This is a genomic window from Micromonospora chalcea (assembly GCF_002926165.1).
Lineage (GTDB): Bacteria > Actinomycetota > Actinomycetes > Mycobacteriales > Micromonosporaceae > Micromonospora > Micromonospora chalcea.
Map to the genome: position 1 here is coordinate 1 of NZ_MAGP01000109.1, position 55,979 is coordinate 55,979.

General features: G+C 73.7%; 53 protein-coding genes (1 of these 53 running past the window's edge). 30 read left to right on the forward strand and 23 right to left on the reverse strand.

Annotated elements, in window-relative coordinates:
• From thiO to thiC, 6 genes are all read left to right on the forward strand, one after another.
• A partial coding sequence (gene thiO / locus BAW75_RS13860; protein ID WP_104113866.1) for a glycine oxidase ThiO occupies positions 1–1,052 on the forward strand: 1,052 nt, incomplete at its 5' end.
• The gene (gene thiS, locus BAW75_RS13865; protein WP_104113828.1) at positions 1,043–1,243 is read left to right on the forward strand and encodes a sulfur carrier protein ThiS; all 201 of its coding nucleotides are present in this window, start codon (positions 1,043–1,045) and stop codon (positions 1,241–1,243) included. The genes thiO and thiS, both read left to right, overlap by 10 nt.
• Before the next feature lie 5 nt (positions 1,244–1,248).
• The gene (locus BAW75_RS13870; RefSeq protein WP_104113829.1) at positions 1,249–2,022 is read left to right on the forward strand and encodes a thiazole synthase; all 774 of its coding nucleotides are present in this window, start codon (positions 1,249–1,251) and stop codon (positions 2,020–2,022) included.
• 62 nt (positions 2,023–2,084) lie between these two features.
• The gene (locus BAW75_RS13875) at positions 2,085–2,858 is read left to right on the forward strand and encodes a thiamine phosphate synthase (protein ID WP_083296967.1); all 774 of its coding nucleotides are present in this window, start codon (positions 2,085–2,087) and stop codon (positions 2,856–2,858) included.
• Positions 2,855–3,643, forward strand: a complete 789-nt coding sequence (thiD, locus tag BAW75_RS13880; protein WP_104113830.1) for a bifunctional hydroxymethylpyrimidine kinase/phosphomethylpyrimidine kinase — start codon at positions 2,855–2,857, stop codon at positions 3,641–3,643. The genes BAW75_RS13875 and thiD overlap by 4 nt, the downstream gene beginning before the upstream one ends.
• A gap of 17 nt (positions 3,644–3,660) precedes the next feature.
• A complete protein-coding gene (thiC, locus tag BAW75_RS13885; RefSeq protein ID WP_104113831.1) occupies positions 3,661–5,244 on the forward strand; it encodes a phosphomethylpyrimidine synthase ThiC in 1,584 nt (527 codons plus the stop codon).
• A 46-nt stretch (positions 5,245–5,290) separates the two neighbouring features.
• Here the strand turns inward: thiC and BAW75_RS13890 are convergent, their stop codons facing one another.
• The 4 genes from BAW75_RS13890 to BAW75_RS13905 all read right to left on the reverse strand — a co-directional run bounded on the left by BAW75_RS13890 (position 5,291) and on the right by BAW75_RS13905 (position 10,024).
• Positions 5,291–7,909: a hypothetical protein gene (locus BAW75_RS13890; RefSeq protein ID WP_104113867.1), complete on the reverse strand. Its 2,619-nt coding sequence runs from the start codon at positions 7,907–7,909 to the stop codon at positions 5,291–5,293.
• A gap of 74 nt (positions 7,910–7,983) precedes the next feature.
• The gene (locus BAW75_RS13895; RefSeq protein ID WP_069087953.1) at positions 7,984–8,292 is read right to left on the reverse strand and encodes a cupin domain-containing protein; all 309 of its coding nucleotides are present in this window, start codon (positions 8,290–8,292) and stop codon (positions 7,984–7,986) included.
• Positions 8,289–9,239 carry an LLM class F420-dependent oxidoreductase gene (locus BAW75_RS13900; protein ID WP_104113832.1) on the reverse strand — a complete coding sequence of 317 codons (951 nt, stop codon included), beginning with the start codon at positions 9,237–9,239 and terminating at the stop codon, positions 8,289–8,291. Before BAW75_RS13900 ends, BAW75_RS13895 begins: the two co-directional genes overlap by 4 nt.
• A gap of 2 nt (positions 9,240–9,241) precedes the next feature.
• Positions 9,242–10,024, reverse strand: a complete 783-nt coding sequence (locus BAW75_RS13905) for an ABC transporter ATP-binding protein (RefSeq protein ID WP_064446604.1) — start codon at positions 10,022–10,024, stop codon at positions 9,242–9,244.
• Positions 10,025–10,308: 284 nt separating this feature from the next.
• On the opposite strand from BAW75_RS13905, the gene BAW75_RS13910 reads away from it, so the two are divergent.
• Together BAW75_RS13910 and BAW75_RS13915 are read left to right on the forward strand one after the other, a co-directional pair.
• Positions 10,309–11,337 (forward strand): ABC transporter substrate-binding protein, encoded by a 1,029-nt coding sequence (locus BAW75_RS13910; protein WP_104113833.1) that lies wholly within the window; start codon positions 10,309–10,311, stop codon positions 11,335–11,337.
• Between the two features lie 102 nt (positions 11,338–11,439).
• Entirely contained in the window at positions 11,440–12,273 is an 834-nt protein-coding gene (locus tag BAW75_RS13915) for an ABC transporter permease (RefSeq protein ID WP_104113834.1), read from the forward strand.
• 158 nt (positions 12,274–12,431) lie between these two features.
• On the opposite strand, the gene BAW75_RS13920 is transcribed toward BAW75_RS13915, so the two are convergent.
• Positions 12,432–13,613, reverse strand: a complete 1,182-nt coding sequence (locus BAW75_RS13920; protein ID WP_043328278.1) for an ABC transporter substrate-binding protein — start codon at positions 13,611–13,613, stop codon at positions 12,432–12,434.
• 447 nt (positions 13,614–14,060) lie between these two features.
• On the opposite strand from BAW75_RS13920, the gene BAW75_RS13925 reads away from it, so the two are divergent.
• From BAW75_RS13925 to BAW75_RS13940, 4 genes are read left to right on the forward strand one after another with little or no spacing between them, the layout of a single operon-like run.
• Positions 14,061–17,129 carry a sensor histidine kinase gene (locus tag BAW75_RS13925; protein WP_104113835.1) on the forward strand — a complete coding sequence of 1,023 codons (3,069 nt, stop codon included), beginning with the start codon at positions 14,061–14,063 and terminating at the stop codon, positions 17,127–17,129.
• The gene (locus BAW75_RS13930) at positions 17,126–17,533 is read left to right on the forward strand and encodes a roadblock/LC7 domain-containing protein (protein ID WP_013288588.1); all 408 of its coding nucleotides are present in this window, start codon (positions 17,126–17,128) and stop codon (positions 17,531–17,533) included. Before BAW75_RS13925 ends, BAW75_RS13930 begins: the two co-directional genes overlap by 4 nt.
• A 59-nt stretch (positions 17,534–17,592) precedes the next feature.
• Positions 17,593–17,955, forward strand: coding sequence for a DUF742 domain-containing protein (locus tag BAW75_RS13935; protein WP_030501578.1), 363 nt, complete (start codon positions 17,593–17,595; stop codon positions 17,953–17,955).
• Positions 17,936–18,553: a GTP-binding protein gene (locus BAW75_RS13940; RefSeq protein ID WP_030501577.1), complete on the forward strand. Its 618-nt coding sequence runs from the start codon at positions 17,936–17,938 to the stop codon at positions 18,551–18,553. Before BAW75_RS13935 ends, BAW75_RS13940 begins: the two co-directional genes overlap by 20 nt.
• A gap of 11 nt (positions 18,554–18,564) precedes the next feature.
• Here the strand turns inward: BAW75_RS13940 and BAW75_RS13945 are convergent, their stop codons facing one another.
• Genes BAW75_RS13945 through BAW75_RS13965 form a run of 5 tightly spaced genes read right to left on the reverse strand, consistent with a single transcriptional unit; the run spans position 18,565 to position 26,078 of the window.
• Positions 18,565–19,653: a uroporphyrinogen-III synthase gene (locus tag BAW75_RS13945; RefSeq protein WP_064446600.1), complete on the reverse strand. Its 1,089-nt coding sequence runs from the start codon at positions 19,651–19,653 to the stop codon at positions 18,565–18,567.
• Positions 19,653–20,000: a nitrite reductase small subunit NirD gene (gene nirD, locus BAW75_RS13950; RefSeq protein ID WP_064446599.1), complete on the reverse strand. Its 348-nt coding sequence runs from the start codon at positions 19,998–20,000 to the stop codon at positions 19,653–19,655. The genes BAW75_RS13945 and nirD overlap by 1 nt, the downstream gene beginning before the upstream one ends.
• Positions 19,997–22,504 (reverse strand): nitrite reductase large subunit NirB, encoded by a 2,508-nt coding sequence (gene nirB, locus BAW75_RS13955; protein ID WP_104113836.1) that lies wholly within the window; start codon positions 22,502–22,504, stop codon positions 19,997–19,999. The genes nirD and nirB overlap by 4 nt, the downstream gene beginning before the upstream one ends.
• Entirely contained in the window at positions 22,501–23,973 is a 1,473-nt protein-coding gene (locus BAW75_RS13960; protein ID WP_104113837.1) for an FAD-dependent oxidoreductase, read from the reverse strand. Before BAW75_RS13960 ends, nirB begins: the two co-directional genes overlap by 4 nt.
• Positions 23,970–26,078 carry a molybdopterin oxidoreductase family protein gene (locus BAW75_RS13965; RefSeq protein ID WP_104113838.1) on the reverse strand — a complete coding sequence of 703 codons (2,109 nt, stop codon included), beginning with the start codon at positions 26,076–26,078 and terminating at the stop codon, positions 23,970–23,972. Before BAW75_RS13965 ends, BAW75_RS13960 begins: the two co-directional genes overlap by 4 nt.
• A gap of 147 nt (positions 26,079–26,225) precedes the next feature.
• On the opposite strand from BAW75_RS13965, the gene BAW75_RS13970 reads away from it, so the two are divergent.
• The 7 genes from BAW75_RS13970 (at position 26,226) to glmM (ending at position 31,632) form a co-directional block, all read left to right on the forward strand.
• Complete coding sequence (locus BAW75_RS13970) at positions 26,226–26,921, forward strand: class I SAM-dependent methyltransferase (RefSeq protein ID WP_104113839.1); 696 nt, start codon at positions 26,226–26,228, stop codon at positions 26,919–26,921.
• Positions 26,922–26,992: 71 nt separating this feature from the next.
• Positions 26,993–27,250 carry a DUF6364 family protein gene (locus BAW75_RS13975; RefSeq protein ID WP_030501570.1) on the forward strand — a complete coding sequence of 86 codons (258 nt, stop codon included), beginning with the start codon at positions 26,993–26,995 and terminating at the stop codon, positions 27,248–27,250.
• Entirely contained in the window at positions 27,240–27,533 is a 294-nt protein-coding gene (locus tag BAW75_RS13980) for a type II toxin-antitoxin system PemK/MazF family toxin (RefSeq protein ID WP_043328292.1), read from the forward strand. Before BAW75_RS13975 ends, BAW75_RS13980 begins: the two co-directional genes overlap by 11 nt.
• Before the next feature lie 121 nt (positions 27,534–27,654).
• Positions 27,655–29,022, forward strand: coding sequence for an MFS transporter (locus tag BAW75_RS13985; protein ID WP_104113840.1), 1,368 nt, complete (start codon positions 27,655–27,657; stop codon positions 29,020–29,022).
• Between the two features lie 209 nt (positions 29,023–29,231).
• Positions 29,232–29,675: a 50S ribosomal protein L13 gene (gene rplM / locus BAW75_RS13990; protein ID WP_013288574.1), complete on the forward strand. Its 444-nt coding sequence runs from the start codon at positions 29,232–29,234 to the stop codon at positions 29,673–29,675.
• Between the two features lie 20 nt (positions 29,676–29,695).
• On the forward strand, positions 29,696–30,160 hold the full coding sequence (gene rpsI / locus BAW75_RS13995) for a 30S ribosomal protein S9 (RefSeq protein WP_030501567.1): 465 nt from the start codon (positions 29,696–29,698) through the stop codon (positions 30,158–30,160).
• Between the two features lie 116 nt (positions 30,161–30,276).
• Positions 30,277–31,632 carry a phosphoglucosamine mutase gene (gene glmM, locus BAW75_RS14000; protein WP_104113841.1) on the forward strand — a complete coding sequence of 452 codons (1,356 nt, stop codon included), beginning with the start codon at positions 30,277–30,279 and terminating at the stop codon, positions 31,630–31,632.
• Positions 31,633–31,675: 43 nt separating this feature from the next.
• Here glmM and BAW75_RS14005 read toward each other — a convergent pair whose 3' ends face one another.
• Together BAW75_RS14005 and BAW75_RS14010 are read right to left on the reverse strand one after the other, a co-directional pair.
• A complete protein-coding gene (locus tag BAW75_RS14005; protein ID WP_104113842.1) occupies positions 31,676–32,860 on the reverse strand; it encodes a pyridoxal phosphate-dependent aminotransferase in 1,185 nt (394 codons plus the stop codon).
• 31 nt (positions 32,861–32,891) lie between these two features.
• Positions 32,892–33,872 (reverse strand): MmpS family transport accessory protein, encoded by a 981-nt coding sequence (locus tag BAW75_RS14010; protein WP_104113843.1) that lies wholly within the window; start codon positions 33,870–33,872, stop codon positions 32,892–32,894.
• Between the two features lie 271 nt (positions 33,873–34,143).
• Between BAW75_RS14010 and glmS the strand changes: the two genes are divergently transcribed.
• Positions 34,144–36,057 carry a glutamine--fructose-6-phosphate transaminase (isomerizing) gene (glmS, locus tag BAW75_RS14015; protein ID WP_064446591.1) on the forward strand — a complete coding sequence of 638 codons (1,914 nt, stop codon included), beginning with the start codon at positions 34,144–34,146 and terminating at the stop codon, positions 36,055–36,057.
• A gap of 119 nt (positions 36,058–36,176) precedes the next feature.
• Here glmS and BAW75_RS14020 read toward each other — a convergent pair whose 3' ends face one another.
• Together BAW75_RS14020 and BAW75_RS14025 are read right to left on the reverse strand one after the other, a co-directional pair.
• Positions 36,177–37,829: an alpha/beta hydrolase gene (locus tag BAW75_RS14020; protein WP_104113844.1), complete on the reverse strand. Its 1,653-nt coding sequence runs from the start codon at positions 37,827–37,829 to the stop codon at positions 36,177–36,179.
• On the reverse strand, positions 37,826–38,128 hold the full coding sequence (locus BAW75_RS14025; RefSeq protein WP_104113845.1) for a type VII secretion target: 303 nt from the start codon (positions 38,126–38,128) through the stop codon (positions 37,826–37,828). The genes BAW75_RS14020 and BAW75_RS14025 overlap by 4 nt, the downstream gene beginning before the upstream one ends.
• Positions 38,129–38,348: 220 nt before the next feature.
• On the opposite strand from BAW75_RS14025, the gene BAW75_RS14030 reads away from it, so the two are divergent.
• The 4 genes from BAW75_RS14030 (at position 38,349) to tsaE (ending at position 42,583) form a co-directional block, all read left to right on the forward strand.
• Positions 38,349–39,818, forward strand: a complete 1,470-nt coding sequence (locus BAW75_RS14030) for an NAD(P)H-hydrate dehydratase (protein ID WP_104113846.1) — start codon at positions 38,349–38,351, stop codon at positions 39,816–39,818.
• A gap of 85 nt (positions 39,819–39,903) precedes the next feature.
• Positions 39,904–41,022, forward strand: coding sequence for an alanine racemase (alr, locus tag BAW75_RS14035; RefSeq protein WP_104113847.1), 1,119 nt, complete (start codon positions 39,904–39,906; stop codon positions 41,020–41,022).
• Positions 41,019–42,104: an alpha/beta fold hydrolase gene (locus tag BAW75_RS14040; protein WP_104113848.1), complete on the forward strand. Its 1,086-nt coding sequence runs from the start codon at positions 41,019–41,021 to the stop codon at positions 42,102–42,104. Before alr ends, BAW75_RS14040 begins: the two co-directional genes overlap by 4 nt.
• Positions 42,101–42,583, forward strand: coding sequence for a tRNA (adenosine(37)-N6)-threonylcarbamoyltransferase complex ATPase subunit type 1 TsaE (gene tsaE / locus BAW75_RS14045; RefSeq protein ID WP_043328309.1), 483 nt, complete (start codon positions 42,101–42,103; stop codon positions 42,581–42,583). Before BAW75_RS14040 ends, tsaE begins: the two co-directional genes overlap by 4 nt.
• Before the next feature lies 1 nt (position 42,584).
• Here the strand turns inward: tsaE and BAW75_RS14050 are convergent, their stop codons facing one another.
• Positions 42,585–43,955 (reverse strand): lipase family protein, encoded by a 1,371-nt coding sequence (locus tag BAW75_RS14050; RefSeq protein ID WP_104113849.1) that lies wholly within the window; start codon positions 43,953–43,955, stop codon positions 42,585–42,587.
• A 181-nt stretch (positions 43,956–44,136) separates the two neighbouring features.
• Between BAW75_RS14050 and ung the strand changes: the two genes are divergently transcribed.
• Entirely contained in the window at positions 44,137–44,835 is a 699-nt protein-coding gene (gene ung, locus BAW75_RS14055; protein ID WP_104113850.1) for a uracil-DNA glycosylase, read from the forward strand.
• Here ung and BAW75_RS14060 read toward each other — a convergent pair.
• Positions 44,824–45,549, reverse strand: a complete 726-nt coding sequence (locus BAW75_RS14060; protein WP_104113851.1) for a helix-turn-helix transcriptional regulator — start codon at positions 45,547–45,549, stop codon at positions 44,824–44,826. The two genes, ung and BAW75_RS14060, sit on opposite strands and share 12 nt — an antisense overlap.
• 171 nt (positions 45,550–45,720) lie before the next feature.
• On the opposite strand from BAW75_RS14060, the gene tsaB reads away from it, so the two are divergent.
• From tsaB to BAW75_RS14080, 4 genes are read left to right on the forward strand one after another with little or no spacing between them, the layout of a single operon-like run.
• Positions 45,721–46,398 (forward strand): tRNA (adenosine(37)-N6)-threonylcarbamoyltransferase complex dimerization subunit type 1 TsaB, encoded by a 678-nt coding sequence (gene tsaB, locus BAW75_RS14065; protein WP_104113852.1) that lies wholly within the window; start codon positions 45,721–45,723, stop codon positions 46,396–46,398.
• Complete coding sequence (gene rimI, locus BAW75_RS14070) at positions 46,395–46,838, forward strand: ribosomal protein S18-alanine N-acetyltransferase (RefSeq protein ID WP_069087939.1); 444 nt, start codon at positions 46,395–46,397, stop codon at positions 46,836–46,838. The genes tsaB and rimI overlap by 4 nt, the downstream gene beginning before the upstream one ends.
• Positions 46,839–46,843: 5 nt before the next feature.
• Positions 46,844–47,890, forward strand: a complete 1,047-nt coding sequence (gene tsaD / locus BAW75_RS14075; protein WP_104113853.1) for a tRNA (adenosine(37)-N6)-threonylcarbamoyltransferase complex transferase subunit TsaD — start codon at positions 46,844–46,846, stop codon at positions 47,888–47,890.
• Between the two features lie 16 nt (positions 47,891–47,906).
• Positions 47,907–48,161, forward strand: a complete 255-nt coding sequence (locus tag BAW75_RS14080; protein ID WP_030501549.1) for a hypothetical protein — start codon at positions 47,907–47,909, stop codon at positions 48,159–48,161.
• 13 nt (positions 48,162–48,174) lie between these two features.
• Here the strand turns inward: BAW75_RS14080 and BAW75_RS14085 are convergent, their stop codons facing one another.
• From BAW75_RS14085 to BAW75_RS14115, 7 genes are all read right to left on the reverse strand, one after another.
• Positions 48,175–48,912, reverse strand: a complete 738-nt coding sequence (locus tag BAW75_RS14085) for a DUF4142 domain-containing protein (RefSeq protein WP_043328319.1) — start codon at positions 48,910–48,912, stop codon at positions 48,175–48,177.
• Between the two features lie 98 nt (positions 48,913–49,010).
• Positions 49,011–50,186: an ROK family protein gene (locus BAW75_RS14090; RefSeq protein WP_104113854.1), complete on the reverse strand. Its 1,176-nt coding sequence runs from the start codon at positions 50,184–50,186 to the stop codon at positions 49,011–49,013.
• Positions 50,187–50,217: 31 nt separating this feature from the next.
• A complete protein-coding gene (locus BAW75_RS14095; RefSeq protein WP_043328321.1) occupies positions 50,218–51,477 on the reverse strand; it encodes a sugar ABC transporter permease in 1,260 nt (419 codons plus the stop codon).
• Positions 51,474–52,286, reverse strand: a complete 813-nt coding sequence (locus tag BAW75_RS14100; RefSeq protein WP_043328323.1) for an ATP-binding cassette domain-containing protein — start codon at positions 52,284–52,286, stop codon at positions 51,474–51,476. The genes BAW75_RS14095 and BAW75_RS14100 overlap by 4 nt, the downstream gene beginning before the upstream one ends.
• A gap of 103 nt (positions 52,287–52,389) precedes the next feature.
• Positions 52,390–53,493, reverse strand: coding sequence for a sugar ABC transporter substrate-binding protein (locus BAW75_RS14105; RefSeq protein WP_043328325.1), 1,104 nt, complete (start codon positions 53,491–53,493; stop codon positions 52,390–52,392).
• A 204-nt stretch (positions 53,494–53,697) separates the two neighbouring features.
• Positions 53,698–54,177, reverse strand: a complete 480-nt coding sequence (ybaK, locus tag BAW75_RS14110) for a Cys-tRNA(Pro) deacylase (RefSeq protein ID WP_104113855.1) — start codon at positions 54,175–54,177, stop codon at positions 53,698–53,700.
• A gap of 54 nt (positions 54,178–54,231) precedes the next feature.
• A complete protein-coding gene (locus BAW75_RS14115) occupies positions 54,232–55,464 on the reverse strand; it encodes a THUMP-like domain-containing protein (protein ID WP_104113856.1) in 1,233 nt (410 codons plus the stop codon).
• A gap of 256 nt (positions 55,465–55,720) precedes the next feature.
• Here BAW75_RS14115 and groES point away from each other — a divergent pair, with 256 nt between their 5' ends.
• Positions 55,721–55,979: the 5' portion of a co-chaperone GroES gene (gene groES / locus BAW75_RS14120; protein WP_018222648.1), read on the forward strand. 56 nt of this gene lie beyond the right edge of the window; the window shows 259 of its 315 coding nt (coding positions 1–259); the start codon lies at positions 55,721–55,723; its stop codon lies beyond the right edge, outside the window.

Below are 55,979 nucleotides of genomic sequence, written 5' to 3' on the forward strand. Positions count from 1 at the left end.
GGCCTGTCGGGTGGGCGATCGCGTGGCGGTGCGCGCAACGTGGACTGCGCGTGGTGGTGCACGACGACCGGCCCGGGTCGGGCGCGTCGTCGGTGGCCGCCGGGATGCTGTCGCCGGTCGCCGAGGCGTACTTCGGTGAGCACGAACTCACCGCGCTGCTCGTCGAGTCCGCCGCCCGCTGGCCCGGTTTCGCGACCGAGCTGGCCGGGGCGAGCGGCGTCGACATCGGCTACCGCACCGAGGGCACGCTCGTCGTCGGGCTCACCGCCGACGACCTGGCCGAGGCGAGGCGGCTGTGGTCGTACCAGCAGGGCCTGGAACTGCCGATCACGCCGCTGCGTCCCTCGGAGCTGCGCGACCGCGAGCCGGCGTTGGCGCCGCGCGTGCGCGGCGGCGCTGTCGCGCCCGGCGACCACCAGGTCGACCCGCGGCGGCTGGTCGTCGCGCTGCGCACGGCCGCCGAGCGCGCCGGCGTGGAGCTGCGCCCGGCGCGCGTCGGCGCGCTGTCCGAGGTGGACGCGCGGGTCACTGTGGTCGCGGCCGGCTGCGGCGCGGCGGCGCTGACCGGCCTGCCGGTCCGCCCGGTGAAGGGCCAGGTGCTGCGGCTGCGCGCGCCGGGTGGCGGTCCGCCGGGCTTCCGGCACGTGATCCGGGGGTACGCGGACAGCGAGCCGGTCTACCTGGTGCCCCGGGACAGCGGCGAGGTCGTGGTCGGGGCGACGGTCGAGGAGCGCGCGGACACCGCTGTCACCGCCGGTGGCGTGCTGACACTGCTGCGCGCCGCCACGGAGCTGGTGCCGGAACTCGTCGAGTACGAGCTGGTGGAGGCAGTCGCCGGGCTGCGCCCCGGTACGCCGGACAACGCGCCGATCATCGGGCCGCTGCCCGGGCAGCCGGGTGTGCTCGCCGCGACCGGACATCACCGGCACGGCATCGTGCTCGCCCCGGTCACCGCCGACCTGGTCACCGAGCTGATCGTCACCGGCGAGCCGGATCCCGCGCTCGCCCCCTTCACCCCGGACCGCTTCGGGAAGGAGCGCACGTGGAACTGATCGTCAACGGCACCGGCCGGACGCTGCCCGAGGGCGTCACCGTCGCCGAGGTGGTCCGCACCGTCACCGACCGGGAGCGCGGGCTCGCCGTGGCGGTGAACGGCGAGGTGGTGCCGCGCGGCGGCTGGTCGGCGAGCGTCCTGCAGGTCGGCGACCGGGTCGAGGTGCTCAGCGCCACCCAGGGCGGGTGAGCAGGATGTCCACGCTTGAGATCGGTGGGGTCGGGTTCGGCTCCCGGCTCATCCTCGGCACCGGTGGCGCGGCGAACCTGCACGTGCTGGAGGCGGCGATCCGCGCGGCCGGCACCGAGCTGGTGACGCTGGCGCTGCGCCGGGTCGACACCACGCCCGGCGGGTCGGGTGGCCTGCTCGACCTGGTGGAGCGGTGCGGCGTACGGCTGCTGCCGAACACCGCCGGCTGCCGTACCGCGGTGGAGGCGGTGAAGACGGCGCACCTGGCCCGGGAGGCGTTCGACACCGACTGGGTGAAGCTTGAGGTGATCGGCGACGAGCGCACGCTCCTGCCCGACGGGGTGGAGCTGCTGCGCGCCGCCGAGGAGCTGGTCGCGGACGGGTTCACCGTGCTGCCGTACACGTCGGACGATCCGGTGCTCGCGCGGCGGCTGGCCGACGTGGGATGCGCGGCGGTGATGCCGGCCGGGTCGCCGATCGGCTCCGGGCTGGGCATCGGCAACCCGCACCACATCCGGCTGATCCGGGCGGCGGTCGACGTGCCGGTGGTGCTCGACGCGGGCATCGGCACCGCCTCCGACGCCGCCCTCGCCATGGAGCTGGGTTGTGACGCGGTGCTGCTCGCCAGCGCCGTGACCCGGGCCGCCGACCCGGTCGCGATGGCCACGGCGATGCGCTACGCGGTCGAGGCCGGCCGCCTGGCGTACGGCGCGGGCCGCATCACCCGCCGCTTCCACGCCCTGCCGTCCACCCCCGACGAGGGACGGCCCGACCTGTGACCACCTCACGCGTAGCGGATCTTGGTACGGAGGCGCCCCCCGAGGGGCGGCCGCGTACCAAGATCCAGGGCGGGCCGAGCGGGGTCGTGCTGCTGACCGATCGGCGGGTGGCCCGGGGGGCGCTCGTCGACGTGGTGGCGGCTGCCGTGGGTGGGGGAGTGCGGTGGGTGGTGCTGCGGGAAAAGGACCTGCCGCGCGCCGAACGCCTCGCGCTCGCCGTCGACCTGCGCGCGATCCTCGCCGACGCGGGCGGCACGCTCGTCGTCGCCGGACCCGACCCGCTCGACGGGGACGCGGTGCACCTACCGGCTGCCGGCCCGTACCCGCCGCCCGCCGTCGGCCTGGTCGGCCGCTCCTGCCACGACACCGCCGAGCTGGCCCGCCTCACCACCGAGCACTACGCCACCCTGTCCCCGCTCTACGAGACAAAGACAAAACCCGGCTACGGCCCTGTGTTGGGACCGGGCGGATTGAGCGAGCTGATCGCGGTCAGCCCCGTGCCCGTCCTCGCGCTGGGCGGCATCGAGAACCCGGACCAGGTCCACGCATGCGTCGAGGCGGGCGCCGCCGGAGTAGCCGTGCTGGGCGCGATCATGCGCGCGGACGACCCGAGAGAAACCGCCACCACGCTGGGCAGAGCCTTCCAGGAGGCGGCCACCCACTTGGCGCGCACCCACCCCGCGCGATCCGACGCAAGCCCGCACGCGACAGGGCTGCGGCCGACCGTGCCCACGGAGGGATCAAGCCTGACCGCCCGGAGTGGGCACGGTCGGCCGCAGCCCCGAACCGCAACCACTGTCGGCCGCAGCCGTCAAACCACCGGAGAAGACCAGTGACGCCGAAAACAGTTCTCAGCATCGCCGGATCCGACTCCGGAGCAGGCGCCGGCATCCAGGCCGACCTCAAGACGTTCGCCGCGCTCGGCGCGTACGGCACGAGCGTGCTCACCGCTGTCACCGCGCAGAGCACCAGGGGCGTGGACGCCGTCCTGCCGCTGCCCCCGCAGACGGTGCGCGACCAGATGGACAGCGTGCTCGGCGACTTCGACGTGCGGGCCGTGAAGAGCGGCATGCTCGGTACCCCGGCGGTCGCCGACGCGGTAGCCGAGGCGGCCCGGGCCGGGCGGCTGCCACACCTGGTCGTCGACCCGGTACTGGTTGCCACCAGTGGGCACCGGCTCGGCGTGGTGGAGGCGGTCGAGCGGCTCCTGCCGTACGCGGAAGTGGCGACGCCGAACTGCGCGGAGGCCGCGGCCCTCACCGGAGCCCCGGTGGGCACGGTCGAGGAAATGGTGGCGGCGGCCGAGGCGCTGGCGGCGCGCGGACCGGCGTTCGTGGTGGTGACCGGCGGTGACGTGGACGCCGACGGCGAGTCGGTGGACGTCCTGTCGGGCGGCGGAACCACTCGGCTGCTGCGCGCGCCCCGGGTGGACACCCGGCACAACCACGGCACCGGCTGTTCGTTCTCGGCCGCCGTCGCGGTCCGGCTCGCCGCGGGTGACGCGGTGCCGGTCGCGGTGGCGGCCGCCAAGGAGTACGTCACACGCGCGCTGACCGGCGCGCGGACCTGGGAGCTGGGCGCGGGACGCGGCCCGCTGGACCACTTCGGCTGGTCCGCATGAGCGACAGGGAGGCTGTCATGCAGGCACGTCGCAAGGTGTACGTGGAAGGGTCGCGCCCGGACATCCGGGTGCCGTTCGCCGAGGTGCCGCTGACCGGGGACAACCCACCGGTACGGCTCTACGACACCTCCGGTCCCGGCTCCGACCCGGAGGTGGGGCTGCCCGCGCTGCGCGGGCCGTGGATCGCCGAGCGCGGCGACGTCGCCCCGGTACGCGGCGCCGGTACGCCGCTGGCCGGAACCCGTCCGACTCAGCTCGCGTACGCGCGGGCCGGGATCGTCACGCCGGAGATGGAGTTCGTGGCGATCCGGGAGTCGGTGTCGCCGGAGTTCGTGCGGGACGAGATCGCGGCCGGTCGGGCCGTGCTGCCGCTGAACGTGAACCACCCGGAGTGCGAGCCGGCGATCATCGGCAAGGCGTTCCTGGTGAAGGTCAACGCGAACATCGGCACCTCGGCTGTCACCTCGTCGGTGGCCGAGGAGGTGGAGAAGCTGACCTGGGCCACGCGGTGGGGCGCGGACACCGTGATGGACCTGTCCACCGGCAAGCGTATTCACGAGACGCGCGAGGCGATCGTGCGGAACGCGCCGGTGCCGATCGGCACGGTGCCGATCTACCAGGCGCTGGAGAAGGTCGGCGGTGACCCGGTGAAGCTGAGCTGGGAGGTGTTCCGCGAGACCGTCATCGAGCAGGCGGAGCAGGGCGTCGACTACATGACCGTGCACGCCGGGGTGCTGCTGCCGTACGTGCCGCTGGCGGTGGACCGGGTGACGGGCATCGTGTCCCGGGGTGGCTCGATCATGGCGGCCTGGTGCCTGGCGCACCACGAGGAGAACTTCCTCTACACCAACTTCCGGGAGCTGTGTTCGCTGCTCGCGAAGTACGACGTGACGTTCTCCCTCGGTGACGGCCTGCGCCCCGGTTCCATCGCGGACGCCAACGACGAGGCGCAGTTCGCCGAGCTGCGCACGCTCGGCGAACTGACGAAGATCGCCTGGGAGTACGACGTCCAGGTGATGATCGAGGGCCCCGGGCACGTGCCGATGCACAAGATCAAGGAGAACGTGGACCTCCAGCAGGAGTGGTGCCACGAGGCGCCGTTCTACACGCTCGGGCCGCTGACCACCGACGTCGCGCCCGCGTACGACCACATCACCTCGGCGATCGGCGCGGCGATGATCGGCATGTTCGGCACCGCCATGCTCTGCTACGTCACCCCGAAGGAGCACCTCGGGCTGCCCGACCGCGACGACGTGAAGGCGGGCGTGATCGCGTACAAGATCGCCGCGCACGCGGCCGACCTGGCCAAGGGGCACCCCGGCGCGCAGGCGTGGGACGACGCGCTCTCCAAGGCCCGGTTCGAGTTCCGCTGGGAAGACCAGTTCAACCTGGCGCTCGACCCGGAGACCGCACGGGCGTACCACGACGCGACGCTGCCCGCCGAGCCCGCCAAGACCGCGCACTTCTGCTCGATGTGCGGCCCGAAGTTCTGCTCCATGAAGATCACGCAGGAGTTGAAGGAGTACGCCGCGCGGGGCATGCGCGACAAGTCGGAGGAGTTCGTCGCCGGCGGGTCACGGGTCTACCTGCCACTGGCGTGACCGGAGCCGGGGCGGGCCTGGTGTCCCGGCCCGCCCCGGTGCTCGTTCAGTCGCGGTGGTGCCGCCCGGTACGCAGCGAGCGGGCGTCGTCGGCGTTGTCGTCCGAGGCGAGACCGGCGACCCAGTCCACGTACTCGTCGTCGGCCGCGGTGGTCGGTTCGGCCGTACGCTCGGCCGGCTCCGGCTCATCCTTGGCCCGGTTGCGCCGGAACAGGCCGCGCCGGGCCTTCGACTTCCCGGCGGGCGCGTCGGCGTCGTCCGGTCCGGAGTGCCGCCCGCGCCGGGAGTCCGCCTCCGTCTCCGTGGCCTCCGGCAGCGCGGCACCCGCCTCGCCCGCCACGGCAGTCGCCGCCTCGGGCCGGGCGAGCGGCATCCCCGCCTCCGGCCGGGCGAGCGGCCCCGCCGGGCGGGCGTTCGTGGCGAGCGCGTCCCAACCGGTGCTCGCACCCGGCTCGGGCAGACCACGGTGCCGGGGACGCGGCGCCGGCTCGCCCGGGGCGACCGCGTCCGCGGCGTCCCGGTCCGGCGCGTCCGGTTCGGCGGTCGCGCGGTCCGGCCGGCCCGCCGGGGTGATCGGCCAGGCCGGGCGCACCTCGCCGGGCTGCCCGGTCACGTCCTCGAACATCGCGAACCGCGGCCGGGTCGACGGGGCGGGCGCCTGGTCGTCGAAGAAGAAGCTGCGTCCGGTACGCCCGGTCGGCGCCACCACGTTCGAGTCGGTGCTCGTGTCGTCCCGGTCCGGGTTCGTGGCCTGGGGGGTCGGCTCGGCGTCGGCTCCCCCGCTCGGCGCAGCTTCGGTTCGGCCGCCCGGTGTCGTCGGCGCGGTCTCGGCCGGGCCGGGGGAGGCCGGACCGGTGGCGCGCGGCGCCTTCGGAGTGCGGGTACGCCGGGGGCGTGCGGCGCGGCCGGCCGCGCCGGTGTCTCCGGGGGCTTCGGCCGGTGGCGCGGCGGGGGTGTCACTGCCCGCGTCGGCCGTGACCGGCCCGGCGAGGGCGCCGCTGTCCGTACGCGGGCCGGGAACGTGGCTGTCGGCGGTGGCCGGTGATGCGTCCTTCGCGGTGGTGCCCGCGCCGGCGCTGGGAGTGGTGACGTCTCCGGGGCGGGGTGCTGTGCCGTCGGCGGATGACACCGGCCCGTCGGTAGTCCCGCTGGACCGGCCCGCGCGGGTGCGGCGCGGCCGGGTCACCCGTGGCGTGGTCGCCGCCGCTTCCGGCGCCGGTGCGGCATCGTCCGTGCCGGTGCCGGTGCCGGTGCCGGTGCCGGTGCCGGTGGCGGTGGCGGTCTCGCTGTCGGCCGGAATGCCGGTGGCCTGCCCGGACGCTCCATCGGTGGCTTCGGAACCGGCGGCCGGGTCGGGAGCGGCCGGACGGTCCGTGGTGGCCGCCTCGCCGGTGCTGTCCGCGTGGGCCGTGCCCGGACCCGTGCCCGGACCCGCGACCGGGTCGGGGCGGCCCGCGGCGAGGACGTCGATGGCCGAGGTCCGGCGCCCCGGGGGCAGCAGACCCGGCATGGGCTGGCCGTGGCTCGTGTCGGCGACGGCCGGGCGCTCACCCGCCGGCCGTTCCGCAGCGGTCGGCAGATCGGCGGCGGGCAGATCCGCGAGGGCCGGCCGGCCGGCGGCGGGAAGATCGGTACCGGCCGGAGCCGTCGCCGTGGCCGAGCCGCCGGGCTCCGGCCAGTTCCAGTGCGCGGGCGCGGCGGCGCCGCTCGTCACCGGAGGCACGGGCGGCGCGGCCGGTACGCCCGGAGCGGCCGAGTGCGGCAGCGGCGCGAGGATGTCGGTGGCCTCGATTGCATCGGGATCGCCGTCGGCGGTGACCGGCCGGGGCAGCATCGTGGTGGCGGTCGAGCCGAGCGCACCGGCGACGACAGCGATCAGCGCGCCGTAGTAGGGCGCGATCTGGTACCTGTCGGTCGCCGCGCCCGGGCCGGCAGTCAGGTAGGCGAACGCGACGAGCACCGGACCGGCCGCGCCGGCCGCGCCACCGACCAGCGGCGGCCATCCGGCGCGGCGGGCCAGCACGCCGACCGCGCCACCGGCGAGCAGGGCCAGCGTGGGCAGCAGCAGCATGGACAGGCGCTGCGCGGCCGCCGGGTCCAGCCAGGACGGTTCGAGGACGCCGAGCCGGACGGATGCCAGCGGGCGGTCCGAGACGATGGTGGGCGCGACGGACAGCAGCGCCAGCAGCCAGACGATCCCGGCGGTGATCGCCACACCCCAGCCGAATGGCGGCTTCAGCAGTACGGCGATCGCCGCGCCCGCGCCGACCACCGCGCCGAGCGCGGCGCAGACACCGGCGGCCCAGACCGGGTCGACGGATCCGGCCAGCTCGGCCGCGCGGGCCGGTTGCATGCACAGCGGGGCGACCACCGTCGCGCCCAGCGCGCTGACGCCGGCGATGGAGAGCAGTTCGGTGGTGCCGCCGGGGAGGTCGTCGCGGCGGGCGAAGCGCTCGGTGAGGACGGCTCCGGCGACCGTGGCGACCACGGCGAACCAGCCCACCCAGACGAGCTGGGCGGGCCACCTGTTCACCGAGGCGTCGACGAACGCGCCGTCGAGGCGGACGACTCCGAAGCCGTACGCGATGCCCAACTGGCCGGCCCCGGCCAGTACGCTCACTCCGAGCGCCGTGAGCAGCAGCCTGCCCCACGTCCGAAAGGCCATGTCCGGCACGTTACGGCCCGGTGCCCCCGATCGCCACCTTGCCGCCGCGCGGCGCGGCGAACCTGCCGGCGTGGCTACTTCAGCTCGACCAGGCGGGCGAGGTAGGTGGTGTCGCCGACGTTGGTCAGCATGTGCACCGCGCCCGGATCCCGGTAGACGACGCCGCCGGTCGGCTCGTCGGCGTCGATGGTGGTGCCGTCGATCGTCTGCACCACGTTCTTCGCGCCCTGGACCGCCACCACCAGGTACGGGTGGTCGTGGCGGTGCAGCGGCTGCCGCTCACCCGGCTCCAGCCGGATGTGCCAGACCCGTACGCGGTCGTTCTCGTACACGATCTCCTGGCCCACCGGGCCGAGTTCGAGGTCGGCGGAGAGTTCGGTCATCGCGGTCCGTCCAGTTGGGGGAGCACCTCGGCGGCGATGAGCTCCACGTGGTCGAGGTCGTCGAAGTCGATCAGGCGCAGGTGCACCCGGGTGGCCCCGATCGCGGCGAACTCGCCGATCCGGTCCACGAGCTGGGCGGGGGAGCCGACCACCGGGTCCTCCGGCGGCAGCGCGCTCGTGACGTGCAGCGGGGCGGCCCGGCGCTGCGCCTCGGCGTCGGTGCGTCCGATCGCCACGACGATGCCGGCGGAGAGCGTCAGCGGGGCCCGGCCGGAGGCGTCCCGGCCGGTGCGGTCGCACGCCTCCCGGACCCGGTCGTACGCGGAGGCGGTCTCGGCCACGCTCTTGAACGGCATGTTGAACTCGTCGGCGTAGCGGGCGGCCAGCTCGGGCGTGCGCTTCGGTCCCCGGCCGCCGACGATCACCGGCGGGCCGGGCTGCTGCACCGGTTTGGGCAGCGTCGGCGCGTCGACCAGGCGGTAGTGCTCGCCGGTGAAGCTGTACGTCTCGTCGGCCGGGGTGCGCCACAGCCCGGTGACGATCTCCAGCTGCTCGGCGAGCCGGTCGAAGCGTTCGCTGACCGGCGGGAACGGGATGCCGAACGCGGTGTGCTCACGCTCATACCAGCCGGCGCCGATGCCCAGCTCGACCCGGCCGCCGCTCATCCGGTCGACCTGGGCGACCATGACGGCGAGCGGCCCGGGGAGCCGGAACGTGGCGGACGTGACGAGCGTGCCGAGCCGGATCCGGGAGGTCTCCCGGGCCAGTGCGGCGAGCGTCAGCCAGGCGTCGGTGGGGCCGGGCAGCGCCGGCTCGTCCCCCATCGCCCGGTAGTGGTCGGCCCGGAAGAAGCCCTCGAAGCCGGTCTCCTCGACCAGCCGGGCGAACCGGAGCTGGTCGTCGTAGTCCGCTCCGCGGTGGGGTTCGGTGAAGACCGAGACCCGCATGGTCACCGTCCTCCCACGGGTACGCCGGGGGCGTCCCGCTCCATCAGCAGTTCGTGCAGCTCGGCGCTGATCCGCGCGACGTCGGCCAGGTGTTCGTGCCGGCCGAGCGTGCGGGGCCGGGGGACGTTCACCTCGACCACCTCGCGGATCCGGCCGGGGCGCGGGCTGAGCACGACGACCCGGTCGGCGAGCAGCACCGCCTCGTCGATCGAGTGGGTGACGAAGACGATCGTGGCCTTCGTCTCCATGTGCACCCGCTGGAGTTCGCCGGAAAGTTCCTCGCGGGTGAGCGCGTCGAGCGCGGAGAACGGCTCGTCCATGAGCATCACCCGGGGTGAGCCGATGAGCGACCGGCAGAGCGAGACGCGCTGCTGCATGCCACCGGACAGCTCGTGCGGGAGCCGCTTCTCGAAGCCGCCCAGCCCGGCCATCTCCAGCAGCTGGCGGGCGCGGTCGCGGTGCTCGGCCCGGCGCCAGCCGAAGATCTCCACCGGCAGCAGCACGTTGTCCAGCACCGTGCGCCAGGGCAGCAGGGCCGGCCGCTGGAACAGCATGGCCACGTCGCGGCGGGGCTTCGTGATCGGCGTACCGGCCACGGTGATCTCGCCGCCGCTGACCGGGAGCAGGCCGGCGATCATGCGCAGGAGCGTGGACTTGCCACAGCCGGACCGGCCGAGTACGGCGACGAACTCGCCTTCGGCGACGTCGAGGTCGATGCCGCGCAGCGCCTCCACCTGCCCGGATCGGCCGTCGAAGGTGCGGGACACCCCGGACAGTCGGATCATCTTCCGCCGGCTCCCTTCCACGTCGTCCGAATGCGAGCCGGGCTAGCGTAGCGGACGGTGCTTATAGCACTGTCCGGGGTGGACGTCAGTCCGCTTTCCGTCACGCAACTTCGTTTCCGTTCCGCAACCGGGACGGAGGGAGCGCGCCATCCGCCTTCTCGTACGCTGTTGCGCGCGAAGAGTCCCCTCACGACGGTCCAGTCGGCCCAACCCTCCTGCCGGCCCCGTCGGACCCACGACCCGACCGGCGAGAAAGTCCTGGTCGGAAAGGACATGGTGCACTGATGAGAAGGCTGACCCGTACGGTCGCCGCCGCGGCTCTGGCTACCGCCCTCGCCCTCGTGGGCGGCTGCAGCAGCGACTCGGACAAGTCCGAGAGCGGCGGCGGAAACGGCGGCGCGCTGGAAAAGGTGACGTACCTCACCTCGTTCGGCAACTTCGGCCGTGACTCCTACGCCTGGGTGGCGAAGGACAAGGGCTTCTTCAAGGAGGCCGGTTTCGACGTCGACATCAAGCCCGGCCAGGGCACCGGCTCCGTCATCCAGACCATCACCGGCGGGCAGGCCCAGTTCGGCCCGATCGACCTGACCGGTGGCATCCTCCAGCTCGGCAACGGCCTGGCGAAGGACTTCGTGGCGGTGGCCGCGATCCAGCAGCGCACCATGGCCGCGATCGTCACGGTCGAGGGCAAGAACATCGCCACCCCGAAGGACCTCGAGGGCAAGAAGCTCGCGGACACCCCCTCCTCCGTCGTGCGCAACCTCTTCCCCACGTACGCGCGGCTCGCCGGCATCGACGGCAGCAAGGTGACCTGGGTCAACGGTGAGGCGCAGAGCCTGATGCCGATGCTCGGCTCCGGCTCGGTGGACGGCATCGGCCAGTTCGTCGTCGGCCAGCCGACGGTGGAGACGGTGACCAAGAAGAAGCCGGTCATCCTGCCGTACAGCAACGTGATGCAGGACCTCTACGGCAACGCGCTGATCACCTCCACGAAGCTCGCCAAGGAGAAGCCGGAGATGGTGAAGAAGTTCACCGCCGCGCTGCTCAAGGGCCTGGAGTACTCGCTGGCGCACCCGGACGAGGCCGCCGAGATCCTGAAGAAGAACGTGCCGGCCGCCGTCCCGGCCGCGGCCTCCGCCGAGCTTCAGCTGATGGCCGCGTACGTCCGGTCGAGCAACTCCGGCACCGCGATCGGCACGCTGGACAGCGGCCGGGTGGCCAAGAGCATCGCCCTGCTGAAGGGCGCGGGCGCGCTCAAGCAGGACCTCACCCCGGACCAGATCATCGACTTCGACCTCGCGCCGAAGGCCTGACCGGTCCGCTCGGGCCAACGGGGGTGCGACCCGCCGGACACCCGGCGGGGCGCACCCCCTTCCCGTGCCGGTCGCACCGACCGGCGCAGAGAGGAGGACACGTTGACACAGTTGACCGAGGCCCGGCCGGAGGCGCCGCAGCCGCGCCCGGCGGTCCGGCGCGGGTTCGCCGTACGTCCGGCTGCGGTCGGGCTGCCGGCGCTCGGCCTGGTGATCGCGGTGGCCGGCTGGTGGCTGGTCACCTCGGGGCTGAACCTGGTGCACCCGGCCGCGCTGCCGCCGCCGCAGGCGGTGGGGGAGTCCCTCGCGAACGCCACCGACGTGCTGCTGCCCGCGTTGGGCATCACCACCTGGATGACGGTGCTCGGCTTCCTGCTCTCGTCGGCCGCCGGGGTGCTGATCGGGATGGCGCTGGCCGCGTCCCGCCGGGTCGAGCGGATGTTCGCGCCGTTGCTGGTGGCCGTGAACGCGGTCCCGAAGATCGCGTTCGGGCCGCTGCTGGTGGTGGCCGTCGGCTGGGGTCAGAAACCCATTCTGACCATGGTGTTCCTGCTCTGCTTCTTCCCGATCGTGCTCTCCACCGCCACCGGCCTGACCACCACGCCGGCGGACCTGGCGGAGCTGAGCCGGTCGCTGAACGCCTCGTGGTGGCAGTCGTTCCGCAAGGTGCGCTTCCCGTCCGCGCTGCCGCAGATCTTCGTCGGGCTCAAGGTGGCCATGCCGCTGGCCGCGATCGGCGCGGTGATCGGCGAGTTCTACTCGGACCGTCCCGGTCTGGGCTACCAGATCCTGCAGTACAACGGCGTCGGCGACACCGCCACCGCCTGGGCGGCGATCGTGCTGGTGGCCCTGATGAGCATCGCGCTCTACGCCGCCCTCAGCCTCGTCGAGCGCCTGGCCCTGCCCTGGGTGAAGGCCACCACCTCAGCCCGCTGACCACAACCAGGTAACCCGACGTCGGCCGAGAACCCAGAAGGAAACCTCAACCCACGGATGGCGGCCGACCACGACAGGCGTGGCCCCACCGCAACCGGCGCAGGGATCAAGCCTGACCGCCCGGAGCCGGTTGCGGTGGGGCCACGCCCCAACAGTGACTAACCGGCGAGCCGCCAACGCCCACCACGAGCCACCAGCGTCGTCAACGCCTGCGGCATCAACCCGGAGTGGTTGTCCGGCGTCATCCGGATCGGCCCGGACAGCCCGTCCAGCTGCGAGGTCTCCAGCACGTCGCGCAGCGCGTCCCGGTCGACAGTGCCCGGTTCGCCACCGGCGCGCTGCTCGGCGTCGACGATCAGCTGGACCGCGTCGGCCGCGAACGAGGAGAAGCCGTTGTAGCCGCCGAAGCGGGCGGTGTACTCCTGGAACCACTGCCGGCGCGCCGCCTTGGCCGGTGTGGTGGCGATCACGTCGTCGATCACCATGGTCTGCGTGAAGATCAGCGTGGCCTCTTCGGTGGAGCGGGCCGACGGGCCCAGGAAGAGGTCGCCGGCGGCCGCGGCGTCGAAGAACAGCGACCCGCGGAACTTGCTCTGCCGGGCCGTGGTCGCGGCCAGCGTCGCCTGCTCCGGCGTGGTCCAGAGGATCAGGGCCTGCGGCTTGGCGGCGATCAATTCGTTGACCTGCGTGCCGACCTCGGTGTCGGTGAGCCGCACCGATTCGTTGCCGACCAGCCGCACCGTGGTCTTTTCCAGTTCCCGGCGCAGCGCGGTGAGCCCTTCCTGGCCGTAACCGTCGGCGCTGTGCAGCAGCGCGACCTTGCGGATGTCGCGCCGGTCCAGTTCGGTGGCGAGCGCGGCGGCGCTGTCGGCGGCGTTCGGGGCGAGCCTGAAGACATATCGCCGTTCGCCCACCGGTTCGGTGACCGCGCTCGAGGAGGCCAGTGCGATCGTCGGAATGCGCTTCTCGCCGATGGTGCGGGCCGCGCCCACCGCGCATTCGTTGCAGCCGCCCATGATGACGGCGCTCACCCGTGAGTCGCCGCTGAAATCATTGATGTTCCGCAAGGACTCCGCAGCGTCGGAGCGGTTGTCCTTGACCCGCAGATCGATCTTCCGGCCGCCCAGCGCACCGGACGAGTTCAACTGCTCGACCTTCAGTTCCAGCGCCCGCTGGTACACCTTGCCGACCGGCGCGGACGCGCCGGAGAGTTCCAGGTCGGCGGCGATGACGATGGGGCTGGTGTCCTGCGGTTCCCCGCCGATCCCGCAGCCGGTGAGCGTGGTGGCCAGCACGGCCGATGCGAGCGCCGCGATGCTCGCGGAGCGGATGGGGCTCAACTCAGTCCTCCAGGTGCGGCGCGGGCCGACGCCCGATCACCGCCGCTAGTCCGTCCTCAGTGGAGGAACGGGATTGGTGTGCCGTACGGTGTGCGCGAAGCCTGCAAAACCTTGCCAATGCCGGGGCCTGTGGTCAAGCCGGGATCTCGAGTGCTGTTTCGGGACAGCCATCCCACATGCTGGGGACACGGAACATTAACTGACAATTACTGCACAGAAGCGTGTGACCACTCTGGAGTGACATCCCCTGATCAGGGGGTTGGAGAAAAGAAGGTATTAGGTGATCGGATCACGGGTTGCGCCGACCCCGACCGTTTCCTGCCTCCCTGCGGCTTCCCAAACACGATCTCGTCTGATGAAATCGCGGCCGTGCCGCGCGTGGCGCTGGCCGCTGCACCAGGCACGGGTCAGTGGGTCGCGCGTGGAAGAAACGACGGAGGCGATGTCGTGAGCACCGGACCTACGACCCTGCCCGGGAGCCCCAACGCCGAACAGCGGAACCGGCGACGGCGCCTGCCGAGGCTGCGCGACGCGCGGATCCGCTCGAAACTCGCCCTCATCCTGGTCGTTCCGGTCGCGGCTGTCATCGCACTGGCAACTATCCGACTCGTCTCGGTGGGACAGGGCGCGTACGAGGCGGACCGGGTCCGGTCGCTGACGGCCGTGTCGGTGGACATCTCGGCACTCACCCAGGACCTCCACAAGGAGCGGATGGCCGCGGCGTTCTTCCTGGCCAAGCCGGACGAGAAGCCGGACGCGTACAACCTGCGGGTGCGCCAGACCGACGAGCGCATCGCGGCGTACCAGGAGGAGCGGCGCCGGCTCGGTGACGTGCCGGGCGCGGTCAGCAACCAGCTCAAGGTCATCGACGCCCACCTGTCCACGTTGAACGGCGTGCGCCAGGAGGTGCTGGACCGGTCGCAGATGCCGGTGGCCGAGGCCAGCCTGCGCTACGGCATCGTCCTGGACGACCTGGTCGCGTACAGCGACGCCCTGGCACAGCAGCCGGGCGCGGAGAGCCTGGCCGACGCCCGCCGCGCAGTGGCCGCGTTCGCCCACGCCAAGTCCGCGGTGGCCGAGGAACAGGCGGTCGCCTTCACCGCGCTCGGCGCCGGCCGGATCGACGAGGAGCAGTTCTCCTCCTTCGTGGCCACCCTGACCAGTCAGCAGGAGGCGCTGCTCACCTTCTCCCGGTCCGCGACGCCGGCCCAGCGGGCCCTGGTGGACCGCACCGTCTCCGGTGACGCCGTCCAGCTCGCCGACCGGGTCGCCGCCGACCTGTCCCGCTCGGTCGGGCGTCCCGCGCTCGTCACCCGGCAGGAGGCGTCCGACGCCATCGGCGCGGTCGACGAGCTGATGCGGTGGGCGGAGATCCAGCTCCTGGACGACCTGCTCGCCGACGCCGACGAGGTACGCGCCGACGTGATCCAGCAGGCGGTCGTGGAGGGCCTGCTGGTGCTGATCACGCTGGCCGTCGCGGTGACGCTCGCCGTGGTGCTCGCCCGGTCGCTGAACGACTCGCTGCGCCGGCTGCGTGAGGGCGCGCTCGCGGTGGCGAACCACGACCTGCCGGACGCGGTGAGCCGGCTGCAGAACGTCAACGCCATCGGTGACGGCGGCGTGGACGAGATCGTCCAGCAGGTCCGGGACCCGATCAAGCTGACCAACCGCGACGAGGTCGGCCAGGTGGCCGTCGCCTTCAACGTGGTCCACCGGGAGGCGGTGCGGGTGGCGGCCGAGCAGGCCGCGCTGCGCACGAGCGTCTCGGCGATGTTCCTCAACCTGGCCCGCCGCTCGCAGAGCCTGGTCGACCGCATGATCGGCGAGCTGGACGCGATCGAGCGGTCCGAGGAGGACCCGAAGCGTCTGGCGCAGCTGTTCGAGCTGGACCACCTGGCCACCCGGATGCGCCGCAACGACGAGAACCTGCTGGTGCTCGCCGGCGCCGACTCGGCGGTGCCGCGTCGCGACGACGCGCTCCTGGTCGACGTGCTGCGTGCTGCGCAGTCCGAGGTGGAGCTCTACAACCGGATCGAGTTCGGCACCGTCGACACCGACATCTCGGTGGCCGCCCACGCCGTCAACGACGTCGTCCGGCTGGTCGCGGAACTGCTCGACAACGCCACCCGCTTCTCGCCGCCGAACACCTCGGTGGTGGCCGACGGCCGCCGGATCCGCGACTACGTGCTGATCCAGATCGAGGACCGGGGGCTCGGCCTCAGCGACGAACAGCTCGACTCGCTCAACCGGCGTCTGGCCGCGCCGCCGACCGTCGACGTGGCAGCGTTCCGGCTGATGGGTCTGGCCGTGGTGAGCCGGCTCGCCTCCCGGTACGGCATCCGGGTCGAGCTGCGCCGCAACGTCGAGGGCGGCACCGTCGCCCAGGTCACGCTGCCGAACTCGACAGTGGTGCTGCCGGCCAACCGTGGTCAGGCCCCGCTGACCCGGCCGCGCCAGCCGCTGGCCGTCGAGCAGTCGCCGCTGAGCCAGGTCGGCGTCGCCGACGCGCTTGCCGGCGCCGGCCGGGGCGCCGCCACCGCGACGCTCGCCGACGGGTGGCGCGGGGCGACCACCGCCCCGCCCGCCAGGTGGCAGGCGCCCGCCGAGGCGCGGGACACCACTCCCGCCGTACAACTGGGCGGGGCGACCGGCACGTTGCCGGCGGTCCCGGCGCCTCCGGCAACGCCGGCCCCGGTCTCCGGGGCGGGCTGGTCGGCCGGCGGGCCGACGGTGGCGTACCCGGCGCTGGACCCGCTGCCCAAGCGGTCGCCGGGCGTCGAGGCCGCCCAGCCGGTCGCACCTCCGGCCTACCAGCCGCTCGCCGCGGCGCCGGCGGTGGAGACCACCCCGGCGACGCCCGTGGTGGCCCGTCCCGAGCAGCGGGCCGAGGCCCCGATATTCCGGGAGATGGAGGCGGTCTGGTTCCGCTCGCACGGAGAGGACGAGACCACGATCTTCACTCGGCCCACCTTCGACGAGCCGCCCGCGCCGGCCCAGCCGGCCGTGCCGCCGCCCGCGGCGTCGGCTCGCCCGCCCCTGCCCACCCGTACCCCGGGCGCCCAGGCGTCGGGGCTGAGCACGCCGGCCGCGTACCACGCACCGGCCGTGCCGTCCGCGTCACCCGCGGACGCCGCCCCGTCGTCGCCCGCCGTCGCGTCGCCGCCCACGGCTGCCGCGGCACCGCCACCGGCCGCCCCGGCGCCGCCACCCGCCGCCGAGCCCGCACCCGCCATCGACCCGAGCGCCTGGCGTACGGCGGCCGACGAGGGCTGGACGCGGGCCAGCCGGGCCGCGGAGCCCACCACCGGCGGCACCACCCGTTCCGGCCTGCCCAAGCGGGTGCCGCAGGCCCAGCTCGTGCCTGGTGGGATAGAGCCGAAGAGCGGCCGGGACCGCAGCCGGCGCACGCCGGACGAGGTCCGGGGGCTGCTCTCCGCCTACCACCGTGGCGTCCAGCGGGGCCGTACGGCCGGCGCCGACCTGAACAGCACCTCGACCAAGGAGACGAACCGATGAACAGGCCGGCGGCCATGCAGGACATGGGTTGGCTTCTCACCAACTTCGCCGACAGCGTGGCGGGCATCGCCCACGTGGTGGCGGTCTCCGCGGACGGGCTGCTGCTCGCCTCCTCCCGGGATCTGCCGGGGGACCGGGCCGACCAGCTTGCCGCGATCACCTCCGGCGTGGTGAGCCTGACCGAGGGCGCGGCGCGCATGTTCAGCGCCGGCGGGGTGCTGCAGACCGTGATCGAGATGGACAGCGGCTACCTGTTCCTGATGTCCATCAGCGACGGCTCGTCGATGGCCGTGCTCGCGGCGCGCAGCTGCGACGTGGGCCAGGTCGGCTACGAGATGGCGTTGCTCGTGGAACGGGTCGGTCAGGCGCTGGTCCCGCTGCCGAGGGACGCCGTCCGGTCCTGACCGGGCCGCCGAGATGAGCCGGAGCCGCTGCGCTCCGTACGAGGGGAGGTGATCGCGAGATGGAACCGCGACGTGATCCGCGTGGCGCGCTGGTGCGACCGTACGCGGTCACCCGGGGCCGCACCGAGCCGTTGCAGAACATCGCGCTCGAGGCGGTGCTGTCCAGCACGCCCACGCAGTCGGCCGAGGCGCGGTTCGCCGGGCACGACAAGTACCGCATCTCCTCGGTCTGTGAAGGCCGGGCACAGTCGCTGGCGGAAATCGCCGCTTACACCCGGATGCCGCTGGGCGTCACCCGGGTGCTGGTCGCCGACATGGTGGCCGAGGGCCTGCTGACGCTACACACTGCCGCTCCCGCGACGGGTTTCGCGGCGCGGATGAACCTGCTTGGAAGGGTGCTAAGTGGACTTCGCGAACTATGACCCCGACGGGGTGAACCGCGGCCGGGAGATCATCTCCGCGAAGATCGTGGTCGCGGGCGGCTTCGGCGTGGGCAAGACCACGCTGGTCGGTGCGATCTCCGAGATCCAGCCGCTGACCACCGAGGCGCTGATGACCGCCGCCGGCGTGGGCATCGACGACCCGTCGAAGGTGCCGGGCAAGGAGACCACCACGGTCGCCATGGACTTCGGCCGTATCACCATGGCCGAGGACCTGATCCTCTACCTGTTCGGCACCCCGGGCCAGACCCGTTTCTGGTTCATGTGGGACGAGATCATCCGGGGCGCGGTGGGCGCGGCGGTGCTCGTGGACACCCGGCGGATCACCGACGCGTTCGCGCCGCTGGACTACTTCGAGAACCGCAAGCTGCCGTACGTCGTGGCGTTGAACCGCTTCGACGACGCGCCGCACTACGAGATGGAGGAGATCCGGGAGGCGCTCGCCATCTCCCCGGACGTGCCGATGGTCCTGTGCGACGCCCGTCGGCGCGACTCGGTCAAGCAGGTGCTGGTGACAGTGGTCGAGCACGCGATGCTCCGCCTCCAGGCCGAGCACGGCTACCCGGCCTCGGTGGGCTGACCGCCTGCGGGTCAGTCGACCCGCAGGCGGTACCCCCGCTTGACGACCGTCTGCACCACGCGGGGCGCCTTCAGGCCGACCCGCAGCCGGGCGACGGCCATCTCCACGGCGTGCTCGTCGGCGCCGCGCGGCAGCGTACGCAGCAGCGCGGTGCGGGAGAGCACCTTGCCGGGTGACGCGGCGAGCGCCCGCAGCACGGCCATCGGGGCCGGCGCGAGCTGGCGCAGTTCCCCGTCCACCACCGCGGCGTGGCCGCGCAGCGTCAGCACGTGCCCGGCCGCCTTCACCGAGACCGTGCGCCGGGGCAGCTCCTCGACGATGGTGCGGACCAGCGCGCCCAACCGGGCCCGGCTCGGCGCGCTCACCGGCACCCCACGCCGGACCAGCGGCTCGGCGGTGACGGTGCCCACGCACCCGGCCAGCACGTCGCCGCGCAGCGCCTCCAGCACCGTCTCGGTACGGTCCCCGGCCGCCCGCAGCAGGGCCTCGGCCGCCGGAGCCGAGGTGAACGTGACCGCGTCGACGAGCCGCCCGGCGACCAGGTCGATGAGCCGGTGCAGCGGCGCCGGATCGGCCGGCGGCGCCCATCGGTAGACCGGCACCTCGATCACCGTGGCCCCGGCCGCCACCAGCGCGTCGGTGCACTCGGGTTGCCGCTCACCGTGCAGTTGCATCGCCACCACGTGGCCGGCCACGCCGCGCGCGACCAGGTGCTCCACCACCTCGTCGCAGCTCTCCGAGCCCGGCGACCAGTGCTCGCGCAGTCCGGCGGCGCGGATCGCCCCGGTCGCCTTCGGGCCCCGGGACACCACGTACGCGCGGGCGAGCGTGGCGCGCAGCGGCTCGGCCAGCCCCCAGCCCTCGGCCGCCTCCAGCCAGCCCCGCATGCCGATGCCGGTGTTGGCCATCAGCACGTCCGGCGGATGTTCCAGGCAGGCCCGGGTGGCCTCACGCAGGTCGGTGTCGTCGGCGAGCGGGACGATCCGCAGCGCCGGGGCGAGCACCACCCGCGCCCCGCGCCGCTGGAGCAGCGCGGCCAGTTCGTCGCGCCGCCGGTCCGCGGTGACCCCGATGGTGAAACCGGCCAGCTCGTCGCGCATCACTGCTCCTGCCGTAACCGCACCTCGACCTGGCCGTCCCGGCAGCGCACCCGGTGCCGCGTCAACGTCACGCCGGGCAGGTCCAGGCACCGCCCGGTGGTGAGGTCGTAGACCTGCTTGTGCAGCGGCGAGGCGAGCGTCGGCACGCCGCCCCGGCTGCCCACGAGACCGCGGGACATGACGTACGCGCCGCCGACCGGGTCGAGGTTGTCCACCGCGTACAGGCCGTGCGCGGTGCGGAACACCGCCACCTGCACGCCGTCGACGAGCGCGGCCACGCCCCGGTCGAGGTCGAGCCGGTCCAGCGGGCAGACCGGCGTCCAGTCCAGCGTGACGACGGGGCTCATCGGCGTACCTCCGGCAGTCCGAGCGCGACGGGTTGGCGGCGGTGCCCGGCGTCCCGCGCCGGCACCGGCTGGCCCCGCTCCCGGGTGAACGAGATGGACGGGTCGGGCACGCCGGGCGCGTTGACGAACGAGGTGAAGCGGCGCAGCCGGTCCGGGTCCTCCAGCACGTCGCGCCACTCGTCGGAGTAGCTCGTGACGTGCCGGGCCATCGCCGCGTCCAGGTCGGCGCAGAGGCCGAGCGAGTCGTCCACGAGCACCGACCGGAGGTGGTCCAGGCCGCCGTCCATCGCCTCGATCCAGGCGGCGGTGCGCTGCAACCGGTCGGCGGTGCGGATGTAGTACATGAGGAACCTGTCGATCAGCGTGACCAGCTCGGCGGTGCTCAGGTCGGTGGCGAACAGGTCGGCGTGCCGGGGCCGGAAGCCGCCGTTGCCGCCGACGTACAGGTTCCAGCCGCCCTCGGTGGCGATGACGCCGAAGTCCTTGCTGCGGGCCTCGGCGCACTCGCGGGCGCAGCCGGAGACGGCGGACTTGAGCTTGTGCGGCGCGCGCAGCCCCCGGTAGCGCAGCTCCAGCGCGACGGCGAGCCCGACCGAGTCCTGCACGCCGTAGCGGCACCAGGTGTCGCCGACGCAGGACTTCACGGTACGCAGCGCCTTGCCGTAGGCGTGGCCCGACTCGAAGCCCGCGTCGACGAGCCGGCGCCAGATCTGCGGCAACTGGTCGACCCGCGCGCCGAACAGGTCGATCCGCTGCCCGCCGGTGATCTTCGTGTAGAGCTGGAAGTCGCGGGCCACCTCGCCGATCGCGATGAGCTTCTCCGGGGTGATCTCCCCGCCGGGGATCCGGGGCACCACCGAGTAGCTGCCGTCGCGTTGCAGGTTGGCCAGGAAGTGGTCGTTCGTGTCCTGCAGCGACGCCGCCTCGCCGTCGAGCACGTGACCGGTGCCGAGCGAGGCCAGGATGGAGGCCACCACCGGCTTGCAGATGTCGCAGCCGCTCCCGCGCCCGTGCTCGGCGACGAGCCGGGAGAACGTGCGGATGCCCCGCACCCGGATCAGGTCGAACAGCTCCTGCCGGCTGTGGTCGAAGTGCTCGCACAACGCCGTCGACTGGCGTACCCCGGCGGCGTCCAGCAGCTGCTTGAGCATCGGCACGCAGGAGCCGCAGCTCGTACCGGCCCGGGTGCACGCCTTCAGCGCCGGCACGTCGGCCGCGCCGCCGGCGATGGCCGCGTCCAGGTCGGCCCGGGTCACCGCGTTGCAGGAGCAGACCTGCGCGCCGGCCGGCAACGCGCCCGCACCGGCGCCCGCGCCGCCGGCCGGCGCCAGCAGGGCCAGCGGGGGAGCGGGCAGCGGCCCGCCGACACTGGCCCGCAACGCCGGATACGCGCTCGCGTCGCCGACCAGCACGCCGCCGAGCAGTGTCCGCGCGTCGTCGGAGAGGACCAGCTTCGCGTACGAGCGGGTGGCCGGGTCGGTGTACGTCACGTCGAGGCAGCCCGGGGTGACGCCGTGCGCGTCACCGAACGAGGCCACGTCCACGCCGAGCAGCTTGAGTTTCGTCGCGGTGTCCGCGCCGGGGAACGTCGCCGCGCCGCCGAGCAGCCGGTCCGCCACCACCTCGGCGGTGGCGTACCCGGGCGCGACCAGTCCGTGGCAGACGCCGTCCACCGCCGCGCACTCGCCGACCGCCCAGATCCGCTCGTCGGCGGTCCGGCAGGCCGCGTCCACCAGCACGCCGCCGCGCGGGCCCAGCGGCAGCCCGGCCGCGCGGGCCAGCTCGTCGCGCGGCCGGATCCCGGCGGCGACCACCACCAGCTCCGCGTCGAGCGTGCGCCCGTCGGCCAGGTCGAGCGCGGCCACAGTGCCGTCCGGCCCGGGACGCAGCGCCGTGGTGGCCACCCCGAGGTACGGCGTGACGCCCAGCTCCTCGACGTACCGCCGGAGCATCGCGCCGCCCGCCTCGTCCACCTGCACCGGCATCAGCCGGGGCGCGAACTCGACCACGCTGGTGGCGAGCCCGAGCAGCCGCAGCGCGTTCGCCGCCTCCAGCCCGAGCAGCCCGCCACCGATCACCGCACCGGTGCGGCGGCCCCGGGCGTGCTCCCGGATCGCGGTCAGGTCGTCCAGCGTCCGGTAGACGAAGACGCCTGGCAGATCGGTGCCGTCGACCGGCGGCACGAACGCGTACGAGCCGGTGGCGAGCACCAGCGCGTCGTACGGGTACTCGCCGGCCGCCGTGGTCACCACCCGCCGTGCCCGGTCGACGCCGGTGGCCGGTTCGCCCAGGCGCAGGTCCACTCCGGCGTCGGGGGTGTGCACCGTCAGCTCGTCGGCGTCCACCCCGTCGAAGACGGCCGAGAGCCGCACCCGGTCGTACGCCGGACGCCGTTCCTCGGCGAGCACCGTGACCCGCCACCGCCCGTCGGTGTCCCGGGCCCGCAGCGCCTCGACGAAGCGCTGCCCGACCATGCCGTTCCCGACGACAATCAGCTCACTCATGACGCCACCTCCACCGTCTCGCGTACCGCGTCGGTCGCCTGCGGGTCGGCCTCGGCGAGCCAGGCGGCGACGCCGGCCACCGCGTCCCGGCAACTGCCGCAGCCGGTGCCGGCCCGGGTCGACGCGGACAGCGCCGCCGCCGTCCGGGCGCCCGCCCGCCAGCACGCCACCAGCGCGCCCTTGCTCACGTCGTTGCACCGGCACACGGTCGCGGCGTCCGGCATCAGCGCCGGGGACGCGGCCGGCCCGGCCGGCGCCTCGCCGAACGCGCGGCCGAGCAGCAGCGAACGCCGGTCCGCCGGCACCGGCGCGCCCCTGTCGAACAGCTGCACCACAGTGCCGACCGCCGGGTTGTCGCCGAGCAGGATCGCGCCGGTCAGCCGCTCGTCCCGGATGCGCAGCCGGGCGTACGTGCCCCGGGCCGGGTCGGCGAAGGTCAGCTCCTCGACCGGCCCGCCCGCGTCGCCGGTTCCGGCCACGTCGCCCATCGCGGCCAGATCGATGCCGGCTGCCTTGAGCCGGGTCACCGCCGGGCGGGGCCGGTAGCGGGCCAGCGGGTCCGCGCCGGTCAGCACGTCGGCCACCACCCGGGCCTGCGCCCAGGCCGGCGCGACAAGCCCGGTCAGCGTGCCGTCGTGCTGCGCGCAGTCGCCGATGGCGGAGATCCGCCGGTCACTGGTCCGCATCCGGTCGTCCACCACCACGCCCCGCTCGACGGCGAGTCCGGCCGCCGCGGCCAGCGCGGTGTCGGGGCGTACCCCGCAGCAGAGCACCAGCAGGTCGGCGTCGAGCGTCCCGGCGTCGCCCAGGTGCAGGCGGACGCCGTCGGCGTCGGCGTTGACGGCCGTGGCCGCCGCGCCGAGCCGGGACCGGACGCCCAGGCCGGCGAGCGTGCCCGCGAGGACCGCGCCGGCCGGTGGGTCGAGCTGACGTTCCATCAGGTGCCCGACCGGGTGGACCACTGTCACGTCGAGACCCCGCGCGGCCAGCCCGCGGGCCGCCTCCAGGCCCAGCAGCCCGCCGCCGAGCACGACGACGCGGCGCGCGCCCTCGGCGGCGGCGAGGATCCGCCGGCAGTCGCCGAGCGTGCGGAACGGGACGACCCGCTCGGGCATCGGCGCGAGGCCCGGCAGCGGCGGCACCACGGCCCGGCTGCCGGTGGCGAGCACCAGGTGGTCGTACCCGTGTCGCTCGCCGTCGTCGGTGACCACCTCGCCGGCGGCGCGGTCCACGACGGTGACCGCCGCGCCGGTGTGCACCTCGACGCCCGGCCCCACCGCTTCGACCAGCTCCACGTCCGGCTCGCCGATGCGTCCGGCGAGCAGCGTGGAGAGCATGATCCGGTTGTACGCGCGGTGCGGCTCCGCCCCGAGCACGGTGATCCGCCGGTCCCCGCCGCGTGCGTGCAGCTCGGCGGCGAGCCGGGCGCCGGCCATGCCGTGGCCGACGACGACGATGCGCTCGTTCATGCCGGCTCCACCCGGACCGCGCAGATCTTGAACTCGGGCATCCCGGAGACCGGGTCGAGCGCGTCGTTGGTGACCGAGTTGGCGCGTTGCGCGCCGGGCCAGTGGAACGGGGCGAAGACGGTGTCCGGCCGGATCGCGGTGCTGAGCCGGGCCGGAGCCCGTAGCTCGCCCCGGCGGGAGACCACACGTACCGGCGCTCCCTCGGTCACGCCGAGCCGTGCCGCCAGGTCCGGGTGCAGCTCGACGAAGCCGCCCGGCGCGGCCCGGCGCAACGCGGCGACCCGCCGGGTCTGCGCGCCGGACTGGTACTGCGCGAGCACCCGGCCGGTGGTGAAGTGCAGCGGATAGTCGGCGCACACCGACTCGGCGGCCGGCCGGTGGGTCACGGCGTGGAACCGGGCCCGGCCGTCCGGGGTGGGGAAGCGGTCGGCGAACAGCCGGGGGGTGTCCGGGCCGTCCCGGTCCGGGCAGGGCCAGAACACGCCGGTGTCGGCGTCGATCCGGTCCCAGGTGATCCCGGCGTAGTCGGCGGGCCCGCCGGCCGAGGCCCGGCCCAGCTCCGCGAACACCTCGCGCGGGTCGCTCGGCAGTGGCGCGCCGTCGGTCAGCCGCCCGGCGAGCGCGGCGAGGATCTCCAGCTCGGTACGGACCCCGGCCGGTGGCTCACGCAGCGCCCGGCGGCGCAGCACCCGGCCCTCCAGATTGGTCATCGTGCCGTCCTCCTCGGCCCACTGGGCGACCGGCAGCACCACGTCGGCCAGCTCGGCCGTCTCGGAGCGGACGAAGTCCGCCACCACGAGCAGGTCCAGGGCGCGCAGCCGGGACTCGACCCGCGCGGCGCGGGGCGCGGACACGACCGGGTTGGAGCCGAACACCAGCAGCGCCCGCGCGCCCGACGGCGTGCCCAGCGCGTCCAGGAGCTGGTACGCCGGCACCCCCGGCCCGGGCAGCGAGTCCGGGTCGACGCCCCACACCCCGGCGACGTGCGCGCGGGCCGCCGGGTCGTCGATACGCCGGTAGCCGGGGAGCTGGTCGGCCTTCTGCCCGTGTTCCCGGCCGCCCTGCCCGTTGCCCTGCCCGGTCAGGCAGCCGTAGCCGGAACCGGGGCGGCCGGGCAGGCCCAGGGCGAGCGCCAGGTTGATGAGGGCGGTGACCGTGTCCACGCCCTTGGCGTGTTGCTCGGCGCCCCGCGCGGTGAGAATGATCGCCCGGTCCACTGTGGCCAGCGCGCGGGCGGTCGCGTGCAGGTCGGCCACCGGCACGCCGGAGAGCCGCTCCACCTCCGCCGGCCAGTAGCCGGCCACCGTCCGCCGGACCTCGTCGAAGCCGGTGGTCCGCTCCGCCACGTACGCCCGGTCCAGCCAGCCCTCGGTGAGCGCGATGTGCAGCAGCGCGTTCGCCACCGCGAGGTCGGTGCCGGGCAGCGGTTGCAGGTGCAGGTCGGCCTGGCGGGCGGTAGCGGTGGCGCGCGGGTCGACCACGATCAGCTGGCCGCCGCGTTCCCGCAGGTCGGTGACGTGCCGCATCAGCGGCGGCATGGTCTCGGCCGGGTTCGCGCCGACCAGCAGCGCCGCGGCCGCGCGGCCGAGGTCCGCCAGCGGGAACGGCAACCCCCTGTCGATCCCGAACGCCCGGTTGCCGGCCGCGGCGGCCGAGGACATGCACCAGCGTCCGTTGTAGTCGATGTGCCGGGTCCGCAGCGTCACCCGGGCGAAGCGGCCCAGCGCGTACGCCTTCTCGTTGGTGAGGCCGCCACCGCCGAAGACCGCTACCGCGTCCGGCCCGTGGCGCTGCTGCACGTCCCGCACCCCGGCGGCGATCCGGTCGAGCGCCTCGTCCCAGGTCGCCGGGCGCAGCTCGCCGCCGGGCCGGTCGCGCAGCAGCGGGGTGGTGAGCCGGTCCGGGTGGTCGAGCAGGTCGGCGGCGGTCCAGCCCTTCTGGCACAGCCCGCCCCGGTTGGTCGGGAAGTCCCGGGCGCCGACCTCGACGCCGTCGCCGGTGGCGCGCAGCACCATGCCGCACTGCAGCGCGCAGTACGGGCAGTGCGTGGCGGCCTGCGCGGGGCCTGAACCCGTTCGCGTCGCCGTGCGTGCACCGTCTGTCATGTCGGAAAAGCGTGCCGTCGGGCGGTTTCCGGTCCGGGTCTGCTCTGTTTCGGTCCTGTCACGAGCGCTTCACACCGCACGTAGGTGACGTCGTCCCCGGCGGGGTTTACAATGTGGGAAAGTTGTCTCAAATAACGGGAGGCTCTGATGGGCGTGGCGGACGCGTTCGACGCGGTGGCCGGCAGCTACGACCAGGCCCGACGCCGCCTGGTGCCCTGCTTCGACGCCTTCTACGGCACCGCCGTCGAGGTGGCCGCGCCGCCGCTGCGTGCCGCGCTCGCCGCCGGGCGTACCCCCGAGGTGCTGGACCTGGGCGCGGGCACCGGCCTGCTGTCCCTGCTGCTGACCGCGGCCGTGCCCGGCGTCCGCCTGACGCTCGTGGACGGCGCCCCCGGCATGCTCGCGGTGGCCGCCGGACACCTGACAGAACGCGGCGTGGCGCACCGCACTGTGCACGCCGACCTGGCCGACCCGCTGCCCGCCGGCCGGTACGACGCGGTGGTCTCCGCGCTGGCCATCCACCACCTCGACGACGAGGGCAAACGGGCGCTGTACAAGCGGGCCGCGGGCGCGCTGGCGCCGGGCGGCGTGTTCGTCAACGCCGAGCAGGTGGCCGGGCCGACGCCGGCGCTGGACCGCCGCTACGACGAGGTGTGGACGGCGCGGATCACCGAGCTGGGCTCGGACGCCGAGGAGATCGCCGGCGCCCGGCAGCGGATGCGGCACGACCGGCCGGCCACGGTGGCAGACCAGTGCCGGTGGCTGACCGAGGCGGGTCTGGTGGACGTGGACTGCTTCTTCAAGGAATGGCGTTTCGCAGTCTTCGGCGGCCGGCGTCCCTGATCACTGTCCGTTTCCGCGATCGGCGGGAACGAGGATGACTGCTGGTCATACCGCTGGGTAGTCTTCCCGGCATGACCGCCAAGGTGACACTGTCGTTCTCCGACGAGACGATCGAGGAAGCGCGCCGGTTCGCCAAGCGGGAAGGGCTCTCCCTCTCCGCCTGGATGGACCAGGCCGCCCGGGAGAAGGCGCTGCGCGAGGTCTTCACCGCGCACGCCGACGCGGTCGGCCGTGCCGGCCTGGACCTGGAAGCCGCCGCCCTGGCCGACGCCCAGGAGGCCGCGCTCGTCGACGACGCCCTGTTCGGCGGGCGTCCGCGTGCTGCGTAGGGGCGAGGTCTGGCGCATCTCCGGCGCCCGGGAACGGTTCGGTCTGGTGATCAGCTCCGACGTCTACAACGCCACTGCGGTACCCATCGTGATCGTGGCCGAGGTGGTCGAGGAGTCGCTACTGCGCGACTCGCCGCTGGCCGTGCCGATGGGCCCGTACGTGGTGATGCCCGACCGGATCTCCGCACCGATGAAGAAGTGGTTCGCCGAGTGCGTGGACGTGGCCGACACCGAGACCATGCAGCGGGTCGGCCGGGCCCTGCGGATCCTCCAGGAGCTGTGACCGCCTCACCGGCGCCCTCCGGCGGACGTGCGATCTCCGTTGCCGCGCCGACGCGCGCGGGGTACGCCGGGGAAACCACCGGCTGAGAGCGTCCCCTCGTCATCGACGAGGAGGAGTCGCCGTGAGCACGCTCGTTTCCGCACCGACCCGGCCGCCGGCCCGCGCCGCCGGACGGCTCACCGAATGGCGGCCGGAGGACCCGGCGTTCTGGGCCGCCGGGGGCGCCCGGGTCGCCCGGCGCAACCTGTACGTCTCGATCTTCGCCGAGCACGTCGGCTTTTCCGTGTGGAGCCTCTGGTCGGTGACCGTGTTGTTCCTGGGTCCCGAGTACGGCATCGACCCGGCCGGGAAGTTCCTGCTCACCGCCGTACCGGCCGCGCTGGGGGCGGTGCTGCGGCTGCCGTACACGCTGGCGGTGGCCCGCTTCGGCGGCCGGAACTGGACCATCGTGAGCGCGTTGCTGCTGCTCGTGCCGGCGGTGCCGATGGCGGTGCTGATCGAGCCCGGGGTGTCGTACGCCACGCTGATGGTGCTGGCCTGCCTGTCCGGCGTCGGCGGCGGCAACTTCGCCTCCTCGATGGCGAACATCAACCTGTTCTTCCCGGAGCGGCTCAAGGGCCGGGCGCTGGGGCTCAACGCCGGTGGCGGCAACCTGGGCGTACCTGCCGTGCAACTGGTGGGGCTGGCGGTGCTGGCGACGGCCGGCGCCGCGTACCCCCGGCTGGTGCCGGCGGTCTACCTGCCGCTGATCGTGCTGGCCGCGCTGGCCGCGGCCCGCTGGCTGGACAACGTTCCGGGGGCGCGCAACGAGCCGGGCGCGCTGCGCGCGGCGGCCCGCGATCCGCACACCTGGGTGATGGCGCTGCTCTACGTGGGCACGTTCGGCTCGTTCATCGGCTTCGGGTTCGCCTTCGGCCAGGTGCTCCAACTCCAGTTCCACGAGCGGTTCCCGACGCCCGTCGACGCCGCCTGGCTGACCTTTCTCGGGCCGCTGATCGGGTCGCTCATCCGGCCGGTGGGCGGCCAGCTCGCCGACCGGCTGGGCGGGGCCCGGGTCACGTTCTGGAACTTCGTGGCCATGGCCGCCGGCGCCGGGCTGGTGCTGTACGCGGCCCGGGAGCGCTCGTTCCCGCTCTACCTGGCCGGCTTCCTGGCGCTGTTCGTCTTCTCCGGCATCGGCAACGGCTCGACGTACAAGATGATCCCGGCGATCTTCCGGGCCCGGGCCGTCGGGGAGAGCGAGCTGACCGGCGACCCGGAGGCGGCGCAGCGGCGGGCCCGGCGCCTGTCCGGGGCGGTGATCGGCATCGCCGGGGCGGTCGGAGCCTCGGGCGGGGTGCTGGTGAACGTGGCGTTCCGGCAGTCGTTCCTGACCTCCGGCACGGCTGACGCCGCCTACCTGGCATTCATCGCCTGGTACGCGCTCTGCTTCCTGGTGACCTGGGTGGTCTACCTGCGTCCCGGGCCGCGTACGCTGGTCGGCGTGTGAGCTGCGCCATGGCGAACGCGCAGGCCACGCGGGGTACTACCCCGTTTTGACCTGCCGCCGGGCGGCCGGGTATCGTTGCCTGCTGTTGTACGACATTCTTAGGCGTGCCGCATCAGGTACGCTTGGTCGTTCGTGCGCGCTGGTCCGGCTGGGTATTCCCGGTCACCTCGGCGCGCGACCCCAGACCGACGACGAGACAAGGTAGACCTGTGCGTACGTACAGCCCGAAGCCGGGTGAGATCGAGCGTCAGTGGCACGTCATCGACGCCTCTGATGTCGTGCTGGGCCGCCTGGCGACCCACGCCGCCACGCTCCTGCGTGGCAAGCACAAGCCGACTTTCGCGCCGCACGTCGACACGGGCGACTTCGTCGTCATCGTGAACGCGGGCAAGGTCGCGCTGACCGGCAACAAGCGCCAGACCAAGGTCGCTTACCGCCACTCCGGTTACCCGGGTGGTCTGAAGCGGGTCGGCTACGACGAGCTGCTCACCAAGCGGCCCGAGCGGGCCATCGAGCTGGCCGTGAAGGGCATGCTCCCGCACAACAAGCTGGGCCGTCAGCTTCTGAAGAAGCTGAAGGTCTACGCCGGTGCCGAGCACCCGCACACCGCGCAGCAGCCGGTGCCGTTCGAGATCAAGCAGATCGCGCAGTGAGCGCGGGCGAAGGAAGCAGCATGACCGACATCACCGCCACCGAGGTCGCCCCCGAGGCCACCGAGGCGCCGGCGCCCGTCGCGCGCGCGCCCCGTGGTGACCGCCCGATCCAGACCGTGGGTCGGCGCAAGGAAGCCATCGTCCGGGTCCGGATCGTCCCGGGCAGCGGCAAGATCACCTGCAACGGCCGCGACCTCGAGGCCTACTTCCCGAGCAAGGTGCACCAGCAGCTCATCAAGGACCCGCTGGTCACCGCCGAGAAGGCCGAGGCGTTCGACGTGATCGCCAACCTGCGTGGCGGCGGCACCACCGGCCAGGCCGGCGCGCTGCGGCTCGCCATCGCCCGGGCGCTGATCGTCAGCGAGCCCGACGACCGCCCGGCCCTGAAGAAGGCCGGCTTCCTGACCCGTGACGCCCGGGTCAAGGAGAGCAAGAAGTACGGCCTCAAGAAGGCCCGCAAGGCTCCTCAGTACTCGAAGCGCTGATCACCACAAGCGCCTTGTACTTCTGACGGACGGCCGGTCCGCTTCCCCTTCCCGGGAGGCGGACCGGCCGTTCCGCGTTTCTCTCCTCATCGGCAGTTCCACGGAGGTTGGCGGGTATGGGCCGGTTGTTCGGCACGGACGGCGTACGCGGGCGGGCGAACGCGGATCTCACCCCGGAGTTGGCGCTTGCGGTCGCGGTGGCCGCGGCCCACACGCTGGCCGAGACCGACAAGAGCCATCCGCCGCTCGCGGTGGTCGGCCGGGACACCCGGGCCAGCGGCGAGATGCTGGAGGCGGCGGTGGTCGCCGGGCTCACCAGCGCCGGCGCCAACGTGGTCCGGGTCGGCGTGCTGCCCACCCCGGCCGTGGCGTTCCTCACCGCCGAGGCCAAGGCCGACCTGGGCGTGATGCTCTCCGCCTCGCACAACCCGATGCCGGACAACGGCATCAAGCTGTTCGCCGCCGGCGGGCACAAGCTGCCCGACGAGATCGAGATGCGGATCGAGGAGGCGGTGAAGGCGAACGCCACCACCGCCTGGAAGCGCCCCACCGGCGCCGGCGTCGGCCGCGTACACGACCTGCTCGACGGCGCCGACCACTACGTGCAGCACCTGGTCGGCACCGTGCCGCACCGCCTCGACGGGATCAAGGTCGTGGTCGACTGCGCCAACGGCGCGGCGGCCGACGTCGCCCCGGTCGCCTACCGCGAGGCAGGCGCCGAGGTCATCGCCATCCACGCCGAGCCGGACGGGCTCAACATCAACGACGAGTGCGGCTCCAACCACATCGACGCGCTGCGCGCCGCAGTGGTCGAGCACGGCGCGCACCTGGGCATCGCCCACGACGGCGACGCCGACCGCTGCGTCGCGGTCACCGCCGACGGCGACGAGGTCGACGGCGACCAGGTCATGGCGATCCTCGCGCTGGCCATGCGGGACGCCGGCGAGCTGACCCAGGACACGCTGGTCGCCACCGTGATGAGCAACCTCGGTCTCCGGCTGGCCATGTCCGAGCACGGCATCCGGCTGGTCGAGACCAAGGTCGGCGACCGGTACGTGCTGGAGGAGCTGCGCGCCTCCGGCCTGGCGCTCGGTGGCGAGCAGAGCGGGCACATCGTGCTGCCCGCGTACGCGACCACCGGCGACGGCGTGCTGACCGGCCTGCACTTGATGGCGCGGATGCCCGCCACCGGCACCTCGCTGGCCGAGCTGGCCGCCGTGGTCACCAAGCTGCCCCAGGTGCTGATCAACGTGCCGGTCGGCGACCGTACCGTCGGCGCCGCCGCACCGGCCGTCCGGGCCGAGGTCGAGCGCGCCGAGGCGGAGCTGGGCGAGACCGGCCGGGTGCTGCTGCGCCCGTCGGGCACCGAACCGCTGGTGCGGGTCATGGTCGAGGCGGCCACCGAGGACACCGCGCGCGAGGTCGCCGAGCGCATCGCCGAACAGGTCCGCACCGCCAGCCCGGTCGCCTGAGCCGCGCCGCCCGCCCGCTGGGGATCTCCCTCCAGCGGGCGGTTCAGTTTCCGCGCAGACCGCGCAGCCGGGTCACCGCCTCGGCCAGCACCTCCGGCCGCTTGCAGAACGCGAACCGGACCAGCCGTCGGCCGGCCTCCACGTCGTCGTAGAACACCTGCGTCGGCACCGCCACCACGCCGCAGCGCTCCGGCAGCGCCCGGCAGAACTCCACCCCGTCCCGGCCACCGAGCGGCGTGACGTCGGCGGTGACGAAGTAGGTGCCCTCCGGCGCGAGCACGCCGAACCCGGCGTCGGCCAGCCCGGCGACGAGCTGGTCCCGGCGGCGTTGCATGTCGTCCCGGAACCCGGTGAAGTAGGCGTCCGGCAACCCGAGCGCCACCGCCACCGCCGGTTGCAGCGGCCCGGCGTTGACGAACGTGAGGAACTGCTTCACCCGCAGCACCGCCGCCACCAGCGGCGCGGGTCCGCTCACCCAGCCGACCTTCCAGCCGGTGCAGGAGAACGTCTTGCCGGCCGACGAGATGCGAAGCGTCCGCTCCCGCATGCCGGGCAGCGTGGCCAGCGGCACGTGCGGCGCGGCGGCGTCGGTGAACACCAGGTGCTCGTACACCTCGTCGGTGACCGCGTACACGTCGTGTTCCCGGCACAGCTCGGCGACCGTCGTCAGCTCGTCGGCGGTGAAGACCTTGCCGGTCGGGTTGTGCGGCGAGTTCAGCAGCACCAGCCGGGTACGCGGCCCGGACGAGGCGCGCAGCTCGTCCGGATCGAACGCGTACCTGCCGTCGGCGCCGGGCCGCAGCGTCACCGGGCGGCGCACCGCTCCGGCGAGCGCGATCGAGGCAGCGTACGAGTCGTAGTACGGCTCGAAGCAGATCACCTCGTCACCCGGCTCGCACAGCGCGAGGATGCTCGCCGCGATCGCCTCGGTCGCGCCGGCCGTCACGACGATCTCGCCGTCCGGGTCGTACTCCAGGTCCCAGAACCGTCGCTGGTGCTCGGCGACGGCGACGCGCAGCGCGGGGATGCCCGGGCCGGGCGGGTACTGGTTGTGGCCGGTACGCAGCGCCTCGGCGGCGGCGGCGAGCATCTCCGGCGGGCCGTCGGTGTCCGGGAAGCCCTGCCCGAGGTTGACCGCCCCGGTACGCACGGCCAGCGCGGACATCTCGGCGAAGACGGTGGTGCCGAACGGCCGCATCCGGGCCACCAGGGGATCGGTCGTCGTCACGGCTGCGAGCCTACGGCCCGCCACCACGGGCTCACCAGCCGAAGCAGGTCACGCCCCACCTTCCCGACTTCTGGGAGACGACCTTGCCGTCGATGGTTATCCGGCAGGTCAACCCAGCAGCGCTTCCGGGCATGGTGACGATCTGGACCCGCTCACGGTTGTTCGTGGTGAACCTCAGCCGCCAGGACGAGTCCACCAGGTTGAGCTGGTGGAAGTCGCCGTTCGCGTCGTAGTACTGCACCTCCGCGTCGCCCTCGGAGCCGGTCACCTCGTACAGCACTGTGTACTTGCCGGGGCCGCCGGACGGGGTGGTCGCCGGCCTCGCCGGGGGCGCGCTCGGGTCGTCGGTCCAGTCGCCGGGCTCGCCGTAGATCGGCTCCTCGTACCCGGTGCCGGCTGCGGTCCCGTCGTCCATGGTGCTGCCGAGGAAGGCCAGCCCGACGCAGCCGCAGACGATCAGCGCCAGGACGGTGACGATGCCGACCACCACGCCGATCGCCCAACCGCCGCCGCTGCGGCGCGGCGGCATCCCCGGGTACGCGTACGGCGGCGGGTAGGGCCCCGGCGGGTACGCGGTGGGCGGGTACGGCCCGGGCGGATACGTGCCGGGCTGGTAGGCGCTCGGCGGTGGGGACGAGCCAGGGGTGCCCGGCTGCGCCGGCCAGCCCGGTGCTCCCGGCTGGGCCGGCCACTGCGGTGCGTCCGGGTTGGCGGGCCCGCCCGGCGTCCCGGGCTGTCCCTGGTCGCCGGCGCCCGGTGAGTCGGCCGGAGCGGCCCGGCCCGGATCGCCCGCCGGCCGCCCCTCGGCGCCGCCCGCCTGACCGGGGTGACCGGCGCCGGGGGCGCTCCAGGGCGACGGTGACGACGGCGACCAGGGCTCGGGTGGCGTCCACGGCTGCGGAGCGGCCAGCGGGTCCGGCGGGGTCCAGGTGGAGGGCTGCGGGGTCACCGGCGCGGCGGTCGGGTCGACCGGTCCGGAGGTCGGCTCGGGGGTAGGGGTCGTCTCGGACATCGGCTCAGCTCACAGGGGTACGGCGCGGACGCCCGCGGAACGATGGGCCCGGGGGCGGAGCCCGGCCCCAATGTAGGCCGTGGCGGCCACCCGCGTGGACCCGGTCCGCCCGGTGCGCGGCACGTCCCGAACCGGTACGCAAACGGCAGATGAGCCCGGCTGGTGCGTTGTCCGACATAGCAACCCCGGTGTTCGGTTCGCTCAACTTCAGTGATCGTTAACCGGCCTTCCGAGCACGCGCGATGAGCGAAACTCGGTTAGGCTGCGGACCATGTGTGGAATCGTGGGTTACGCCGGTGCCCGCCCGGCGCTCGGCATCGTGCTTGACGGACTGCGGCGGCTCGAATACCGCGGCTACGACTCGGCCGGTGTCGCCGTGGTCTGCGAGGACGAGCTGCTGACCGAGAAGAAGGCCGGCAAGCTCGCGAACCTGGAGAAGGTCCTCTCCGAGCGGGCGGCCGACAACCCCGAGGACTGCGCCGCCAGCCCGATCGGCATCGGCGACGGCACCACCGGCATCGGCCACACCCGCTGGGCCACCCACGGCGGCCCGACCGACCGCAACGCCCACCCGCACCTCTCCCCGGACGGCCGCGTCGCGGTCATCCACAACGGCATCATCGAGAACTTCGCGAAGCTCCGCGCCGAGCTGGAGGACGAGGGCGTCGAGTTCGCCAGCGACACCGACACCGAGTGCGCCGCGCACCTGATCGCCCGCGCGCTGGCCGACCTGCGCGCGGCCGGCGAGACCGACAGCCCGCAGCTCCTCGCCGCCGCCATGCGCGTGGTCTGCGGGCGCCTGGAGGGCGCGTTCACGCTGCTCGCCGTCGACGCCGGCATCCCCGGCGCGGTGGTCGGCGCCCGGCGCAACTCGCCGCTGGTCGTCGGTCGGGGCGACGGCGAGAACTACCTGGCCAGCGACGTCGCCGCGTTCATCGAGCACACCCGGGACGCGGTCGAGCTGGGGCAGGACCAGATCGTCCTGATTACCCCGGACAGCATCGACATCACCGACTTCCACGGTCAGCCGGCCAGCGGCACCGACTTCCACATCGACTGGGACTCGTCGGCCGCCGAGAAGGGCGGCTACGACTGGTTCATGCTCAAGGAGATCGAGGAGCAGCCGCAGGCCATCGCCGACACGCTGCTGGGCCGGCTCACCGAGACCGGCGAGATCGCCCTCGACGAGGTCCGCCTCAGCGAGCAGGACCTGCGCGACGTCGACAAGATCTTCATCGTCGCCTGCGGCACCTCCTACCACGCCGGCCTGGTCGCCAAGTACGCCATCGAGCACTGGACCCGCATCCCCTGCGAGGTGGAGCTGGCCAGCGAGTTCCGCTACCGCGACCCGGTGCTGGACCGGTCCACGCTGATCGTGGTGATCTCGCAGTCCGGCGAGACGATGGACACGCTGATGGCGCTGCGCCACGCCAAGGAGCAGAAGGCCCGCGTGCTGGCCATCTGCAACACCAACGGCTCGACCATCCCGCGCGAGTCCGACGCCGTGCTCTACACCCACGGCGGCCCGGAGATCGCCGTCGCCTCCACCAAGGCGTTCCTCACCCAGGTCGTCGCCTGCTACCTGATCGGCCTGCACCTGGCCCAGGTGCGCGGCATCAAGTTCGCCGACGAGGTGGGCGCGGTGGTCGCCCAGCTCCAGGAGATGCCGGGCAAGCTGCGGGAGCTGCTGGACCGGATCGAGCCGGTACGCGAGCTGGGGCGCGAGCTGAAGTCCGAGCCGACGGTGCTGTTCATCGGCCGGCACGTGGGCTACCCGGTGGCGCTGGAGGGCGCGCTGAAGCTCAAGGAGCTGGCGTACATGCACGCCGAGGGCTTCGCCGCCGGTGAGCTGAAGCACGGCCCGATCTCGCTGATCGACCAGGGCACCCCGGTGATCTGCATCGTGCCGTCGCCGGTCGGCCGGGGCATGTTGCACGACAAGGTCGTCTCCAACATCCAGGAGGTACGCGCCCGGGGCGCCCGCACGATCGTGATCGCGGAGGAGGGCGACCAGGCGGTGGTCCGCTACGCCGACCACCTGATCTACGTGCCGCGTACGCCGACACTGCTGGCGCCGCTGGTGACCACCGTGCCGTTGCAGGTGCTCGCCGCCGAGATCGCCGCCGCCCGCGGGCACGACGTGGACCAGCCCCGGAACCTGGCCAAGTCGGTCACCGTCGAGTAGTCCGCTTTTCGCCAGCGGTCCCTCCACCCGTCGACCGGGTGGAGGGACCGCGCCGTCTCCGGCCCGCCCCGGGCGGCTCCCGGATCCTTTCGGACGGCCGCCGGACGGCATCGGGCGGCTCATCGGCCCAGCACGATCCGGGCCATCCCGTCCAGCGCCGGGTTGTCCGGGTCCCAGTAGCCGGTGTGACCGTGCGGGGCGCTCGGGAACCGCCGCCCGCCGAAACCCGGCGCGCTCGGGTCGGCGCCGAACCAGAGTCGCTCGGCGTGCGGGTCGAGCACGGCCAGCGCCGGGCCGAGCGGCGTGCCGGCGAGCAGGGCGCGGTGGGCCAGCCCGTCCGGCGGACGCGCCAGCCGGATCACGTCGTCCGGCGCGGTCGACGACCAGACCTCGCCGGCGCGCATCCGCAGCTCGGTGGCGTGGTCGACGCCGACGCCGGGCGAGCCGACGAATACCAGCGCGTCCGCGCTCAGCCCGTGGTCCCGGGCGGCGGCGCCGACCACCAGTGAGCCGTAGCTGTGCCCGAGCACCGTCTGCCGGGCCGGCGAACCCTCGTGTGCGGCGCGTAGCCCTTCCTGGAACCGGTGCAGAGCCGGCCCGGCGTCCTCGGCCTGCCGGGGGCCGGCCGCCTCGGTGAGGAAGTCGGGCGCGTCGTAGTCCAGCCAGAGCACCGCCGCCGCCTCCTCGCCCGGCCCCAGCGCCGCGCACCGCTGCAGCACCCGGGCGGCTCGGCCCAGCTCGTCCGGCGCGTCGGCGAGGTCCGAGGTCATGCCCGGGACGTAGGTCAGCACCGCGGCGGACCGGTCCGGGTTGCCGAGCGCCACCACCGCGCGCCCGTCGCCGCGCGGGTCCAGCCCCAGCAGGTACGCCCGCGGCAGCCCGGGCGCGGCGAGCCGCTCGCTCAGCCGGTTCAGCCCGCGCAGCGCCGCCTCGACGCCGGCGAGCCGGACCCGCCGGGACGCCTCCAACGGTCCGGCCGGCAGCGGCCGCAGCAGCGCGAGCCGCCGGACGAGCAACTGCTCCCGCCGGTCGCCGAGCAGCAGCCGGTTGGCCTGGTCCCGGGCGGCGGCCGGCACGCCGTCGAGGCGGCCGATCCGATCCGGTTCCCGCCCGACCAGCCAGCGCCGCTCGGCCGCGCTCAGCCCGGCCCACCAGCGGCTCACCTCGGCCGGCCCGGCGCCGGGGCCCGGCCGCCACGCGGGCGGGACGCTGACCCAGCCGGTCACCGTGGCGGTGGTCAGCTCCGCCAGGCGGCGAGCCGCCTCCCGGTCGGCGGCGCCGGCGAGTGTCAGCGCGCCCCGGATCCCGGCCCGCGCGTCCACCACCGCCGGACCGGCCCGGGACACCGGGCGGGCCGGATCGGGCCGCACCGCGCCGGCACGGTCGACGAGCAGGCCGCCGGACTCGGCGCGGGCCACCTCCGCGCCGAGCCGGGCCTTCGCCGCGCCCAGCCGGGCGCCGAACTCGGCCAGCACCTGGTCGACCTCGAACAGGGCGGGCAGCACGTCGGTGAGGTCGGTGCGCAGGTCCCCGATCCGCTGCTGGGCCGCGACCGAGGCGGCGCCCGACCACCCGGGCCGGAGCGTGCCGATCCGGGCGGTCAGCGCGTCGGCGCGTCGGCGCACCGGCCCGGCGAGCCCTCGCCAGGCCACCCCCGCGGTGGACCAGGCAGCCGGATCGGCCCGCCAGAGCTGCGCGTACCCGACGTCCGCCGGGCCCTCGCCGGGCCCTCCGGAGCTCGGATCGGGCCGCCCGGGAGCGCCGCCGGTCACCGGAGCACCCCGCTGAGGCGGCGCGCGGCGCGCTCGTCCACCGCCTCGTAGCCGTCCGCCCCGCGGCGCAACGCCCCGGCGGTGTCGGCCACCCGGGCGCCGAGCGCGCCGGACCAGCGCCGTACCGCGGACTCCAGGTCGGCCAGCGCCGCCCCGGCGCGCCAGCCGTCCGGCGCCGCCACCAGCAGCGCCTCCGGCGCCGCCCCCGGCCCGGTGGCCAGCCGGTACGCGTCGTCGGCCAGCTCCCGTGCGACCGCGCGCAGCAGCTCCGGGTCGACGTCGAACGGTTTCTCCACCACGTGACCTCCCCACGTCGCCCGACGCCACCCACCGGCCCCGGACACCGGGACGCTAGGCCGCCCGGCGACCCGGCCGCCGACCCCTGTGGACAACGGCCGGGGTTTTCCACAGGGCGTTTCCGTCAGCCGGTCCCGGGTTCGTACCGCCGGTAGGGTGAGGCCGTGATCGGGACAGCCGCGGGCGGGCGCTGAGCCGGCGCGACGAACGGGACGGGGTGGCATGAGACCGGTATGGCGCGTCGCGGACGTTCGCGCGGCGGAGGCGGGCCTGATGGCCACCCTTCCGCCCGGGGCGCTGATGCAGCGGGCCGCGGCCGGGCTGGCCCGGCGCTGCGCCTTGCTGCTCGGTGACCGGGGCGGGGTCTACGGCGCCCGGGTGCTGCTGCTGATCGGCTCCGGCGACAACGGCGGTGACGCGCTCTTCGCGGGCGCGCACCTGGCCCGCCGGGGCGCGGCGGTGGCCGCGCTGCTGCTGAGCCCCGGGCGGGCGCACGCGGAAGGGCTGGCGGCCCTGCGTGCCGCAGGCGGGCGCGTCGTCGACCGGCCGCCCGCCGGAGCCGACCTGGTGCTCGACGGAATCGTGGGCATCGGCGGCACCGGTGGGCTGCGGGAGACCGCCGAGCAGTTGGCCGCGAGCCTGACCGGGCAGCGCGGGCGCGACGGTGGGCCCGCCACCGTGGTCGCTGTCGATGTGCCGAGCGGCGTCGCTGTCGACACCGGCCACGTCCCGCTGACCGACGCCGGGCGGCCCCAAGCGGTCCGCGCCGACGTGACGGTGGCCTTCGGCGCGCTCAAACCGGCGCTGGTCGTCGGCCCGGCCGCCGAGCTGGCCGGCGAGGTCGAGCTGGTCGACATCGGGCTGACGCCGTGGCTGCGCGGCACCCCGGCGCTCCAGGTGATCGAGCAGACGGACGTGGTCGGCTGGTGGCCGGAGCTGGGCGCGTCGTCGGAGAAGTACACCAGGGGCGTGGTCGGCGTGGCCACCGGCTCGGCCACCTACCCCGGCGCCGCGGTGCTCTCGGTCGCCGGGGCGCTCGCCGGCCCGACCGGCCTGGTCCGCTACGCCGGGAGCGCCAAGGGCGAGGTGCTGCACCAGCACCCGTCGGTGATCGCCACCGGCCGGGTCGCGGACGCGGGCCGGGTGCAGGCGTGGGTGTGCGGCTCCGGCCTCGGTACGGGCGAGGAGTCCGCCGCCGAGCTGCGCGCAGTGCTTGCCGCGCCGGTGCCGGTGGTGCTCGACGCGGACGCGCTGACGCTGCTCGTCGACGGCAAGCTGGCCGACCGGCTGCGCGGCCGGGACGCGCCGATCGTGGTGACGCCGCACGACCGGGAGTACGCCCGGCTCTGCGGCGAGATGCCGGGGGAGGACCGGGTCGCCGCCGCGCTGCGGCTGGCCGCCTGGATGAACGCGGTGGTGCTGCTCAAGGGTGACCACACGATCATCGGCACGCCCGACGGCCGCGCGTACGTGAACCCGACCGGCACGCCGGTGCTGGCCACCGGCGGCACCGGTGACGTGCTGGCCGGGTTGCTCGGTTCGCTGCTCGCCGCCGGGCTGGCCCCGGAGCGGGCGGCCGCCGCGGCGGCGTACCTGCACGGGCTGGCCGGCCGGGAGGCGGCGCGCGGCGGTCCGGTCACCGCGCCCGACGTGGCGGCGGCGTTGCGTCCGGTACTGGCCCGGCTGGGCTGATCCGGGCGGCGACGCCCGGGTGGCGACGGGCACCGCCCGCACGGCTCAGGGCGCTGATGATCACTGACGGAAGTAGGCTGGGGACATGTGGCAGTCGGAGGTGCGCGTCGACCTGGACGCGATCCGGGAGAACGTGACCCGGCTCAAGGCCGGCACCAGCGCCGAGCTGATGGCGGTGGTCAAGGGCGACGGCTACGGCCACGGCATGGTGCCCGCCGCCCGCGCGGCGCTCGACGCGGGGGCGGACCAGCTCGGCGTCTGCACGCTGGACGAGGCGCTGCGGCTGCGCCAGGACGGCATCACCGCGCCGGTGCTGGCCTGGCTGCTCACACCCGGGCTGCCGCTGCACGACGGGATCACCGTCGGCGTCGACCTCGGCTGCGCCAGCCTCACCCAGCTCGACGAGATGATCGAGGCGAGCCGCCGGGCGGACCGCCCGGCCCGGCTGCACCTCAAGATCGACACCGGGTTGGCGCGGGGCGGCGCCACCGTCGCCGACTGGCCGGCGCTGCTGGAGGCCGCCGCGGCGGCCCAGGCCGACGGCCTGGTCGAGGTGGTCGGCGTGTGGAGCCACTTCGTGTACGCGGACTCGCCCGGCCACCCCACCACCGACCGCCAGCTCGCCGTCTTCCACGAGGGGCTGGAGATGGTGACGCGCGCCGGTCTGCGCCCTCGGTACCGCCACCTGGCCAACTCGGCCGCCACGCTGACCCGGCCGGACACGCACTTCGACCTGGTCCGGCCCGGCATCGCGGTCTACGGTCTGTCGCCGGTCGCGGGCGAGCAGTTCGGCCTGCGCCCGGCGATGACCGCCCGCGCCCGGGTGATGCTGACCAAGCGGGTCGCGGCCGGCACCGGCGTCTCCTACGGGCACACCTACCTCACCGAGCAGGAGACCAACCTGGCGGTGGTGCCGCTCGGCTACGCCGACGGTGTGCCCCGGCACGCCTCCAACACCGGCCCGGTGCACCTCGCCGGCAAGCGCCGGAACATTTCCGGCCGGGTCTGCATGGACCAGTTCGTGGTCGACTGCGGCGACGACGAGGTGGCCGCCGGTGACATGGTGACGCTGTTCGGCGACGGCGCGGACGGCGGGCCCACAGCCGACGACTGGGCCGAGGCGGTCGGCACCATCAACTACGAGATCGTGACCCGTTTCGGCGGCGTGCGCGTGCCCCGGTTCTACGACGGCGAGCGCGCATGAGTCTCCGGTTGCCGCGTCCGCGTACCGCCGCCGGCAAGGTCGCCGGGCTGGTCGGCGCCGCCGTCGGGGTGGCCGCCGCCGGGCTCGCGGCGGGCGTGGTCAGCGAGCGGGTGCTGGTCCGCCGGCTCAAGAACGACCCCACCGACAGGTACGCCGGCGAGGTCTTCGGCGAGCAGCGCTACGACCAGGCGTACCGGCTGGAGATGCCGGACGGCACCGACATCCACGTGGAGGTGGTCGAGCCGAGCCGCCCGGTCGCCGGGCACCCGACTGTGGTGCTGGTGCACGGGTTCTGCCTGGACATGGGCACGTTCCACTTCCAGCGCAAGCGGCTCGCCGAGCGCGGCGACTACCGGGTGGTCGCGTACGACCAGCCGGGGCACGGCCGTTCCGGCCGGCTGGAGAGCGGCGAGTACGACCTGACCGCGCTGGGCCACACGCTGCGCCGGGTGCTCGACGAGGTGGCCCCGGAGGGCCCGCTGGTGCTGGTCGGGCACTCGATGGGCGGCATGACGATCATGGCGCTGGCCGAGCTGTACCCGGAGATGTTCGGTGACCGCGTGGTCGGCACCGTGCTGATGGCGACCTCGGGCGGTCTGGCGGCGGAGACGAAGCTGGTGGCGCCCGCGCTGCTCGGCCGCGTCGGCTCGCCGGTGCTCTACATGATGAGCAACGCCACCCGGTACGGCGGCACGGTGATCGACCGGGCGCGCCGGTCGACCTCGAACGTGGCCTGGCTGCTCACCCGCAAGTACGGCTTCGGCACCTCGGCGCCGAGCCCGGCCCTGGTGTCGTACGTCGAGATGATGAACTCGCGCACCTCGGCCGACACGGTCACCCGCTACCTGCGGACGATCGCCACCCACTCCCGGTTCCCGGCGCTGGCCGCGCTGGCCGGCACGCCGGTGCTGGTGATCGTGGGGGACAAGGACATGATCACGCCGGTGACACACTCCGAGGAGATCGTCCGGCGGCTGCCGCACGCCGAGTTCGTGAAGATCGACGACAGCGGGCACGTGGTGATGCTGGAGCACGCCGACGAGGTGAACGCGGCGCTGGAGAGGTTCCTGGATTCGCTATGACAGTGGTCGTGGAGCTGAAGACGGTCGACGACACCCACGAGTTCGGGCGTCGGCTGGCCGGGGTGCTGCGCGCGGGTGACCTGCTGCTGCTCAGTGGCCCGCTCGGGGCCGGCAAGACCGCGCTGACCCAGGGCATCGGCGCCGGCCTGGGCGTACGCGGCGACATCACCTCGCCCACCTTCGTCATCGCCCGGGTGCACCGCCCCGACCCGGATCGGGGCGGCCGGGTGACGCTCGTGCACGCCGACGCGTACCGCCTGGGTGAGGCCGCCGACCCGCGGGCGGAGATCGACGACCTCGACCTGGACGCCTCGGTGGACGAGGCGGTCACCGTGGTGGAGTGGGGCGAGGGAATGGTCGAGCAGCTGGTCGACGCGCACCTGCGGGTACGCATCGACCGCCGCGACGACGACACCCGGGCGGTCACGCTGGAACCGGTCGGTGGCGACTGGGCCGCCCGGGTCGCCGAACTGTCCTGAGTCAGGGCTGAACGGGCATCGTCCAGCAGTTGGAGTAGGCGGTCCGCCCGGCGAGCCGGTCGCTCATCCAGGCCACCGCGTCGCCCTGGTCGGTGATGAGCGGCACCAGGTGGTTGGTGAGGATCTTGTCGCCGAGATTGGGCAGGCTGATCGCCTGGTAGGTCACGTTGCCGCCCTTGCGGCACCAGTCGACAGCCAGTTGACGGGCCTGCCGGTGGGGCACGATGTCGTCCTGGATGCCTGTTGCCACACGTACCGGGCCGGTGGGCTTGAGCGTGCCGATGCGCTGCCGGTCGAGGACGGCCTGGGCCTCGGGCGAGGCGGCGATGACGGCGGTGAGGGAGCGGCCGCCGGTGATCCACTTGCTGCTCCTGGTGAACGCGTACCGGAGGATCGCGTCGCCGACGCACATGGTCGAGGTGTCCTTCAGCGCCGCCCGGCCGGTGTCGTTGACGGCGGCCTCGATGACGTCCCGCAGCGCCGGGTCGGACTGGGCGAAGCCGTTCAGCGACCACCCCAGCGCCCCCACCAGCGCGCTGCCGTCGATGCCGCCGATGACCGCGGTGAGGTCGGCGGGCGGCGCGCCGACGTAGGTGCCGGCGAGCGGCACGTCGGGCGCGTAGGTGGAGTGGAGCTCGGCGGCCGCGGCGCTGGCGCCCCCGCCCTGGCTGTATCCGTACAGACCGACGCGGGACTGGGCGGTGACCGATGCTCCGGGTACGGCGCGGGCGGCGCGGGCCGCGTCGAGCAGGGCGCGTCCCCCGTCGAGGCGGTTGACGTAGGTGTGCAGCCGGTCGGTCGCGCCCAGGCCGACGTAGTCGGTGACGACGACGGCCGCGCCGGTGGCGAGCAAACGATAGATCGCCAGGGCCTCGTAGCCGACGGACAGGGTGTCGCCGGTGAGCGTGAGCGGGTGTTGCAGCGAGAACGACGGCGCGCACTGGTCGCCCTGCCCCATGGTTCCGGAGGCGACGGCCACCACCGGGCGCGGGCCGGCGCCCCGCCACGCCGCCGACGGTTCGATGTAGGCGCCGGTCACCGCGACGGGCCGGCCGTTGGAGTCGGTGGACCGGTACATGAGCCGGGTGGCGGTGCCGGGCATCGGGCGGCCGTCGAGCCCGGGAATGCTCAGGCCGAGCGGCAGCGGCTCGGTGCGGATCAGCGTGCCGTTGGTGGCGGGCAGGTCGGCGGGCGGGTGGTAGAAGGCGGGGATGGTCACGCCGCGGGAGACCACGGGCGTGGCGTCGTCGGCGGCTGCGGCTGCGCCGGATCCGGCCAGGTAGGTGGCTGCCGCCGCGGCGACGGCGAGGATCCGGAGGCCGATCGCGCGGCGGGCGGAGGGCGTGCGGGGACGGGTGTTCCTGCTGCTCACGGGCACTCCTAGCGAGCATCGACGGTGGTGGATGCAAGCTAGCAGTGGTGGTGTGGCGTAAGTAACTTGCCAGTAGGTTACGCTCCGGTAACTTTTCCCGTCCAGTACCCGGCCCGGCCGCTGCCCGGGAGTGTCGGTCGCGGCTGGTAGGAAGATGGCGACCGACTAGGAGAGGTTGCCGATGCCCGACGCCCCCACCCTGGACCTGCCGGCGCTGTTGCCGGAGGCCTGGCGTGCCGTGCTCACCCCCCACCTCGACCCGGCCCGCACCGCCGCGCTGGCCGAGTTCGTCACCCGGGAGTACGCGACCGCCACCGTCTTCCCGCCGCTGGAGGACCTGTTCTCCGCCTACCGGCAGTGCGGGCCGGCCGACACGAGGGTGCTCATCCTCGGGCAGGACCCGTACCACAAGGCGGGCCAGGCGCACGGGCTGAGCTTCAGCGTCCGCGAGGGGGTGGCGGTCCCGCCGTCGCTGCGCAACGTCTTCAAGGAGATGAGCGAGGACCTGGGCGTGCCGAAGCCGCGCAGCGGCAACCTCGACGGCTGGGCCGCGCAGGGCGTCCTGCTGCTCAACTCGGTGCTGACCGTCCGGCAGGCCACCCCCGGCTCGCACGCGAACAAGGGCTGGGAGGAGTTCACCGACGCCACCATCCGGGCGCTCGACGCGCTCGACCAGCGCGTGGTCTTCCTGCTCTGGGGCGGCTACGCGCGCAAGAAGGCGGCGCTCGTGACCAACCCGCAGCACGTGGTGCTGGAGGCCGGCCACCCGAGCCCGATGAACCCGCGCGGCTTCCTCGGCAGCCGCCCGTTCAGCGCGGCGAACAAGGCCCTGGCCGACGCGGGGCTGCCCACCATCGACTGGGAGCGCTCAGCCGGCTGACCCCTCCTGCGCCTCGCCCGCCGCGGCGAGGCGCCGGCGGTACCGGGACAGCAACTCGGCCGTACGCCGGTCGGTCACCTCCACCTCGACCAGCGGCTCGACCGGGTACGTGCGTTCACCGAGGCGGACCTCGATGGGCTCGGGCAGTTCGTCGCACATCCGGGCCCGCAACTCGCCGAAGCGGGTCCGCCAGCGGTGCTCGCCCGGCTCTTCGGGCTCCGGGTGGATGCCGCCCCACACCTGCCATCGGGCGTCCCAGCGCTGCGCGCGGCCCCGCTCCAGGAACGCGGTGAACCGCGGGGAGTCCCGCCACCGCACGGCGATCTCGACCGCGTCCACCGGCAGCGGCGCGCCCTGCAGCAGTGCCGCCGTGCCGCCCGCCAGCACGTACGGCAGGTCGCCCAGCGCGTCGATGATCGGGTCCAGCCGGAGATGATCGATCCGCTCGGTCAGCGCGGTCCCGGCCATTTCGTCAAGCGCTGCGTCCAGGTGACTGTCCAGCGGCTCGACCTCGATCCGCAGTTGCCGATCCAGCGCGGCGAGCAGGCGTTCCGCAGTCGTCAGGCTGGGCAGCCGGTCGCCGCGCTCGATCCGGGCGACGGCGGCCTGGCTGATCCCGACCCGCGTGGCCAGGGCCTGCTGGGTGAGCCCGGCCATTTCCCGTTCGTGACGCAGGGTGCGGGCGATCTCCTGGACCAGGCGACTCTCCGTCATCTCCGGAGGATGGCAGCCCGCCTTCGAGCGATATACCTGTGAGTCATGTTTATGACCAAGCGGTATATCGCTCTCAGGTCATCTCTTCCGGGGAGACGCTACGCACCGTGACCGGGCGAGCGGCGAGGGCGTGCCAGGGGTGGGCGGGGCGGACGGCTAGGCTGGCTTACCGTGCTCGTACTCGTGGTGGACTCCTCGACGCCCGCGGTGACCGCGGCGCTGGCCGAGGTCTCGGCGGACGGCGTCGCGGTTCGTGCGTCCCGATGCACCGTCGACGCCCGCGCCCACGGCGAGCTGCTCGCGCCGCAGGTCGACGCCGTGCTCGCGGACGTCGGCGCGCGGCCCGCCGACCTGACCGCGATCGTCGCCGGCCTCGGCCCGGGCCCGTTCACCGGGCTGCGGGTCGGGCTGGTCACCGCCGCCACCATGGGTCAGGTGCTCGGCGTCCCCACGTACGGTGTCTGCTCGCTGGACGGGCTCGGCCACCCGGCGGCCGCCGGCGAGCCGGTGCTTGCGGCGAGCGACGCGCGGCGGCGGGAGATCTACTGGGCCGTCTACGACGGCGCCGGTCAGCGCCTCGTCGGGCCGGAGGTCGCCGCCCCGGCGGTCGTCGCGCAGCGGGCGCGCGACCTGGCGGTCAGCGTCGCGGTCGGCGACGGCGCGCACCGGTACGCGGACGTGCTCGGCCTGCCGGTGCGGGACGAGCCGCGCTACCCGGCCCCGCTGGCGCTGGCGCGTCTCGCCGCGCCGCGGATCCGCGCGGGCGCGCCCGGTGAGACGCTCACCCCGCTCTACCTGCGCCGCCCGGACGCGGTCGCCGCCACCGGCCACAAGCCGGTCCTGCCATGAGGCTGGGCCGGTTCCGCTGGTGGCACGTCGAGGAGGTGCTGCCCATCGAGGCGGACCTGTTCGGCGCCGAGCAGTGGTCGGCGGCGATGTTCTGGAACGAACTCGCCAACGGCCACTTCTACCTCGCCGCCACCGACGACGACGGCACCGTGCTCGGCTACGCCGGGCTGGCCGTCTACCCGCCCGACGAGGCGTGGGTGCAGAACGTCGCGGTCCGCCGGGACGCGCAGCGGCGGGGCATCGGCCGGCTGCTGCTGGAGGCGCTGCTCGCCGAGACGGCCCGGCGCGGCGTCCGCAGCACGTTGCTGGAGGTCGCCGCGGACAACGCCCCGGCGCAGCGGCTCTACGCCGGCTACGGCTTCGAGCCGATCGGCGTACGGCGCGGCTACTACCAACCGAGCAACACCGACGCGCTGGTCATGCAGCGCAACGAGGACTGACGCGCATGGCTGACGAACCACTGATCCTCGGCATCGAGACCTCCTGCGACGAGACCGGCGTGGGCATCGTGCGCGGGCACACGCTGCTCGCCGACGCGCTCGCCTCCAGCGTCGAGGAGCACGCCCGGTTCGGCGGCGTGGTGCCCGAGGTGGCCAGCCGCGCCCACCTGGAGGCGATCGTGCCGACCATGGACCGGGCGCTGCGCGAGGCAGGCGTCACCATCGCCGACATCGACGCCATCGCCGTGACCTCCGGGCCGGGCCTGGCCGGCGCCCTGCTCGTCGGGGTCGCCGCCGCCAAGGGGTACGCGGTCGCGGCGGAAAAGCCGGTGTACGGGGTGAACCACCTCGCCGCGCACGTCGCTGTGGACACGCTCGAACACGGCCCGCTGCCCGAGCCCGCCATCGCGCTGCTGGTCTCCGGCGGCCACTCCTCGCTGCTGCGCGTCGACGACCTGGCCCGCGACGTCGTACCGCTCGGCGCCACCATCGACGACGCGGCCGGCGAGGCGTTCGACAAGGTGGCCCGGCTGCTCGGGCTGCCGTTCCCGGGCGGACCGTACATCGACCGCGAGGCGCGTGCCGGTGACCCGGCGGCGATCGCCTTCCCGCGCGGGCTGACCGCCGCGAAGGACCTGGTCGGGCACCGGTTCGACTTCTCCTTCTCGGGTCTGAAGACGGCGGTGGCCCGCTGGGTGGAGGCGCGGCAGCGGGCCGGTGAGCCGGTCCCGGTCGCCGACGTGGCGGCGTCCTTCCAGGAGGCGGTCTGCGACGTGCTGGTCGGCAAGGCGATCGACGCCTGCCGCACCAGCGGCATCGACACGCTGGTGATCGGCGGCGGAGTGGCAGCCAACTCCCGGCTGCGGGCGATGGCCGAGCAGCGGGCCGGCAAGCACGGCATCCGGGTGCGTACGCCCCGGCCGAAGCTCTGCACGGACAACGGCGCGATGGTGGCCGCGCTCGGCTCGCACCTGGTCGCCGCGGGCGTCGCGCCGAGCCGGCTGGACCTGCCGGCCGACTCGGCGATGCCGCTGACAGTGGTCAGTGTGTGAGCGGGGAGGAACCGACATGATCGTCCGGATGTGGGAGGCCAAGGCCGAGTCGTACGGCTTCGCCGACCTGATCACCTGGGTCTGCGAGACCGCGCTGCCCGAGTTCGAGCACGACCCGATGCACGTCTCCAGCGAGGTGTTCTCCTCCACCGACCACCGGCTCGTGGTCATCTCCAAGTGGCGGAACAACCCCCGGGAACTGCCCGAGCCACCGGCGCGCCTGATCGCCCGCCCGCCGCACAGCTGGGACTTCGCCCAGGTCGACCGCTGACGCCGCCGTCCCGCTAGGAGCGGCGGGTCAGCCGCCAGGTGGCGTACCCGCCGGTGCCGAGCGCGATCAGGAACACCGCCCACACCAGGCCGGTGCCGACCTGGAGCCCACCGCCGCTGCCCACGTTGGCCTGGGCGGCGGCGACGAGCGAGTCGCTCTGCGCGGGCGGCAGCGCGGCCGGCGGCAACTGCTGCCAGCGCACCAGCCCGGTGCTCTCCAGCATGGTCATGTGGTCGTTGACGAACTTGTTGGCGTCCTCGGCCAGCTTCCGCACGATCGGGTCGCGGGTGCTGGCCCGGACCGCGCCGATCACCGGAAAGATCTTGCCGTGGGCGACCCGCAGCCGGGTGACGAAGATCTGGTCGAACCGGGCGCCGGTGGCGTTCCGCATCTCGGTCAGCCACCCCTGCTGCTCTGCCGTCGGATCCGTCGGCAGGGTGGCGCCGAGCTTGTTGGCCGCCTCGACCACCAGCTGGTCCAGCTCCGCGTGCTGCTTGGCGATCTCCGCGCCGACCTCGCGTACCCGGGCGGACTGGCCCTTCTCGGCCGCCATCTGCCCGGCCGGCATCTCCCACAGCCCGGCCAGCCGTACGCCGTTGAGCAGCGTCATGTCGGCGGCGTTCATCTGCACGCCGGGGTTGGGCGCGGCCTGCGCCGTCCCGGGAACGACGCCGATCCCCGCGCCCAGCGCGGCGAGCAGCAGTACCACCCGGTGCGCCAGCTTGCGGCGTGCGGATTCCAGCGATGCCATGGTTGCGGTGCCTCCTCGGTCCGGACCGGTACGCGGGGTCGTGGACGGCCGCGCAAGCCGGCCGCCCGTCCGCACACTGGTACGGATCACCGGGCCGATCAGTTCAGCGGATCGGCGAGGAGTCGTTCGAACGCCAGCTCGGCGGCGCCGATCAGCGCCGCGTCGTCGCCCAGCTTCGGGGTACGCAGCCGCACGTGCTCCAGGCACGCGGGCAGCCCGTTGGAGTTGAGCCGGCTGCGCACCTGCGCGGCGGAGGCCAGGTAGAGGTCACGCATGGTGCCGCCGAAGATGACCATCTCCGGGTTGAAGATGTTCACCAGGTTCGCGACGCCGAAGCCGAGCCAGTCGCCGGCCTGCCGTACCGCGGTCTGCGCGCGGGCGTCGCCCCGGTCGGCGGCGTCGGCCACGGCGAGCAGCGCGTCCCGGCCGCGTGCCTCGGACCGGCCGGCGGCGCGCAGCAGCCCGTGCTCGCCGATCTCGGTCTCCCAGCAGCCGCGCCGGCCGCAGTCGCAGCGCACCCCGTCGCGGACCACCACCATGTGGCCCACCTCGCCGCCGTAGCCGCCGTGCCCCCTCAGCCGCCGCCCTCCCGCGATGATGCCCGCGCCCACACCGACGTCGCCGTAGATGTAGATGACGTTGTCGCAGCCGACCGCCGCGCCCCGGGCGTGCTCGGCGTACGCGGCCACGTCGGCCACGTTGCCCACCGTGATCGGTACGTCTATCCCCAGCTCGACGGCGAGCGCCGCACCGATCGGCTCGTCCACCCAGCCGGTGGTGGGGCTGAGCCGGACCAGCCCGTCCTCGCGGCGGACCATGCCGCACACCGCCACGCCGGCGCCGACGCAGATCGCGTCCGGCGGCACCGACTGGTGCATCTCCTTGACCGCGCCGGCGAGCAGCGGGGCGGCCTCCCCGGCGACCAGGTTGCGCGGCCGGTCCATCTCCCGGCGGTCGAGCACCTCACCGCCGAGTCCGACCCGCGCGGCCCGCAGCCGGTCCACCTCGACGCTGTACGCGTAGGCGTAGACCCGCCCCGACTCGGGCCGGACGACGAGTGACGGTCGTCCGGCCCGGCCGGTCTCCTTCGGCGTCCCCTCGCTGACCAGACCGGCGCCGGCCAGGTCCGCGGTCAGCGCGCCGATGGTGCTGCGATTGAGTCCGAGCGCGGTGGTCAGCTCGGCGCGGGTGGTGGCCCCGTGGACGTGCACGTATCGGAGCAATGCGCCCAGGTTCTGCCGACGGATCTCGTCCTGACTGGGGCCCGCGCGCATTGCCACTGCCATGGTGTTTCCGTACCCCTGCTCAGCGGTTGCCGGTCGCGGCGGCCCGCCGACGCGAGAGCGCGTCGATGGTCGCCGCGGCGAGCAGCACCACGCCGGTGACCACGTACTTGACGCCCGAGCTGTATCCCATCAGTCCCATACCGTTGTCGATGACCGCGACCACCGCGCCTCCGAGCACGGCGTCGAGGACCCGGCCCTTGCCGCCGAAGAGGCTGGTGCCACCGATCACCGCCGCGCCGACGGCGTAGAGCAGTACGTTACTGCCCCCGGTGTTGGGGTCGACCGAGTTGCCCCTGCTGGCGGCCACGATGCCACCGATGGCGGCCATCGAGGAGCAGATGACGAAGACGGAGATACGGATCCGGTCGACGTTGATGCCGGCCCGGCGGGCCGCCTCGGCGTTGCCGCCGACCGCGTAGATGTGCCGCCCGTAGCTGGTGCGCTGGAGCACGAACGTCCAGACGATCAGCAGCACCGCGATGATCGGCACCACGATCGGCACGCCCTTGAGCGAGGTGATCAGCACGTTGCGGCTGCGCTCCAGGTTGAGGACGTAGACCGCCACGCCGAGGATCACGGCCAGGCCGGCGATCCGCGCGCCGACCACCGTGAGCGGGTCGGTGAGCAGGCCACGGGCGGCCCGGTTGCGGTACCGGAGCAACTGCACTGCCGCGTACCCGGCGACGGCCACCGCGGCGAGCGCCCAGCCCAGCGCCGGGGAGAGGTTGCGGTTGGCGATCGCGACGAGCACGTCGTCGCGGATCGCGATGTTGGCGCCCTCGTCCATCAGCGTCAGCACGACACCCTGGAAGGCGAGGAACCCGGCGAGCGTCACCACGAAGGACGGGATGCCGACCTTGGCGACCAGCAGGCCCAGCACGGTGCCGATCACCAGACCGGTGACGACGGCGGCGAGCACCGCCACGTACCAGGGGTAGCCGAGCACGGTGACCACGTTGGCCAGGATCGCTGCGCAGACGCCGCTGGCGAAGCCGGCGGAGAGGTCGATCTCGCCGAGCAGCAGGACGAAGACCAGGCCCATGGCGATGAGCGTGACCGCCGCGCCCTGGGTGAACAGGTTCGCCAGGTTGCCGGCGGTGAAGAACGACGGGCGGGCGATCGAGAAGCCCACCGCCAGCGCCACGAGCATGACCACCGCGGGGAGCGCGCCGATGTCGCCGCCGCGTACCCGGCGCCAGTAGTTGTTCACGTGGCTGTTCAGGGTCGGTGTCGGCGCGACGCCGGCCGGGCCTTCCTTCTTCACGACGATGGCGGTCATCGGATGGCTCCTGGGGTGGTGTCGGCGGGCGCGGCGCCGTTGCCGCCCGGCTCGCCGGTGAGGCCGAGGCCGCCGGATCGGCCGGCGGTGATCAGCTCGACCACCTGCGAGTGGGTGATGTCGGTGGTCTTCACCTGGGCGACCATCTGGCCGAGGTAGAGCGCGGCGATCCGGTCGGAGACGGCGAAGACGTCGTTCATGTTGTGCGAGATGAGCACCACGGCCAGGCCGTTGTCGGCCAGCCGGCGCACCAGCTCCAGCACCTGGGCGGTCTGCGCGACGCCGAGCGCGGCGGTCGGCTCGTCCAGGATGACCAGCCGGCTGTTCCAGAGCACGGCCTTGGCGATGGCGACGGTCTGCCGCTGGCCGCCGGAGAGGCTGGCCACGTGCTGGCGCAGCGACTTCACGGTGCGCACGCTCAGGCCGGCGAGCGTCTCGGCGGCCATCTGCTCCATGGTCGGCTCGTCGAGCACGATGCCGCTGCGCTTCTCCCGGCCGAGGAACATGTTCTGCACGATGTCGAGGTTGTCGCAGAGCGCGAGATCCTGGTAGACGACCTCGATCCCGAGCGCGGCGGCGTCCCGGGGGCTGTTGATGGTCACCGGGCGGCCGTCGAAGAGGAACTCGCCGGCGTCGGTGGGGTGGATGCCGCTGATGCACTTGACCAGGGTCGACTTGCCGGCGCCGTTGTCACCGACGAGCGCGGTCACCTCGCCGGGGTGCGCGGCGAAGGCGACGTCGCGCAGCACCTGGACGGGACCGAAGCTCTTGTCGATCCCGCGTAGCTCCAGCAGGGGGGTTGCGGACACGGGGTTCTCCTTTGGGCGGAGGGAGGTCTCGGATCCCGTCCGGCGCGGGCGCCGCCCGGCACGGGAGAACCCGTGCCGGGCGGCGCCGCCTGAGGCGGGTGGGTCAGCTCACGCCGGCGTCGGTGCAGAGCTTCGCGAAGGCACCGGTGCAGAGTTCTTCCTTGGTGACGTAGCCGTCGGCCACGACGTCCTTGACGTTGTCCTTGAAGATGGCCTTGGGCTCCAGCAGCACGGCCGGCACGTCCCGGTTGCCCTCCGGGTCCTTGACCGTCTGGCCGGTGTCCTTCCGCTCACCCTTGGCGAGCGCGATGGCCAGCTCGGCGGCGGCGTCCGCCTCCTTCTTGACCGCCTTGTAGACGGTCATGCACTGGTCACCGGCGAGGATGTTCTGCAGGCCCTCCTTGGTGGCGTCCTGACCGGTCACCGGGACCTTGCCGTTGAGCTTGTTCTTCTTCAGCACCGAGATGGCCGCGTTGCCGAGACCGTCGTTGGCGGCGAGCACGCCGTCGATCTTGCCGCCGGCCTTGGTCATCTGCTGCTCGAAGATCGTGGCGGCCTGCGCGTTGTCCCAGGCCGGCACCGGGTCGTCGGCGACCTTGGTGTACTCCTTCGAGTCGAACTTCGGCTTGAGCACCGAGTCGTACCCGTTCTTGAACAGGGTGGCGTTGTTGTCGGTCGGCGAGCCGTTGAGGTACGCGATCGACGGGTTCTTGACGCCCTTGTCGGTCAGGCACTTGCTCAGGCCCTCGCCCTGGAGCTTGCCGACGGCCTCGTTGTCGAAGCTGACGTAGTACTGGGCGGAGCCGCCCAGGGTCAGCCGGTCGTAGTCGATGGTCGCGACGCCCTGCGACTTGGCCTTGTCGAGCACGGCCTTGCCGGTGCCGGAGTCCAGGTTGACGATCATCAGGACGTTGACGCCGCTGGTGATCATCTGGTCGGCGATGGTCTGGAACGCGGTCTTGTCGTTCTGCGCGTTCTGGATGTCGGAGTCGACGCCGGCCGCGTCGAACGCCGCCTTGAGGTACTTGCGGTCCGCGCCCTCCCAGCGGGCGGAGGACTTGCTGTCCGGCAGGATCACGCCGATCTTCGGCTTCTTGGCGTTGGAGCCGCCGGCCTCGTCGGAAGAACCGCCGTTGTCACCGCAGGCGGCCATGCTGCCGGTCGCGAGGAGACCGACGGCCGCGAAGGTGAGGAAGCCCTTGCGCATGTGCAGGGTCCTTTCGGAGGTGGGGGAGTGGTGATGTTTTGTTGTGCCCGGCAACGTATTCCCCGCCTCCCATGCGCCGCAAGACTGCCGAGGTCAGAAGTTTGTTGGCGGCGGTAACAATTCAGCAACGCGGTTGTCACCCGCGGGACACCGCCGGGAGAGCGCGCTCCGGGAACGCTCCCACACGTACCGTCACGAGCCCGCTCAGGCAGCGGCGATCGATGCCGTGGCCGCCCCGGTGAGCGCCACCAGATCCGTCGGCGTGAGCTGCACCTGCAATCCCCGGCGGCCCGCCGACACGTACACGGTCGGGTGCGCCAGCGCCGAGGAGTCGACGACTGTCGGTAGCCGCTTACGTTGGCCGAGCGGACTGATGCCGCCCCGCACGTACCCGGTCGCCCGCTCGGCCACCGCCCGGTCCGCCATCGCCGCCCGCTTGCCGCCCATCGCGGCGGCCAGCGCCTTCAGGTCCAGCTCGCCGGTCACCGGCACCACCGCCACGGTCAGCCCGCCGTCCACCTCGGTGACCAGCGACTTGAACACCCGGTCCGGCGCCACCCCGAGCGCCGCGGCCACGAGCGCGCCGTAGTTCGGTGCGTCCGGCGAGACGTCGTACGGGTGGATGCTGTGGACGATCTTCCGCTTGCTCAGCAACGCGATCGCCGGAGTGCCAGGGCCCGCCACGGGCTCAAGCTAACCCGCGCGCCGCGACACCGCGAGCTGGAAACGTGAGCCGGGTCAGCCGCCGACCGGAACCGGCCGGCACACGAGCACCGTGGGGTCGCCCGCCACCCGGGTCAGCACCAGGTCGGCCGCCGCCTCGCCGGACAGCCGCAGGTCACGGCGCAGCTTCTCCGGCTCCAGCGCCGACCCGCGCTTGCGGATCTCCACCCGGCCGACCCGGCGCTCCCGCAGCAGCGCGCGCAGCCGCTTCAGCGAGAACGGCAGCACGTCGGTGATCTCCAGACAGCGGGCGAACGGGGTGGGCCGGGCCTCGTCGGCGTACAGGTAGGCGATCGACGGGTCGGCGAGCGTGGCGTCGAGGTCCGTGGCCAGCTCGGCGACCAGGTGCGCGCGCACCACCGCCGGGTCCGGGTCGTAGAGGAAGCGCCGGACCGGCCCCACCGGCGCTTCCTGCGCGCCCGTGCCGGTGAGGTGATAGGAAGGGACCCTTTTACTACCGGAGGCGTTAAGAAGGGGCCCTTCCTTCTCGTGCAGCAGGGTGGCGCGGCGCGGCACGCCGGCCAGCTCGCCGCACCAGAGCGCGGCCTCGACCAGGTCGCCGTCCACGCTCACCCACTCCGCCTCGGCGCCCGCCGGGATCAGCGCGTGGTCCAGCCCCGGCGCGACCTTCACCACTGTGCGCGGCACCCGCGCGGCGAGACCGGTGACGAAGTCCCACGGCGGGGAGTAGGAGTTCGGGTCGAAGACGCGCCGCCCGGTGCCGGCCCGCCGCCGCGCCGGATCGCAGAACGCGCCTTCGACGCGGCTCACGTCGAACTCCGTGGCGTCGCCGCACTCGACTGTCACCAGATCGGCGAGCCCGGCCGCCTCGGCGTTCGCGGCGGCCATCGCGGCGGTCAGCGGGTCGGCCTCCACCGCGTACACCCGGATGCCGGCGCGGGCGGCGGCGAGCGCGTCGGCGCCCAGGCCGCAACCCAGGTCGGCCAGCGTGGTCACGCCCGCGGCGCGCAGCCGTGCGGCCCGGCGGCCGGCGACCACCCCGCGGGTGGCCTGCTCCAGCCCGGGCCGGGTGAGGAACATCCCGGCCGCCGCCGCGCCGAACTTGCCTGCTGCCCGGCGGCGCAGCTCGGCCTGGGTCAGCGCGGCGGCGGCGAGGTCGCCCGGAATCCCGGCCGAGCGCAGCGCGGCCGCCGCCGCCAGCGGGTCGCCGCCGGCCACCCGCCCGGCCGCGGCGAGCGCCGCCGACCCCTCGGGGGTACGCAGCACGGCGAGCAGGTCGAGATCCACGCGCCCATTCTCCCGGGCCGGTTCCGGCGCGACACGGAGGGCGACGCGCGTTGGCACTCTCCTTGACGGAGTGCTAGCCGAGGAATAACCTGCGATTAGCACTCTCACCCTGAGGGTGCCAACGCCCGAGCCTCGTGCCCGGGGGTTGAGCGCCAGGCGGACCGGCACCCGCGACGACGGCCCCGCCCGGTGGCATGTGGCAGATTGACGCTGGTCGGCACGCCGGCCGGCAACGACACCAAGTACCCGGGAGGGTATGCCCGTGACTACCGCGACCAAGGTTGCGATCAAGCCGCTCGAGGACCGCATCGTGGTCCAGGCGAACGAGGCCGAGACCACCACCGCCTCGGGCATCGTGATCCCCGACACCGCCAAGGAGAAGCCGCAGGAGGGCACCGTCCTCGCTGTCGGCCCGGGCCGGATCGACGACAAGGGCAACCGCGTGCCGATCGACGTGAAGGTCGGCGACACCGTCCTCTACTCGAAGTACGGCGGCACCGAGGTCAAGTACGCCG

Bases quoted from the DNA above. Each gene is read 5' to 3' on its own strand.
- BAW75_RS14040 (WP_104113848.1), top strand. From the start codon at position 41,019: ATGAGTCTCCGGTTGCCGCGTCCGCGTACCGCCGCCGGCAAGGTCGCC.
- nirB (WP_104113836.1), bottom strand. From the start codon at position 22,504: ATGAGTGAGCTGATTGTCGTCGGGAACGGCATGGTCGGGCAGCGCTTC.
- glmM (WP_104113841.1), top strand. From the start codon at position 30,277: ATGGGCCGGTTGTTCGGCACGGACGGCGTACGCGGGCGGGCGAACGCG.
- BAW75_RS14090 (WP_104113854.1), bottom strand. From the start codon at position 50,186: ATGCGCGCGGGCCCCAGTCAGGACGAGATCCGTCGGCAGAACCTGGGC.
- tsaD (WP_104113853.1), top strand. From the start codon at position 46,844: ATGGCTGACGAACCACTGATCCTCGGCATCGAGACCTCCTGCGACGAG.
- BAW75_RS13910 (WP_104113833.1), top strand. From the start codon at position 10,309: ATGAGAAGGCTGACCCGTACGGTCGCCGCCGCGGCTCTGGCTACCGCC.
- BAW75_RS13965 (WP_104113838.1), bottom strand. From the start codon at position 26,078: ATGACAGACGGTGCACGCACGGCGACGCGAACGGGTTCAGGCCCCGCG.
- BAW75_RS13890 (WP_104113867.1), bottom strand. From the start codon at position 7,909: ATGGCCTTTCGGACGTGGGGCAGGCTGCTGCTCACGGCGCTCGGAGTG.
- BAW75_RS13945 (WP_064446600.1), bottom strand. From the start codon at position 19,653: ATGCGCGACGAGCTGGCCGGTTTCACCATCGGGGTCACCGCGGACCGG.
- nirD (WP_064446599.1), bottom strand. From the start codon at position 20,000: ATGAGCCCCGTCGTCACGCTGGACTGGACGCCGGTCTGCCCGCTGGAC.
- BAW75_RS13935 (WP_030501578.1), top strand. From the start codon at position 17,593: ATGGAACCGCGACGTGATCCGCGTGGCGCGCTGGTGCGACCGTACGCG.
- BAW75_RS14010 (WP_104113843.1), bottom strand. From the start codon at position 33,872: ATGTCCGAGACGACCCCTACCCCCGAGCCGACCTCCGGACCGGTCGAC.
- BAW75_RS14105 (WP_043328325.1), bottom strand. From the start codon at position 53,493: ATGCGCAAGGGCTTCCTCACCTTCGCGGCCGTCGGTCTCCTCGCGACC.
- alr (WP_104113847.1), top strand. From the start codon at position 39,904: ATGTGGCAGTCGGAGGTGCGCGTCGACCTGGACGCGATCCGGGAGAAC.
- BAW75_RS13870 (WP_104113829.1), top strand. From the start codon at position 1,249: ATGTCCACGCTTGAGATCGGTGGGGTCGGGTTCGGCTCCCGGCTCATC.
- BAW75_RS14030 (WP_104113846.1), top strand. From the start codon at position 38,349: ATGAGACCGGTATGGCGCGTCGCGGACGTTCGCGCGGCGGAGGCGGGC.
- glmS (WP_064446591.1), top strand. From the start codon at position 34,144: ATGTGTGGAATCGTGGGTTACGCCGGTGCCCGCCCGGCGCTCGGCATC.
- BAW75_RS14095 (WP_043328321.1), bottom strand. From the start codon at position 51,477: ATGACCGCCATCGTCGTGAAGAAGGAAGGCCCGGCCGGCGTCGCGCCG.
- BAW75_RS13975 (WP_030501570.1), top strand. From the start codon at position 26,993: ATGACCGCCAAGGTGACACTGTCGTTCTCCGACGAGACGATCGAGGAA.
- BAW75_RS14085 (WP_043328319.1), bottom strand. From the start codon at position 48,912: ATGGCATCGCTGGAATCCGCACGCCGCAAGCTGGCGCACCGGGTGGTA.
- BAW75_RS13960 (WP_104113837.1), bottom strand. From the start codon at position 23,973: ATGAACGAGCGCATCGTCGTCGTCGGCCACGGCATGGCCGGCGCCCGG.
- BAW75_RS14080 (WP_030501549.1), top strand. From the start codon at position 47,907: ATGATCGTCCGGATGTGGGAGGCCAAGGCCGAGTCGTACGGCTTCGCC.
- BAW75_RS14060 (WP_104113851.1), bottom strand. From the start codon at position 45,549: ATGACGGAGAGTCGCCTGGTCCAGGAGATCGCCCGCACCCTGCGTCAC.
- rpsI (WP_030501567.1), top strand. From the start codon at position 29,696: ATGACCGACATCACCGCCACCGAGGTCGCCCCCGAGGCCACCGAGGCG.
- tsaE (WP_043328309.1), top strand. From the start codon at position 42,101: ATGACAGTGGTCGTGGAGCTGAAGACGGTCGACGACACCCACGAGTTC.
- BAW75_RS13895 (WP_069087953.1), bottom strand. From the start codon at position 8,292: ATGACCGAACTCTCCGCCGACCTCGAACTCGGCCCGGTGGGCCAGGAG.
- BAW75_RS13970 (WP_104113839.1), top strand. From the start codon at position 26,226: ATGGGCGTGGCGGACGCGTTCGACGCGGTGGCCGGCAGCTACGACCAG.
- BAW75_RS13905 (WP_064446604.1), bottom strand. From the start codon at position 10,024: ATGATCCGACTGTCCGGGGTGTCCCGCACCTTCGACGGCCGATCCGGG.
- rimI (WP_069087939.1), top strand. From the start codon at position 46,395: ATGAGGCTGGGCCGGTTCCGCTGGTGGCACGTCGAGGAGGTGCTGCCC.
- BAW75_RS13900 (WP_104113832.1), bottom strand. From the start codon at position 9,239: ATGCGGGTCTCGGTCTTCACCGAACCCCACCGCGGAGCGGACTACGAC.
- thiC (WP_104113831.1), top strand. From the start codon at position 3,661: ATGCAGGCACGTCGCAAGGTGTACGTGGAAGGGTCGCGCCCGGACATC.
- ung (WP_104113850.1), top strand. From the start codon at position 44,137: ATGCCCGACGCCCCCACCCTGGACCTGCCGGCGCTGTTGCCGGAGGCC.
- BAW75_RS13930 (WP_013288588.1), top strand. From the start codon at position 17,126: ATGAACAGGCCGGCGGCCATGCAGGACATGGGTTGGCTTCTCACCAAC.